The 57,671-nt window shown below is 44.8% G+C and carries 53 protein-coding genes and 1 pseudogene (1 of these 54 only partly in view); 30 read left to right on the top strand and 24 right to left on the bottom strand.

Annotation, left to right across the window (positions count from 1 at the left end; genetic code table 11):
* Positions 1–104: 104 nt before the first annotated feature.
* Complete coding sequence (locus AC0J2X_RS00770; RefSeq protein ID WP_061486424.1) at positions 105–746, bottom strand: glutathione S-transferase family protein; 642 nt, start codon at positions 744–746, stop codon at positions 105–107.
* A 419-nt stretch (positions 747–1,165) separates the two neighbouring features.
* Between AC0J2X_RS00770 and sodC the strand changes: the two genes are divergently transcribed.
* Positions 1,166–1,711 carry a superoxide dismutase family protein gene (gene sodC / locus AC0J2X_RS00765; protein WP_049586032.1) on the top strand — a complete coding sequence of 182 codons (546 nt, stop codon included), beginning with the start codon at positions 1,166–1,168 and terminating at the stop codon, positions 1,709–1,711.
* A gap of 172 nt (positions 1,712–1,883) precedes the next feature.
* Here the strand turns inward: sodC and AC0J2X_RS00760 are convergent, their stop codons facing one another.
* Positions 1,884–2,318, bottom strand: coding sequence for an OsmC family protein (locus tag AC0J2X_RS00760; protein WP_061486425.1), 435 nt, complete (start codon positions 2,316–2,318; stop codon positions 1,884–1,886).
* A 430-nt stretch (positions 2,319–2,748) separates the two neighbouring features.
* On the opposite strand from AC0J2X_RS00760, the gene msrA reads away from it, so the two are divergent.
* Positions 2,749–3,360 carry a peptide-methionine (S)-S-oxide reductase MsrA gene (msrA, locus tag AC0J2X_RS00755; RefSeq protein WP_156079135.1) on the top strand — a complete coding sequence of 204 codons (612 nt, stop codon included), beginning with the start codon at positions 2,749–2,751 and terminating at the stop codon, positions 3,358–3,360.
* Between the two features lie 28 nt (positions 3,361–3,388).
* Here the strand turns inward: msrA and AC0J2X_RS00750 are convergent, their stop codons facing one another.
* The 3 genes from AC0J2X_RS00750 to AC0J2X_RS00740 are packed head-to-tail and all read right to left on the bottom strand — an operon-like array spanning position 3,389 to position 4,930.
* Positions 3,389–3,730, bottom strand: a complete 342-nt coding sequence (locus tag AC0J2X_RS00750; protein ID WP_014950476.1) for an AzlD domain-containing protein — start codon at positions 3,728–3,730, stop codon at positions 3,389–3,391.
* Positions 3,720–4,442: an AzlC family ABC transporter permease gene (locus tag AC0J2X_RS00745; protein WP_239239572.1), complete on the bottom strand. Its 723-nt coding sequence runs from the start codon at positions 4,440–4,442 to the stop codon at positions 3,720–3,722. The genes AC0J2X_RS00750 and AC0J2X_RS00745 overlap by 11 nt, the downstream gene beginning before the upstream one ends.
* Positions 4,439–4,930 (bottom strand): helix-turn-helix domain-containing protein, encoded by a 492-nt coding sequence (locus AC0J2X_RS00740; protein ID WP_080589203.1) that lies wholly within the window; start codon positions 4,928–4,930, stop codon positions 4,439–4,441. The genes AC0J2X_RS00745 and AC0J2X_RS00740 overlap by 4 nt, the downstream gene beginning before the upstream one ends.
* A gap of 643 nt (positions 4,931–5,573) precedes the next feature.
* Between AC0J2X_RS00740 and AC0J2X_RS00735 the strand changes: the two genes are divergently transcribed.
* A complete protein-coding gene (locus tag AC0J2X_RS00735; protein ID WP_061095740.1) occupies positions 5,574–6,833 on the top strand; it encodes an MFS transporter in 1,260 nt (419 codons plus the stop codon).
* Between the two features lie 60 nt (positions 6,834–6,893).
* Here AC0J2X_RS00735 and AC0J2X_RS00730 read toward each other — a convergent pair whose 3' ends face one another.
* Positions 6,894–7,247: an RNA recognition motif domain-containing protein gene (locus AC0J2X_RS00730; protein ID WP_472995677.1), complete on the bottom strand. Its 354-nt coding sequence runs from the start codon at positions 7,245–7,247 to the stop codon at positions 6,894–6,896.
* Positions 7,248–7,364: 117 nt separating this feature from the next.
* Entirely contained in the window at positions 7,365–8,345 is a 981-nt protein-coding gene (locus AC0J2X_RS00725) for a GlxA family transcriptional regulator (protein ID WP_069944794.1), read from the bottom strand.
* Positions 8,346–8,484: 139 nt separating this feature from the next.
* Between AC0J2X_RS00725 and AC0J2X_RS00720 the strand changes: the two genes are divergently transcribed.
* The 8 genes from AC0J2X_RS00720 to AC0J2X_RS00685 are packed head-to-tail and all read left to right on the top strand — an operon-like array spanning position 8,485 to position 19,409.
* On the top strand, positions 8,485–9,639 hold the full coding sequence (locus tag AC0J2X_RS00720) for an acyl-CoA dehydrogenase family protein (protein ID WP_069944795.1): 1,155 nt from the start codon (positions 8,485–8,487) through the stop codon (positions 9,637–9,639).
* A gap of 12 nt (positions 9,640–9,651) precedes the next feature.
* Positions 9,652–10,644 carry an NAD(P)H-dependent flavin oxidoreductase gene (locus AC0J2X_RS00715; protein ID WP_069944796.1) on the top strand — a complete coding sequence of 331 codons (993 nt, stop codon included), beginning with the start codon at positions 9,652–9,654 and terminating at the stop codon, positions 10,642–10,644.
* Between the two features lie 3 nt (positions 10,645–10,647).
* Complete coding sequence (locus AC0J2X_RS00710; protein ID WP_069944797.1) at positions 10,648–12,261, top strand: acyl-CoA carboxylase subunit beta; 1,614 nt, start codon at positions 10,648–10,650, stop codon at positions 12,259–12,261.
* Between the two features lie 29 nt (positions 12,262–12,290).
* The gene (locus AC0J2X_RS00705) at positions 12,291–13,100 is read left to right on the top strand and encodes an enoyl-CoA hydratase/isomerase family protein (RefSeq protein WP_069944798.1); all 810 of its coding nucleotides are present in this window, start codon (positions 12,291–12,293) and stop codon (positions 13,098–13,100) included.
* A gap of 7 nt (positions 13,101–13,107) precedes the next feature.
* Positions 13,108–15,120, top strand: coding sequence for an acetyl/propionyl/methylcrotonyl-CoA carboxylase subunit alpha (locus AC0J2X_RS00700; protein WP_069944905.1), 2,013 nt, complete (start codon positions 13,108–13,110; stop codon positions 15,118–15,120).
* Positions 15,113–16,933 (top strand): acyclic terpene utilization AtuA family protein, encoded by a 1,821-nt coding sequence (locus AC0J2X_RS00695; RefSeq protein ID WP_156086830.1) that lies wholly within the window; start codon positions 15,113–15,115, stop codon positions 16,931–16,933. The genes AC0J2X_RS00700 and AC0J2X_RS00695 overlap by 8 nt, the downstream gene beginning before the upstream one ends.
* Positions 16,934–17,806, top strand: coding sequence for an SDR family oxidoreductase (locus AC0J2X_RS00690; protein ID WP_156086831.1), 873 nt, complete (start codon positions 16,934–16,936; stop codon positions 17,804–17,806). It abuts the gene before it with no gap.
* A gap of 16 nt (positions 17,807–17,822) precedes the next feature.
* Positions 17,823–19,409: a class I adenylate-forming enzyme family protein gene (locus tag AC0J2X_RS00685; RefSeq protein ID WP_156086832.1), complete on the top strand. Its 1,587-nt coding sequence runs from the start codon at positions 17,823–17,825 to the stop codon at positions 19,407–19,409.
* Between the two features lie 130 nt (positions 19,410–19,539).
* On the opposite strand, the gene yaaA is transcribed toward AC0J2X_RS00685, so the two are convergent.
* Complete coding sequence (gene yaaA / locus AC0J2X_RS00680; RefSeq protein ID WP_039218774.1) at positions 19,540–20,316, bottom strand: peroxide stress protein YaaA; 777 nt, start codon at positions 20,314–20,316, stop codon at positions 19,540–19,542.
* 376 nt (positions 20,317–20,692) lie between these two features.
* Between yaaA and tal the strand changes: the two genes are divergently transcribed.
* The 3 genes and pseudogenes from tal (at position 20,693) to AC0J2X_RS00665 (ending at position 23,839) form a co-directional block, all read left to right on the top strand.
* Positions 20,693–21,652, top strand: coding sequence for a transaldolase (gene tal, locus AC0J2X_RS00675; protein WP_472995676.1), 960 nt, complete (start codon positions 20,693–20,695; stop codon positions 21,650–21,652).
* Between the two features lie 14 nt (positions 21,653–21,666).
* A pseudogene (gene pgi, locus AC0J2X_RS00670) lies at positions 21,667–23,300 on the top strand (glucose-6-phosphate isomerase).
* A gap of 362 nt (positions 23,301–23,662) precedes the next feature.
* Positions 23,663–23,839, top strand: coding sequence for a DUF3545 family protein (locus AC0J2X_RS00665; protein ID WP_012519516.1), 177 nt, complete (start codon positions 23,663–23,665; stop codon positions 23,837–23,839).
* Between the two features lie 259 nt (positions 23,840–24,098).
* Here AC0J2X_RS00665 and ung read toward each other — a convergent pair whose 3' ends face one another.
* The 6 genes from ung to AC0J2X_RS00635 all read right to left on the bottom strand — a co-directional run bounded on the left by ung (position 24,099) and on the right by AC0J2X_RS00635 (position 33,629).
* Complete coding sequence (gene ung, locus AC0J2X_RS00660) at positions 24,099–24,770, bottom strand: uracil-DNA glycosylase (RefSeq protein ID WP_014950484.1); 672 nt, start codon at positions 24,768–24,770, stop codon at positions 24,099–24,101.
* Entirely contained in the window at positions 24,770–26,053 is a 1,284-nt protein-coding gene (gene thrC, locus AC0J2X_RS00655) for a threonine synthase (RefSeq protein ID WP_014950485.1), read from the bottom strand. The genes ung and thrC overlap by 1 nt, the downstream gene beginning before the upstream one ends.
* Before the next feature lie 118 nt (positions 26,054–26,171).
* On the bottom strand, positions 26,172–27,116 hold the full coding sequence (gene thrB, locus AC0J2X_RS00650; RefSeq protein ID WP_069944805.1) for a homoserine kinase: 945 nt from the start codon (positions 27,114–27,116) through the stop codon (positions 26,172–26,174).
* 170 nt (positions 27,117–27,286) lie between these two features.
* On the bottom strand, positions 27,287–29,752 hold the full coding sequence (gene thrA, locus AC0J2X_RS00645) for a bifunctional aspartate kinase/homoserine dehydrogenase I (protein ID WP_069944806.1): 2,466 nt from the start codon (positions 29,750–29,752) through the stop codon (positions 27,287–27,289).
* Between the two features lie 376 nt (positions 29,753–30,128).
* Positions 30,129–32,669, bottom strand: coding sequence for an excinuclease ABC subunit UvrA (locus tag AC0J2X_RS00640; RefSeq protein ID WP_069944807.1), 2,541 nt, complete (start codon positions 32,667–32,669; stop codon positions 30,129–30,131).
* An 81-nt stretch (positions 32,670–32,750) separates the two neighbouring features.
* On the bottom strand, positions 32,751–33,629 hold the full coding sequence (locus AC0J2X_RS00635) for a LysR substrate-binding domain-containing protein (RefSeq protein ID WP_014950489.1): 879 nt from the start codon (positions 33,627–33,629) through the stop codon (positions 32,751–32,753).
* A gap of 189 nt (positions 33,630–33,818) precedes the next feature.
* On the opposite strand from AC0J2X_RS00635, the gene AC0J2X_RS00630 reads away from it, so the two are divergent.
* Positions 33,819–34,976 carry an S-(hydroxymethyl)glutathione dehydrogenase/class III alcohol dehydrogenase gene (locus tag AC0J2X_RS00630; RefSeq protein ID WP_069944808.1) on the top strand — a complete coding sequence of 386 codons (1,158 nt, stop codon included), beginning with the start codon at positions 33,819–33,821 and terminating at the stop codon, positions 34,974–34,976.
* An 88-nt stretch (positions 34,977–35,064) separates the two neighbouring features.
* On the opposite strand, the gene AC0J2X_RS00625 is transcribed toward AC0J2X_RS00630, so the two are convergent.
* The 3 genes from AC0J2X_RS00625 to AC0J2X_RS00615 all read right to left on the bottom strand — a co-directional run bounded on the left by AC0J2X_RS00625 (position 35,065) and on the right by AC0J2X_RS00615 (position 37,733).
* Positions 35,065–35,697: a carbohydrate binding domain-containing protein gene (locus AC0J2X_RS00625; RefSeq protein ID WP_039226283.1), complete on the bottom strand. Its 633-nt coding sequence runs from the start codon at positions 35,695–35,697 to the stop codon at positions 35,065–35,067.
* A 96-nt stretch (positions 35,698–35,793) separates the two neighbouring features.
* The gene (locus tag AC0J2X_RS00620; protein ID WP_156078761.1) at positions 35,794–36,438 is read right to left on the bottom strand and encodes a response regulator; all 645 of its coding nucleotides are present in this window, start codon (positions 36,436–36,438) and stop codon (positions 35,794–35,796) included.
* Positions 36,435–37,733: a sensor histidine kinase gene (locus AC0J2X_RS00615; RefSeq protein ID WP_156078762.1), complete on the bottom strand. Its 1,299-nt coding sequence runs from the start codon at positions 37,731–37,733 to the stop codon at positions 36,435–36,437. The genes AC0J2X_RS00620 and AC0J2X_RS00615 overlap by 4 nt, the downstream gene beginning before the upstream one ends.
* A gap of 173 nt (positions 37,734–37,906) precedes the next feature.
* Here AC0J2X_RS00615 and AC0J2X_RS00610 point away from each other — a divergent pair, with 173 nt between their 5' ends.
* The 6 genes from AC0J2X_RS00610 to arsB all read left to right on the top strand — a co-directional run bounded on the left by AC0J2X_RS00610 (position 37,907) and on the right by arsB (position 42,479).
* Positions 37,907–38,674, top strand: a complete 768-nt coding sequence (locus AC0J2X_RS00610) for a hypothetical protein (protein WP_156078763.1) — start codon at positions 37,907–37,909, stop codon at positions 38,672–38,674.
* A gap of 170 nt (positions 38,675–38,844) precedes the next feature.
* A complete protein-coding gene (locus AC0J2X_RS00605) occupies positions 38,845–39,534 on the top strand; it encodes a protein-tyrosine phosphatase family protein (RefSeq protein ID WP_156078764.1) in 690 nt (229 codons plus the stop codon).
* 142 nt (positions 39,535–39,676) lie between these two features.
* Entirely contained in the window at positions 39,677–40,021 is a 345-nt protein-coding gene (locus tag AC0J2X_RS00600; protein WP_156078765.1) for a metalloregulator ArsR/SmtB family transcription factor, read from the top strand.
* Positions 40,022–40,193: 172 nt separating this feature from the next.
* Positions 40,194–40,661, top strand: coding sequence for an arsenate reductase ArsC (locus AC0J2X_RS00595; protein WP_014980113.1), 468 nt, complete (start codon positions 40,194–40,196; stop codon positions 40,659–40,661).
* The gene (gene arsH / locus AC0J2X_RS00590; RefSeq protein ID WP_039226266.1) at positions 40,661–41,428 is read left to right on the top strand and encodes an arsenical resistance protein ArsH; all 768 of its coding nucleotides are present in this window, start codon (positions 40,661–40,663) and stop codon (positions 41,426–41,428) included. Before AC0J2X_RS00595 ends, arsH begins: the two co-directional genes overlap by 1 nt.
* Positions 41,429–41,450: 22 nt before the next feature.
* The gene (arsB, locus tag AC0J2X_RS00585) at positions 41,451–42,479 is read left to right on the top strand and encodes an ACR3 family arsenite efflux transporter (RefSeq protein WP_014980115.1); all 1,029 of its coding nucleotides are present in this window, start codon (positions 41,451–41,453) and stop codon (positions 42,477–42,479) included.
* 105 nt (positions 42,480–42,584) lie between these two features.
* Here the strand turns inward: arsB and AC0J2X_RS00580 are convergent, their stop codons facing one another.
* The gene (locus AC0J2X_RS00580; RefSeq protein ID WP_014950500.1) at positions 42,585–42,983 is read right to left on the bottom strand and encodes a response regulator; all 399 of its coding nucleotides are present in this window, start codon (positions 42,981–42,983) and stop codon (positions 42,585–42,587) included.
* A gap of 179 nt (positions 42,984–43,162) precedes the next feature.
* Between AC0J2X_RS00580 and aceK the strand changes: the two genes are divergently transcribed.
* From aceK to AC0J2X_RS00565, 3 genes are all read left to right on the top strand, one after another.
* Positions 43,163–44,893, top strand: a complete 1,731-nt coding sequence (gene aceK / locus AC0J2X_RS00575; RefSeq protein ID WP_049586015.1) for a bifunctional isocitrate dehydrogenase kinase/phosphatase — start codon at positions 43,163–43,165, stop codon at positions 44,891–44,893.
* 299 nt (positions 44,894–45,192) lie between these two features.
* On the top strand, positions 45,193–45,873 hold the full coding sequence (locus AC0J2X_RS00570; RefSeq protein ID WP_014950502.1) for a response regulator transcription factor: 681 nt from the start codon (positions 45,193–45,195) through the stop codon (positions 45,871–45,873).
* Complete coding sequence (locus tag AC0J2X_RS00565) at positions 45,870–47,270, top strand: HAMP domain-containing sensor histidine kinase (protein WP_278344335.1); 1,401 nt, start codon at positions 45,870–45,872, stop codon at positions 47,268–47,270. Before AC0J2X_RS00570 ends, AC0J2X_RS00565 begins: the two co-directional genes overlap by 4 nt.
* A gap of 109 nt (positions 47,271–47,379) precedes the next feature.
* Here the strand turns inward: AC0J2X_RS00565 and AC0J2X_RS00560 are convergent, their stop codons facing one another.
* From AC0J2X_RS00560 to AC0J2X_RS00550, 3 genes are all read right to left on the bottom strand, one after another.
* Positions 47,380–48,018 (bottom strand): RpiB/LacA/LacB family sugar-phosphate isomerase, encoded by a 639-nt coding sequence (locus tag AC0J2X_RS00560; RefSeq protein WP_156078767.1) that lies wholly within the window; start codon positions 48,016–48,018, stop codon positions 47,380–47,382.
* Positions 48,019–48,231: 213 nt separating this feature from the next.
* Positions 48,232–48,792, bottom strand: coding sequence for a DUF3833 domain-containing protein (locus AC0J2X_RS00555; RefSeq protein ID WP_101565650.1), 561 nt, complete (start codon positions 48,790–48,792; stop codon positions 48,232–48,234).
* Positions 48,793–48,852: 60 nt separating this feature from the next.
* Positions 48,853–49,509 (bottom strand): chalcone isomerase family protein, encoded by a 657-nt coding sequence (locus AC0J2X_RS00550; protein WP_472995675.1) that lies wholly within the window; start codon positions 49,507–49,509, stop codon positions 48,853–48,855.
* A 107-nt stretch (positions 49,510–49,616) separates the two neighbouring features.
* Between AC0J2X_RS00550 and AC0J2X_RS00545 the strand changes: the two genes are divergently transcribed.
* A complete protein-coding gene (locus AC0J2X_RS00545) occupies positions 49,617–50,546 on the top strand; it encodes a 1-aminocyclopropane-1-carboxylate deaminase/D-cysteine desulfhydrase (RefSeq protein WP_278346566.1) in 930 nt (309 codons plus the stop codon).
* A gap of 172 nt (positions 50,547–50,718) precedes the next feature.
* The gene (locus tag AC0J2X_RS00540) at positions 50,719–50,964 is read left to right on the top strand and encodes a DUF4282 domain-containing protein (RefSeq protein WP_014950508.1); all 246 of its coding nucleotides are present in this window, start codon (positions 50,719–50,721) and stop codon (positions 50,962–50,964) included.
* Positions 50,965–51,032: 68 nt separating this feature from the next.
* Here AC0J2X_RS00540 and add read toward each other — a convergent pair whose 3' ends face one another.
* The 3 genes from add to AC0J2X_RS00525 form a co-directional block, all read right to left on the bottom strand.
* Positions 51,033–52,046 carry an adenosine deaminase gene (add, locus tag AC0J2X_RS00535; protein WP_278346567.1) on the bottom strand — a complete coding sequence of 338 codons (1,014 nt, stop codon included), beginning with the start codon at positions 52,044–52,046 and terminating at the stop codon, positions 51,033–51,035.
* A gap of 308 nt (positions 52,047–52,354) precedes the next feature.
* Complete coding sequence (locus AC0J2X_RS00530; RefSeq protein WP_282764916.1) at positions 52,355–53,167, bottom strand: sterol desaturase family protein; 813 nt, start codon at positions 53,165–53,167, stop codon at positions 52,355–52,357.
* The gene (locus AC0J2X_RS00525) at positions 53,154–53,582 is read right to left on the bottom strand and encodes an SRPBCC family protein (RefSeq protein WP_069944819.1); all 429 of its coding nucleotides are present in this window, start codon (positions 53,580–53,582) and stop codon (positions 53,154–53,156) included. The genes AC0J2X_RS00530 and AC0J2X_RS00525 overlap by 14 nt, the downstream gene beginning before the upstream one ends.
* A gap of 99 nt (positions 53,583–53,681) precedes the next feature.
* Between AC0J2X_RS00525 and AC0J2X_RS00520 the strand changes: the two genes are divergently transcribed.
* The 4 genes from AC0J2X_RS00520 to nspC form a co-directional block, all read left to right on the top strand.
* Positions 53,682–54,716, top strand: coding sequence for an AraC family transcriptional regulator (locus AC0J2X_RS00520; RefSeq protein WP_231513105.1), 1,035 nt, complete (start codon positions 53,682–53,684; stop codon positions 54,714–54,716).
* Positions 54,717–55,187: 471 nt separating this feature from the next.
* Positions 55,188–55,598, top strand: coding sequence for a hypothetical protein (locus AC0J2X_RS00515; RefSeq protein ID WP_039226244.1), 411 nt, complete (start codon positions 55,188–55,190; stop codon positions 55,596–55,598).
* Positions 55,599–55,898: 300 nt separating this feature from the next.
* Entirely contained in the window at positions 55,899–57,101 is a 1,203-nt protein-coding gene (locus tag AC0J2X_RS00510) for a saccharopine dehydrogenase family protein (RefSeq protein WP_014950514.1), read from the top strand.
* A 176-nt stretch (positions 57,102–57,277) separates the two neighbouring features.
* Positions 57,278–57,671 carry the beginning of a carboxynorspermidine decarboxylase gene (gene nspC, locus AC0J2X_RS00505; protein ID WP_156078772.1) on the top strand. Its footprint extends 737 nt past the window's final position, so only the first 394 of its 1,131 coding nucleotides appear in the window; the start codon lies at positions 57,278–57,280; its stop codon lies off the right edge, out of view.

The raw sequence follows: 57,671 nt of genomic DNA, 5'->3' as shown, positions 1-57,671 counted from the left end.
CCAGATATCAGGCATACCGGCTGTACAATGCAATTCAACGTTTACTTAATTAGCCACATCTTCACACGGTATCTATTCATTTAAGGTTTTTCAGGATGCACTGTTTATTCAGGCAAATGATCCATCTCTTTTCGCCACGCCCTTTCATACGCCTCACGGCCTAACACGCGTTGCGCGTACGCGGCTACATTGTCTGTTTTACCGTCTAGCGTGATATCTAGCTTGCTGCCTTTTGCCCACGCCAAAATATGACCTGCTATTATGTCAGCCATGGTAAACATGGTGCCGCATACAAATTCTTTATCGCCCAGCATAGAAGAAAATACAGGCAACACGCGCTTGAACTCCCACACCGCTACATCACGCATTTGTTCAAGTCTTTGCTCTTTGGGCAATGCAAAGGTGTGCTTTGCCAAATTCCAAATCGGTTGCTCTAACTCATTGGTAAGAAACAACATCATTTCTTCATATTTGGCTCGCTCGAAGCTACCAGGCTCAGGAATGAATTCATGCATGCCGTGACGTTCAGCTAAAAAAGTGACGATAGCCGCCGATTCCGTCAAGGTACCTTCCGGCGTCGAAAGCGCTGGGATTTTAGAGGCAGGACTGATGGCTTTATATTCTTCTGACAGGTGTTGCCCTTGTTTTAAGTCAACTAAGCTGTACTCAAAAGGTAAACCTAGCTCTTCCAGTGCCCATGCCACGCGAACCGAGCGAGTTTTCGGATATCCGTAAAGTGTATACATACCTATGCCCTTGCTTATGTAATGTGAGCTAACTGTAAGTCGAATAGGAAAAAAGTGCTACTGCCATATTGTTACTGAGTTTTAACACTGTAACTTCTGTATGACAGTACCGCCTACTTATGGAGAGGCTCCATATCCAAAGACTATATAAAGAGGCTACCTTCAAAAAGAGTGAAAATAATAAGGAAAAGCCAAAAAGATAAGGTAATGGTCGGTAACTTTTTCACGTAACCAATATAATGATTTCCGTAAATGCCAGTAGCTATGCGCTAACACACAACTCGGTTGTCGCTTCAACGCCCTAGTATTCCTAGTCTTGCGTAGTATCCCTGAGTTATGCGCCACAATGGTTCACTTTATGCTCATCTCACTTCAATGCTTTTAACAAATTCGTTAATAATTGAGTGAAGGAGAACACGATGAAGAAACGTTTACTATCTACCTTAGCAGGTTCACTGACATTAATGTTAAGTGCGAGCAGTTTCGCAGGTCATCATGATAGTGATGGAAAAGAAGTGATAATGAATAACCTGGAAACAGGGATGAGCATGGGCTCAGTAGTGGTGAGCAGTTATGATGATGACGGTGTAGTATTTACGCCAAACCTGTCAGGGTTAACCCCGGGCATTCATGGTTTTCATGTTCATCAAAATGGTGACTGTTCACCCTCAATGAAAGATGGGCAAAAAGTGTTAGGCGGCGCAGCGGGCGGCCATTTCGATCCAGAAGATACCGGTAAACACCGTGCTCCTTGGTCTGAAAAGGGTCACGAGGGCGATCTACCCGTGCTTTATGTTGATGAAAATGGAAACGCAACCCAGCCTATCTTTGCACCAGAGCTTGAGTTAGATGATATTGAAGGCCGCGCCTTAATGATTCACGCAGGTGGCGACAATTACTCTGATTCACCTAAAAAGTTAGGTGGCGGTGGTGACCGCGTAGCATGTGGCGTAATTGGGAAATAAACTAACGCCACCTCATGTTATGCAATCAACATTTTATACAAAAAAGCGGCTTCTAAAGCCGCTTTTTTATACTTCACTTGATAAAAACAACTTGCCTGGTCTTGTCTAACAAAGCGAGTGTCTAACAAAGCGAGTCCTATCTTTCGATAAGGGTAGTAATAGCCTTTATCTCTTATTCAATATTCAATCGATATTCCAATGTGATGTTGGCATTAAGAAGTTGAGATACAGGGCAATTTTCTTTTGCTTCCTGTGCAATTTTCTCAAACTCATCTTCGGTAATCCCTTCAACCTCAGCATCTAAGCTTAGTGCCGATTGAGTTATTTCAAAGCCGTCATCGTTTTTCTCTAAACTGATTTTTGCAGTGGTATTTAACTCGCCGTCATTGTATCCCGCATCTGAAAGCGCAAAAGAAAGTGCCATGGTGAAGCAACTCGCATGCGCCGCACCAATTAATTCCTCGGGGTTGGTTCCCTTTCCATCTTCAAACCGCGTGTTAAAACCATAAGGCTGGTTCGATAAAGCACCGGTTTGTGTAGAAATGCTCCCCTTTCCCTTTTTACCTAGCGGTTTGTAAACTGCACTACCTGATTTGACTATCGACATATCATCTTTCCTTTCATTTTAACTAAACTGATTTTCATGTAGTTGGATAAGATGCAAGTGCTCTGCCGATCATAAGAAATCGCTCTATCCCTTGTCATAGCGGCTTTACAGCCTCATCTTGTAAATGGTGGAATCAGAGACAGTTCCCTTTTTGAAAGAAGACTACAGAGTGAGATGAAAATTTTACTTACATCCTTTTAGTCTTTTTCAGTACCTATGCTTTCGCGCAAAGCCTCAAGCTTCGCAATGTGCGCTTAGAAAAAATGTACGCTTGTAAAACAAAAATGGAATTAACTCGCTGCACCGCGATGAAATTAATTTCAGCTTAAACCGTTCTTTATTTGTTAACCGTATATCTTCGCAAGCTGGGGGCTGACGAATTAAACGCGAAGGTCGCTACAACGTTAAACCAACACATAAAAGGTGAATGATGAAATTAACACTTTCTGCAGTTTTTATTAGCACAGCGTTGAGCGCTTCGGCTTTTACGCCATCAACAAGTGCCGACGAGGCCATTCTAGCTGGGGGCTGCTTTTGGTGCATGGAGTCTGATTTTGAAAAGCTAGACGGGGTTACTGATGTGGTGTCGGGGTTCACTGGCGGAAGCGCGCCAAATCCGACTTATAATGGCAATCACAAGGGACACTTTGAGGCGGTAAAGATCACCTACGACGGCGAAATGCTTTCTTATAATGATATTCTCGATCATTTTTGGGTGAACATTGACCCTTTCGATGACCGAGGTCAGTTTTGTGATAAGGGACCAAGTTACTTGAGCGCCATCTTTGTAGCAAACGATAAAGAACGTGCTATAGCAGAAAAAACAAAAGCTGACGTGGTAGCCCAATTTCCCAATAAAAAGGTGGTAACGCCCATACTCGATGCTTCTACCTTTTATCCGATAAAAGGCGACGAAATTGGCCATCAAGATTTTTATAAAAAAAGTCCCGTTCGCTATAAGTTCTACCGATGGAACTGTGGGCGTGACCAGCGCTTGGAAGAAATTTGGGGCGAGAAAGCCTTGGGTAAGAATAAGTCTTAGCCCAGCAACTTAACATCTACGCCCAACGCTAAACCAAAGCGATACCAAAAGCCACACCAAAAGAAAGCACGCCGCAAAACACTGGCAGCCCTAAGCTTTTGAATTTGCGCCAAACAAGCACAGTGACAACAGTGCCTATTGCGGTTGCAATCCAACTCGCCGCTGACGGTGCTTTTGGAATAAGTGACGCTCCTAGCATAGCGGCAATCATTAACGGCCCTAACACGCTTAGCCACGTAGGTAAACGCGCCTCAGTGTTATTGGCCTTGTGTTTATTAAAGTGACGCTGAGTCCACAGCAACGGTACTACGCGCAATGCATATGTTCCGATGGCCGCTACAACAATAGCTATCCAAATATCAACGTGCATGAGATTGCTTCCTTTCAACGTGCGAGGTGAGAAGATAAAAGGTTATCGCACCGCATAGTGCTGCCAGTGGAATTGCAGCGTTTTTAAAGGCGCTGAGAGCCAAGAAGAGAGCCGCCGTCATTGTAACGAACAAGGTAGCGCTCCATAATTTACTTGAGAATTTAGGCGCGAGTAGCACAAGGAAAAGTGCAGGTAAGGCAAAGGGCATCACGCTGTCTAATATTGGCCATTGTTGGGTAAGGGAGTCCCCTGCGATACCGCCAAGCGCTGTCCCTACGATCCAACTAAGCCACGCCACCATCGATACACCTTTAAACCAATCTACCTTTTTAGCATCGTCCATTAGCGGCAAGCGAGTATGGGCTAGCGCAAAAATCTGGTCAGTAAGGCCGTGCATTAAATAGGGCCAAGCTTTACTTTGCGGTAAATAAGGCACCAAGTTGGGCGCATAAACCACATGACGTACATTAACTAATAACGTCATACAAACCGCTAGCCAAAGTGGCGCACCTGATGCCACCATGGCTACCAAAAGAAACTGCGACGCGCCTGCGTAAATGAATATGGAAATTAGCGTGGCTTCCAGCGTAGAAAAACCGGCTTGAACTGCGATCACGCCAAATGAAATGGCTACCGGAATATAGCCACCTAACAAAGGTAACCCGTCAATAACCCCTTGCTTAAGTCCACTTTTTGATGAAAGTTGGCTCATTCCTTTGCCTCTTTGTGATAAACGATTGTGATAAGACATGTCGCCCACTCGTCTCCCGTTTTGTATACGTGGGGCAAATCAGCGTTAAATGCTAAACTTTGACCCGGATGCAGCCATTGAGTATTTCCACTATTCCCAGCTTCCAGAGAGCCGCTAACAACGGTAATCGTTTCTTCTGTTCCTGTGGCGTGAGCTTCTGCCTCTCGAAAAGTATTGGGTGCAACCGACATCCAATAAGCATCAACGTTCGGGATACCTTGTCCTTGCTCAATTAAACGAACTTCTACGCCCTTTTCTCCAACGCTTGCGCTAAGAGGCTGAACTAGCTGACCGAACGGAACGTCTAGTTGTTTAGCTAACCGCCAAATGGTGTCTAGCGTCGGGTTGCCGTTGCCCTGCTCCAATCTTGAAAGGTTAGATTTAGCGATACCTGCCCCTGCTGCCAATTGCGACAGCGAGACACCTTTGTCTTGCCTGAGTTTCTGCAAATGCCTTCCGAGGATGTTGAGCGTTGATTGATTCACACCTTACCAATTTAATGTTGTTCCATTTAAAGAACGTTCTATATATAGAACACCTCAAAGTCAAGAAGTTTGTTTTCAATGGAGGCATAGATACGGCGTTGTGCTCACGCCACGACTGGAATACGTGACAAATGTTAAAAGATGACAAAGTGATGAACTAAAAGGTAACCAATATTTGTGCACAGAAAACAGTCACCTTCGATTTTCTTAAACGCCCATTCGACTTTCTAACGCAAAAGGTCCGACGTGATTTATTAACAAAAGCACTACATTTAAATCGCTGAATTGATTAAGAAACCTTATCAGTTACCGTTACTTGCTATCTGAGCGATGCTACGATCTCTTGCATTAAACGAATACGAAAAGCACGAACCTGTGGGCTGTTGATCATTGCTAAATATTATCGATGATAAGGGCGACTATTCGAAGAGAACCGGCAAACACTCCGTTGAGCCGGTTTTTGCGTTTCATCAAAGCGCTAGTCTGCTGAGTGTCTTTTATCTTTGATGACACACAGACATTGTAAGAATGCACAGCAAAGCTCAACAGCCCCTCGCTAAAACAGCCACTAAGTACGTGATTGAACTCATTGAACAAAAGGACGTTTATGACGAATCAAACTGACAAGATTCTTTCTGACCAAGCCTCTTCAAAGCAGGCATCTTCAGAGCAGCCCTCAGCGTTGGGTGAATACTCACTGGCCACTATAACCTTTTGGCTGGCTTTCGGAACCTTTGTGATTGGTTGCAGTGAATTTGCGGCAATGGGTTTATTACCTTACTTTGCAGAAGATTTTGGCATTACTGAAAATGTCGCCGGTCACGCAATTAGTGCTTATGCCATTGGTGTTGTAGTGGGCGCGCCGCTTATCACTATCTTTTTTTCCAGGCTTGCAAGACGCACCATGCTTATTTCCATGATGGTATTTTATGCTGGCGGAAACTTACTAACAGCGCTAGCGTGGTCAGAATGGACAATGAACATAGCGCGCTTTATTGCTGGCCTACCTCATGGCGCTTACTTCGGCATTGCCATGCTCTTTGCTGCAGACATTGCCGGTAAGAATAAACGGGCGCAAGCAGTCAGTAACGTCATTTTAGGCTTGGCTATTGCCAATATTATTGGTGTGCCGTCAATTAGCGGTATTGGGCAAATGTTCGGATGGCGCACTGGCTTCTTTATTATTTCAGCCTTTGCGCTAGTTACTGCATTAATGGTTTGGAAAACCGCACCGTACCGCGGCCCTAATCCAGATGCCAAACCACTAACCGAGCTTAAAGCTCTGAAAAACAAAGATGTGCTACTGGTACTACTTATGGGCGCGATTGGCTTTGGTGGTATGTTCTCAGTTTATTCTTATTTCAGCGCCTCTTACCTCAATACAACCTCATCACCTGAGTGGGGAATCTCGGCCACATTGCTTATCTATGGCATAGGCGTAACCTTGGGCAATATTATTGCAGGCCGCTATTCTGAAGGCAGGCTACTGACGTCAGCGATTACGTTTCAGGTTTTACTAGGCCTATCAGCTGCAGCTTACGCTGCGTCGATGGGGAATCCATACTTAATGGCAGCATCACTGTTTTTCATTGGTATCGGTGGTGGCATGGTGGTGCCGCTGCAAACAAGGCTTATGGACGTCGCTGGCGAGGCTCAGACTTTAGCCGGCGCCATGAACCATGCGGCTTTTAACACCGCTAATGCGCTTGGCCCTTGGTTGGCAGGAATGACACTGTCAGCAGGTTATGGCTATACATCAACGGGTTGGGTAGGCCTAGCGCTTGCCGGTGGTGGTGTACTGGTGTGGCTGGCCATTGTTATGACTGCTCGCAATACTCAAGTACAAACAGCAACCGTATCTGGTTAAATGAAGGTTTAGCGCTGACAACCTTTGTTGTCAGCGCTTGTTAGTTGTATTCCCTCGGTATTACTCGGCGTCGTTTTCACGATCAGAGTTATTGCAAGAAGCACTTCCCCATACATCTTCGGGAATGTCTCTTTTGGGCGCTGGCGCACTAGCTATCGCTTCAGCCTGCTTCTTCTCTTGATTTGACCACTTAACACGAATTTTCTTACCGTCGATAACTTTGGCGTTAAGTTTTTCAATGGCTTTATCGGTTTCTTCTTGCGTGCTCATTTCTACGAAACCAAAGCCCTTAGATAAGCCAGAAGCCTCATCCATCACCAAGTCGCACGACGCTATGGTGCCAAACTCGAAAAACAAGTCTTCAAGATTTTCTTTTGTAAATGTCTTTGGTAAGTTTCGAACTAATATACTCAAGGTTTTGGCTCTGCTTTAAGGTGGTTTGTTCTGCACCTATTGTAGCACGCAGCAGCATGTTTAATAGGGGTATTAACGGCTCAACGCCAATTGTTGAACAAGCGCCCTAAAACTACGTTAACGCCTATTTGTTGTTTGCTGATAAGTATCTCGCCAGCATGAAACATTCATTCCAAAAGTTCGTTTAAAAAGTCGATTAAAATGCCCTGGGTCTTGATACCCCACTGCCCATGCAATTTCTTCTGCACTCTTATCGCTGTGTTTCAGAAACTCTTTCCCCTGTTCTATTCTAAGCTGTTGAATGTAACCAAGAGGAGTTTCCCCCGTAGCTTCTTTAAACCTGCGTTTAAAGGTGCGTTCAGTCATATTTATGCGCGCCGCCATTTCACCTATGGTCACTTTTTCTGCAAAGTGTATCTCTAACCACTGCTGAATATTTAAAATGTCGTCGTCTTGGTGATAGGTTTGGTGGTTGAGCGACGTTGCTTCCGACGTTACTCCACGGCGAAAGTCTACCAGAAACGCTTGCTCTATAGCCTCCCCCACCGCTTTGCACGACAAACGCGATATTAGAAAAACAATTATTTCTAGTGCAGCATTTAGCCCTGCAGAACAATACAGCTCGCCCGTGGCAGTAATGAATCTATCAGACCTAAGGTTTACTTTGGGAAAAGCTCGCGCAAAGTGTGATTGCTTATGCCAGTGAGTAGTGCCCATTCTCTCGTTGAGCAGCCCTGCCTGTGCGAGAAAAAAAGCGCCTGTGGCTGCCGCCATTATTGGAATACCTTTGCCATGCCACTGCCGTAGCTTTGGGTATAGAGCGGCTTGTTGTGCCAGTAATAGTTCCATGTCACCCCACACACTGTGCAGTATTACCAAATCAGTCTCCTCAATATCAGCCAGTGCACAGTCTGGAGTAATCGCTAGGCCACTAAACGTTGTCGTTGGATTACCGTCTATTGTCACTAACTTCACCGTTATTCCGTTTCCAAGCAGTTTGTGCTGAAGGTCTGAAGCAAATTTCAGCACGTCATGGGTTAAGCCCATGCTAAGCCCCATGGTGTTTTCGCTGGCATATAAGGTTACGTGTTCAAGCATGGTCTTTCCCTGTTCAAGCTCGCTATTTTGATCTCGCCACTTTGGCCCGATTGGCCAATCTATTGTCCCAACTCACACTGTTAACATTATTCTCACAAAATTACTATGAAGTCAGTCACAATTTCGTAGAGATAGAAAAATGCAATTTACTGAAGAGCACAATTCGCTTAGAAAAACCGTTCACGATTTTGTAAATCAAGAGATGGATCCTTTCATTGACGAATGGGAGCACGAAGGCATTGCTCCCCTTCACAGCTTGTTTAAAAAGATGGGGAATTTGGGCCTTTTAGGTATTCAAAAGCCTGAGGCTTACGGCGGCGCTGGCTTAGATTACAGTTACAACCTGGTATTTGCTGAAGAAATAGGCCGAGCGTATGGCGGTTCTATTCCTATGGCTATCGGCGTTCAAACCGATATGGCCACCCCAGCCCTGGCGCGATTTGGCAGTGATGAACTAAAACGTGAATTTTTAGCGCCCGCTATTGCCGGCGACATGGTGGCATGTATTGGAGTGAGTGAACCAGGGGCGGGATCAGATGTTGCAGGGTTGAAAACCTCAGCCCGTACAGATGGTGACGACTTCATTATTAACGGCACAAAAATGTGGATCACGAATGCCACCCAAGCAGACTGGGTTTGCCTGCTAGCAAACACAAGCGACGGGCAAGTGCATGCTAATAAATCATTAATTGTTGTACCCCTTAACACCCCAGGCATAACTATTTCGAAGCCGTTAAACAAACTGGGGATGCGCGCCAGCGACACTGGCCAAATTTTCTTCGATGATGTGCGCGTTCCAAAGCGCTTTTTAATTGGAGATGAAAACAAAGGCTTCACTATGCAAATGATGCAATTTCAAGAAGAACGCATGTATGCAGCAGCTAGTGCGCTGAAAGGAATGGAACGCATTATAAGCGACACCATCGAGTGGGCAAAAGACCGGCACACATTTGGTCAGCCTGTTATCAACAACCAAACCGTCCATTTCAAATTAGCTGAACTGCAAAGTGAAATTGAGGCTCTGCGCGCTCTAACGTGGCAGGCGTGTCAGGACCATATTGAAGGAAAAGATGCCACTTACTTGGCGTCAATAGCAAAACTAAAAAGCGGCCGACTGTGGCGACAGGTTACCGATGGCTGCCTTCAGTATTGGGGCGGTATGGGTTTTATGTGGGACAACCCTGTTGCGCGTGCATATCGCGATACCCGAATATTATCCATCGCTGGCGGTAGCGACGAAATGATGCTCGGCATTATTGCAAAGTACATGGACATTTTCCCTAAACGTAGATAGCGACGTATTTTTATGAAGAACATCGTTCAAGAAATGCTGAATAAGAATATGCGGTTACCCGTAATTTGCGCCCCCATGTTTTTAGTTTCTAGCCCAAATTTAGTGATTAACACGTGTAAAAATGGCGTGGTAGGTAGTTTTCCCGCTTTTAATACTCGCACTCAAACAGCGTTAGATGAATGGTTGACCACCATCACCGCAGCCTTAGATGAAGAAAAACAGGCTAACCCAGCAGCTAAAGTGGCGCCGTACGCTGTGAATCTGGTGGTGCACGCCTCGAACAAGCGCCTTCATGCCGACTTCGAGATAGTCAAAAAGCATAAAGTTCCGTTTGTTATCACCAGCCAAGGTAATCCTAAACCTGTTATTGATGCAGTCCATCAGTGGGGGGGCATTGTTTTTCACGACGTAATAACTGTGGCCCACGCGAGAAAAGCCATTGAAGCAGGCGCAGACGGCCTAATCTTAGTTGCCGCTGGTGCTGGCGGTCACGCAGGAGAGGTAAGCCCTTTCGCGCTTCTGCGTGAAGTGAGAGAGTTTTGGCAAGGCCCACTGGTACTTGCTGGCGCTATTAATGATGGTTACGGAATTAGAGCCGCAGAGATTTTAGGCGCTAATTACAGCTATATGGGCACACGCTTTATAGCAACGAACGAAGCCGAAGTAGACCCTGATTACAAAACCATGTTGGTTAACGCCAACGTAGACGATCTTGTGTTTACTGACACCTTCACTGGCGTCAAGTGTCACTTCTTAAAGCCCTCTATAACTCGAGCTGGCGTAGACTTGGCGTCGATTGAGGGTAAAGAAAATGTCGACTTAGACTTAGGCGGCAGTAACGCTTGGAAAGACATGTGGAGCGCAGGGCATGGCGTAAGTGGAATTCGCTCAGTGATTCCAGTACATAGCCTGATTGAACAACTTGAAGGGGAATACAATAAAGCGGCCACAACGCCATTTTTCAATCACACTGCGGAACATCAGACCGCGCACGCAGGAAGCTAAGTCATGGCCATTCTTCAGTCTAATATTGACGTTAAAAGTACATCTTATAGTAACAATTACGCCGCTATGGAAGACGCCGTTGCCGAATTTCGCACTATCGAGCAAAACGTCATTCAAAACGCGCAAGAAAAAGCACCGCGTTACGAAGAAAAAGGGCTGCTGTCACCACGCAATCGACTCGCCTTATTGCTTGACCCCAACATGCCGTTTCTTCCCCTTTCAACATTATGTGGGTATCTGCAAGAAGGCGACAAAGACGGCAGTGCCGCTGGTGGCGGAGTAATAGCCGGCATTGGTTATGTCGCTAACACTCGCAGTATTGTTATGGTTGATGACTACCTCACTAAAGGTGGCAGCATAACCGAACTTGGTAGCAAAAAGCGGCTGCGCTTGTATCACATTGCACTTCAGCAAAAATTACCGGTAATAGCGTTATCGCAAAGTGGTGGCGGCGACCTTACTTCGCTAGGTGATTGGTTTGGGTTTTCTGCAGCGGGGTTCGCTATGCAGGCTCGCTTGTCGGCCGCAGGTATTCCGCAAATAACGGTTGTGCATGGCAGTGCCACAGCAGGCGGTGCGTATCAGCCTGGACTGTCAGACTATGTAATTATGATACGCAATCAATCTACGGTGTACCTTGCAGGTCCGCCTTTATTAAAAGCCGCAACAGGAGAAATAGCCACTGACGAAGAAATAGGTGGCGCAGAGATGCACAGTGAGGTTTCTGGCGTAGCAGATTTCATTGCTCAGAGCGATGCCGATGGTATTCGCATTGCCCGTGAAGTCACGCAAATGCTGAGCTGGAATAGAGATTTTTCCGAAGCTACTACACCTAGCGATGTTGCTCCTGTTTATACTTCAGATGAGTTACTTGGCATCGTTCCTAAAGACGCCAAGACTCCATTTGATGTGCGTGAAGTCATTGCCCGTATCGCTGATAAATCGGATTTTGTTGACGTTAAACCCGAGTTTGATATGGGCACCGTGTGCGGATACATCACCATTGAAGGGCAACCGTGTGGCGTTATTGGCAACAATGCGCCTATTACTGCGAAAGGCGCAGCTAAAGCAGCACAATTTATCCAGTTGTGTGAACAAGCTGGCACTCCTTTGTTGTTTCTACACAACACCACCGGCTTCTTGGTGGGCACAGAGTCTGAACGCGCAGGCATCATAAAGCACGGCGCAAAACTCATTCAAGCAGTTACCAATGCTACTGTTCCCAAGATTAGCATCGTACTGGCAGGTTCATTCGGCGCAGGAAACTACGCCATGGCTGGACGAGGCATTGAGCCTGACTTTATGTTTTCATGGCCCCGCTCAGTCGTCGCCGTGATGGGCCCCGCCCAAGCTGGTAGTGTGCTGCGTACCGTTGCTCACGCCAAAATGATGCGAAGTGGCAGCGTAGATGAGGAAAAGCTAACCGCACTAGAACAACATACCGTCTCTGTAATGGAAGCTAAATCACGTGCCCTCGCTAATTCTGCTCGCTTGTGGGATGACGGCATTATAGATCCAAGAGATACCCGCTCGATTGTTGCTTTTGTTCTTTCTATTTGCCAGCACGCTAAAACGAAGCAACTTCACCCTACAAGCTTTGGCGTAGGCAGGCTATAGGCCTCAATTTGACTAAAGAGGACAACTGGATGCCCCACTTAGAATCAATGGTATTCAAAGAAATTACCGCACGGCTTACTGACAACGTATTGCACATTCAATTTAACCGCCCGCATAAGAAAAATGCCATGAATTTAACATTGGTTGAAGAGGTTATGCAGTGTTTTGAACGCGTTGAAGATATGAATAATTTACGGGTCGTCGTAATACAGGGAAGCCATGGCAACTTTTGCGCTGGCGGCGATATTTCTGACATGCATTTATCGTCGTTAAGTGAATCTGAACGAGAAGACACTATTTGGCACTTCAATCGTAGTTTTGGTCGCATGATTACTCAAGTAAAACACTCTGCCAAGCCAGTCATTGCTGTGGTTGAAGGCGCGGTACTTGGCGGCGGTTTTGGCTTAGCTTGTGTAGCAGATATAACCATTGCCTGTGACAGCGCCTTTTTCGCACTTCCTGAAACAGGGTTAGGTGTTATTCCCGCGCAAATAGCGCCATTTGTGGCTAGCCGCATTGGGATCGATCAAACAAAAAGATTGGCACTTACTGGTGAAAAGCTAAACGCCGAACAGGCATTGCGCTTGGGTTTAGTGCATGGCGTTTGTCAAACAAACGCCATTTCCGAACAGGTAAACAAAGAGATTGCCCGAATAAAACAATGCGCACCGCAAGCAAACTCAAATACTAAACGTTTGTTATTAGCATTAAATAACACGCCACTTGAACAGATCCTTGACGGCGCTGCTACGGCATTTGTTAAGTCGCTGACGTCTGAAGAAGGGGTGGAAGGAACCCAAGCCTTCATTCAAAAACGCAAACCTTCTTGGTGTGAGTGAACACATTATGACGCGAAATATTCAAAAAATACTCATTGCTAATCGCGGCGAAATTGCCTGTCGTATTATTCGAACCGCACATAAGCTGGGCTTTTTTACCGTTGCTATTTATAGCGAGGCTGACCGCAACGCGCTGCACGTACTGCAAGCTGATGAAGCTGTTTTCGTTGGTCCTGCCGATCCTACATCGTCGTATCTTCACAGTGAAAAAGTGATAAACGCTGCAATTGAAACACAGGCAGACGCTATTCACCCTGGGTATGGCTTTTTATCAGAAAACGCTGACTTCGCACGTGCATGTGAAGACGCTGGCTTAACCTTTATTGGCCCAAACGCAGACGCCATAGCCTTGATGGGTAGCAAGCGCTTATCAAAAATAGCCATGCTGCAGGCTAATGTTCCCTGTATTCAAGGCTATGAAGGCGGCGACCAAAGTGAGGCGGCACTCATAGAAAATGCCAAAAACATTGGCTTTCCTTTAATGGTGAAAGCCAGCGCTGGTGGTGGCGGCAAGGGTATGCGTTTAGTGCATGAAGCCAGTGATTTGGCAGCTCATATTTCTACGGCTCGATCTGAGGCCTTAAACGCATTTGGAAATGACGAACTTATTTTAGAGCGTGCGTTAATTGCGCCTCGACATATAGAAATTCAAATTTTTGCAGACGGCTGCGGCAACACGCTTTATTTAGGTGAAAGAGATTGCTCAATTCAACGCCGGCACCAAAAAGTGATTGAAGAAGCCCCGTCGCCGTTTGTGGATGAGCAATTACGCAAACGCATGGGAGAGGCCGCTGTGGCTGCTGCAAAGGCTTGTAACTACTGTGGTGCAGGCACGGTAGAATTTCTAGTTGATAGCGACAAGCAATTTTACTTTTTAGAAATGAACACGCGCTTGCAGGTAGAACACCCGGTTACAGAGTTAGTAACGGGACTAGATTTAGTTGAATGGCAACTGCGAGTAGCCTGTAAAGAATCGCTTCCCTTCACACAAGAAGACATTCAAATAAGCGGTCACGCCATAGAAGTACGCCTGTACGCTGAAGAGCCGCGCAAAAATTTCATGCCACAAACTGGGAAGGTAAAAGTATGGAAACCTGCCACGAACGCTAGAACCGACCACGGCGTTTATCAGAACATGGAAGTAAGCAGTCATTACGATCCAATGCTTGCCAAGATAATTGTTAAAGCTGAAAGCAGAGCGAGCGCGGTTAGAAAAATGGCGAGAGCGCTTCGCGAAACACAGATAATTGGAATAAATACCAATAAACACTTTTTACAAAATCTTGTGCAAAGCTCAGCGTTCTTGGGAAGCGATGTAACAACGGCATTTATTGAGCAACACGCACAACACGACGACATGAAAGGAAGCCTTTCGCCATCGTTTTCGATATTAGCGAAAGCTGCACTGCTGTTTGCGTTAACACAAAACAAACATGCCAGTGCATTGGTTTATGATAATGCATTAAATAAGCTCACACCCACTTGGCAACACACCATGGGCTTTGCTTACCCCATCATTATTACATGCAACGATGTCACCGCATCAATGACTGTTACGCCTTTCACTAATCACTATCGAATCTGCGACACAGGTACTAAAACAGAAGTAACGCTAACATTATTAGACTTAACGCCACAAAGCCTGGTAGTAGAAGCAGATAAGTTGCGAAGCACGGCCTCATACGCTGCGAACGGTAACACGCTATTTATTGACGATGGCACAGGTCACTTCATGTTTAGCTGCGTAACGCACAGCAAAGTAGATAGCCAAAAAACACAGGGCACAGCGCAAGTGAATGCAGTGATGGACGGTGTCATCGTTGCTCTTCTTGTAGAGCAAGGTGGTACCGTAAATGCGGGCGATACGGTGGCCATTATGGAAGCGATGAAAATGGAACACCCCCTTAAAGCAGCCATAAAAGGTACGGTTCACCTCTCTCCAATTACAGCTGGCGATCAGGTTAAATCTAAACAAACCATAGCCACCATACTTCAAGCCGATGAGGTCATCCATGAATAAAAATAAGGTTCGTATAGGCGGTGCTTCTGCGTTTTATGGTGACAGCCAGCTTTCTGCAAGGCAGCTAGTTGAAAAAGGTGAGATAGATTACCTTGTTTTTGATTACCTAGCCGAAGTAACAATGGCCATTTTATCGCAAGCCAAAGCAAAGAATGAAAAGCTAGGCTATGCCGTCGACTTTATCACCGTGGCCATGAGAGACGTACTGCAAGACTGTGCACAAAAAGGCATAAAAGTGATTGCAAATGCGGGGGGAGTAAACGTGCCGGCCTGTATAGAATCACTTAATGCGCTGTGTGCACAGCTCAACCTAAATTTGAATATTGTAGGCGTGTACGGTGATAACTTGCTTAACGATATGCGCAATGAAACCTTGGCTGAAACTAACACCCATGACCTTGATAATGGCAATGAATTACCCAATGCACTTGCATCGATGAATGCGTATTTAGGTGCACAGCCAATTGCCGATGCGTTAGCCACCGGTGCCGATATTGTGATTACAGGTAGAGTGGTAGACAGCGCGCTCGTGCTTGGGCCCTTAATGCATGAGTTTTCATGGAGCTATGACGATTACAACGCGCTCGCGCAAGGTTCGCTTGCAGGACATTTGCTCGAATGCGGTGCTCAGTGCACCGGGGGAAATTTTACCGATTGGGAGCAAGTGCCCGACTTTTCAGACATGAGCTACCCCATTGCCGAGGTTGAACCAAGCGGCGAGTTTACTATTGTGATCCCGCCAAACACAGGTGGGCTGGTAACAACCTTCACAGTGGCCGAGCAACTGCTGTACGAAATTGGCGACCCTGCGAATTATCTTCTACCCGATGTTTGTTGCGACTTTACCCTGGTATCTTTAGAGCAAATGCATAGCAACGCCGTGCGCGTGCATGGTGCAAAAGGCAAAGCGCCTGGTAACGACTATAAGGTATGTGCAACCTACATAGACGGCTATAAACTTACCGGCGCTTTTTTTATTGCTGGCTTTAACGCAAAACAAAAAGCACTTACCAATATTCATGCGCTAGTAGCTAGAACCGAACGCGCGCTCGAAGAAAAAGGTATGCCGCCTTTTAAAGACACCTGTATTGAAATATTAGGCAGCGAAGCAACCTTTGGCCCCCATGCTAATGCAGAACATACACGAGAGGTAATAGCCAAATTCACACTTCATCACAGTGATAGTAAAGCCCTTTATTTTTGTGCCAGTGAAATGGCGTATTTGGCTACATCGGCTGCGCCTGGTATGGCGGGATTTGGCGCCGGTCGCCCAAAGCCACAACCTCTTATTCGGGTGCACTCGTTTTTAATCAACAAAAATAAGGTTTCGGTTAGTATTCAAAAAAATGACGTCATTGTGGCGCACACTACTTACCAAACTGACGCTACTCCCATTCAATCCCAGAAAGAAGCATGTCGTCCTGAACCGACTCAAGAAGTACAGCTTGAAAATGAGCACTCAGTCTCTCTTCCATTAGTTGAGTTGGTGTGTGCCCGAAGCGGCGACAAAGGTAACAACTTAAACATTGGGGTGATCGCGCGACATCCAAAGCTCTTTCCCTTTTTAAATCGGGCTCTAACTGCTGATATGGTGAAGCAATTTTTTGCTTATTCAGTAAAAGGAAGTGTTTCTCGGTATGCCCTACCTGGCATTAACAGCTTCAATTTTTTACTCACTGATGCATTAGGAGGCGGCGGCACCGCATCTCTTCGCACTGATAGCCAGGGCAAATCAGCAGCGCAAACGTTATTAACCATGCCTATTAACGTGCCAGTGTCGTTGATCCCTTTTACCAAACACAAAGGTGAGTGAATGCCATATCAATCAACGTTAGCAGCAGGAAGTTTTTTAAAGCAAACGATTGTTATAACTGGAGGAGGCAGTGGTATAGGACGGTGTACTGCCCATGAACTTGCCTCATTAGGTGCAACCGTTATTTTGATTGGCCGAAGTGAAGATAAGCTTGTGAACACCACTGCAGAAATCAAAAGCGATGGAGGCACAGCCTGTTATTACACGCTTGATATACGTAGTGAAGATGACGTATCACACACCGTAAACGAATTGCTTGAAAAGCATAAACGCGTGCACGGGTTGGTAAACATGGCGGGCGGTCAGTTTCGCGCCCCACTCTCGCACATATCCCAAAACGGTTTTGAACGCGTTATTCAAACTAATTTAATTGGAGGCTTTCTAATGGCTAAAGCCCTATTCAGTAAGCACTTTAAAAATCATGGCGGCAATATTGTCAACATTACCGCTGACAACAAAAATGGTATGCCGGGTATGGGACATTCTGGTGCCGCCCGAGCAGGCGTTGAAAACCTCACTAAAACCGCGGCGTGGGAATGGGGGTCATTTGGCGTCAGGGTCAATGCTATTGCGCCTGGGTGGGTAGCATCGTCAGGGCTAGACACCTACCCCGAAGATATGAAACACGCTATTCAAAACCTAAAGCACGCGGTTCCGCTAGGACGAATTGCCAGCGAAGCTGAAATCGCTTCTACGGTGTGCTTTCTACTAAGCAAGGGTGCGAACTTCATCACTGGGCAAACACTATTTGTAGACGGTGGTGCCAGCATGGGGTCGGTTCCAGCACTTTTCCCTTTGCAGAACCTTCACCAGCCTGCCAGCGAAACGTGGGATGGCTTCCACAGAAGCATTACACCTAAGGTTTTGCGTTAACGACAAGGACACAAGCATGAGAACACAACAGTTAGAAAGAAACTTGGTAGAACGCGTAGCCATGGGAGATTTAATGCGCAGGCGCGCACGAGATAGCGGCAGTTTGCCTGCACTAGTCGACTTTTATCACAATGAACGCCGTACCGTAACCTATAGCGAGCTCAACAAAAAAGTTAATAAATTAGCCAATGCGCTGATGCGTGAAGGCATTAAACAAGGCGATAAGCTGGCGATGTTAGCGGTAAACCAGATAGATGTTGTTGTTACTTACTTCGCCTGCTACAAACTGGGCGTTATTGCAGTGCCTATTAACTTTATGCAAAGCGTTGCCGACGTGACCTTTAATATTGAACACAGCGGTTCCAAAGTAGTCGTTTTCGACCCTCTACTCTCAGATCTTGTGTTTGCAAGCACTAATAATAATGACGACATACATTTCACCATTCAGTTAGGCCAAGATAAGGGCAAGGCAACGTTCGCATTTGAGCCCTTTATCAAAGAGCATAGCGACACAGAAATTGAAGACAGGATAATAAACGACAGAGACACAGCCCACATGATTTACACGTCTGGGACCACCTCAAAACCCAAAGCGGTTGAAACATCTCACCTTTCACTAACCATTGCAGCACTTACTGCGGCAATAGAACTAGAACTAAGCGCACAGTGCAAAATGTTACTCGTTCTTCCGCTATTTCACTGTACCGCCCTTTCAATACTCTACCCTACGTTTTTAAGAAGTGGATGCTGTACGCTTCACGCTACATTCGATCCCATCCAAATAGCGAACAGCTTAGAAAGTGAGAAAATAGAAACGTCTGTGCTTTTACCTATGATGTGGAATGCATTAATGGCAACAGATAACTTTCACGAACGAAATCTTAGCGACTTTAAATTAGCCATTTACGGTATGGCGCCAATGAGTGAGCAGAATCGTCAGCAAATTCGCGATGCTTTTGGCTGCAAAGTCCACTTAGGCAGTGGGCAAACAGAATTTAGCCCTGTTTCTAGTTTGTTCAAAGACGGATGTGAAACTGAATTTGCAGAGGGTAACTACTGGGGTGTTCCCCTGTGTTTTAACGAGCAAGCCGTAATAAATGAGGAAGGTGTAGAAGTGGAACAGGGCGAAACAGGTGAAATAGTGTGGCGAGGCCCGCAAGTTATGAATGGATATTATAAAAATAAAGACGCCAGCAAAGCCGCATATAAATTTGGTTGGCACCACACGGGTGACTTAGGATTTATCGATAGTAAAGGCCAACTAATGTTTATCGATAGGGTAAAAGATACCATTAAGTCTGGAGGAGAAAATGTGTCATCTCAAAAAGTAGAGCAAACGCTTTGCTTAATGAAAGAAATAGAAGCTGCAGCTGCTATAGGAGTGCCTCATCCTCACTGGGGTGAAGCGGTTTGCGCATGCATAGTGGGTAATGACTTAACACAAGAGATGTTGCCAGCCATCAATGCATTTTGTAAGGAGAAGCTTGGCAAGTTTGAAGTACCCAAACATATATTTATTTGCGACGCACTACCTATGACAAGTACAGGGAAAATTCGCAAAGTAGAGCTAAGAGAACAATACAAGAACTTTTTTATGCAGTGAGTAAACTAAAAGTGGGTATTCCATAATGATGGTTTACCCACTTCAGCACGCTCACAAGAAAAAAAGAGAGGCCATTGCTTTAAGAGACAATAGGCAAGCTTGCTTACACCCCCTATTTCTGGGTTTTCTCTTAACTTTCTTGGTTACGCAGAAACACAAGTTCCGTTGATGAGCTTTGTTCTTCGCTAAACACATAGCCATCTACGTCGAAGTTTTTCAGACCTTCTACGTCTTCTACACGGTTTTCAATAATATAACGCGCCATTAAACCACGGGCTTTCTTCGCAAAGAAACTGATAATTTTATACTGACCATTCTTGCAGTCTTTAAACGTTGGCGTAATGATCATGCCGTCTAACGACTTCTTCTTCACCGCTTTAAAGTACTCATTCGAAGCAAGGTTAATCAACACGTTATCACCCTGCGCTTCTAATGCCTTATTAAGCATATAGGTAATGCGATCGTCCCAAAACGCATACAGGTCTTTGCCTTCTGGGTTTGCTAATTTTGTGCCCATTTCTAAACGATAGGCCTGCATTAAGTCTAGTGGACGAAGTAGTCCATATAGGCCAGACAAAATACGAAGGTGTTGTTGCGCATATTCGACCGTTTCGCTATCAAGCGAGTAGGCATCTAACCCTGTGTACACGTCGCCATTGAACGCATACATTGCTTGGCGTGCATTATCGGGAGTAAACGGTGTAGAGAACTCAGCAAAACGGTTGGCGTTCAACGTTGCTAACTTGTCGCTTATTTTCATCAGCGATGATAGGTCAGCCGGAGATAAAGTGCGGCAAACTTCCATCAAACGTTCAGTGTCTTCAAGCATGGCAGGCTGAGTGAACTGGCTCACAGGAATTTCGCTTTCAAAATCTAAATTTTTTGCTGGGGATACTACAACTAACATTTCGACTCCTTAATTTTTACGCCCTTATTGTACCACCTGATACGCTTCAAAAAGCAAAATGGCATAAGAAAGACGTAAATTGGCTTAACAGAGAAATCCGATTAGCCATTTTGTCGCTATTCAATGTATGAATTGTCACACGGGTTTGATATAAATAGCGTTACAAATAATTATTCAAACAATAATTGAGATACACCCTCCGTGAACGTACCTCAATTACCAAAGCGCTGCATGTACCAGTACTTGTTAAAGAACTAAGAACTGGTAAAAAAGAACGCAAGCGCGAAGCCCTACACACGCGCAAGCGAACCGTTTTATTCAACTGGCTTTTCCAGCGAGTTGTCCAAATTTATTTTGATAAAGAACAGAGAGAATTATGAGCAATCAGTTAGCTTCATTACGTGATATCACTACCGTTGTTGCCGACACGGGCGACATCGATGCCATTAAAAAGTATCAACCAGTCGATGCCACAACTAACCCGTCGCTACTTTTAAAAGCGGCTGGTCTTCCTCAATATGCAAGCCTAATTGATGATGCTGTAGCATGGGCAAAACTTCAGTCAAACGACGCTGACCAGCAGCTTACCGATGCAGCAGACAAACTAGCGGTAGCCATTGGTAAAGAAATCTCTGCAACTATTCCAGGCCGAATCTCAACTGAAGTAGACGCACGCCTTTCGTTCGACGCTGCCGCCACTATCGAAAAAGCGGAACGTTTGGTTCAGCTATATGAAGACGCGGGTATCGATAAGTCACGCATTCTTATTAAAATTGCCTCTACTTGGGAAGGTATTCAGGCAGCAGAAGAGCTAGAGAAGAAAGGCATTCAGTGTAACTTAACGCTTCTATTTAGCTTCGCCCAAGCACAAGCTTGTGCAGAGGCCGGTGTTTATCTTATCTCTCCATTCGTAGGGCGCATTTTAGACTGGTACAAAAAAGCGACCGGTACTGAGTCTTACGCACCAGATGAAGATCCAGGCGTAGTATCTGTAACTAAAATTTATAACTACTACAAAGACTACGGCTACAATACCGTAGTGATGGGCGCAAGCTTCCGTAACATTGGTGAAATTCAAGCGTTGGCAGGTTGTGATCGTCTAACCATTAGCCCAGCACTGCTAGAAGAACTGGCAAACGAGCCTGGCGATCTAGAGGTTAAACTTAAAGACAATGGCGCTACAAAAACACCAGGTGACCGCTTAACAGAAAGCGAATTCCGCTGGGCAATGAACGAAGATGCAATGGCAACCGAAAAGCTGTCTGAAGGCATCCGCAACTTCGCCGCAGATCAGGAAAAACTTGAAACCATGCTTCGCGAAAAACTAAGCGCGTAAGGGCTATTGAAACAATGAGTGTTTTAACTTCTCTTCCTGAATGGAAAAAACTGTCTGAACTTGCTGCAACGGTAAAAGATGCGCACATGCGCGACTGGTTTGCACAAGATGCAAATCGCGCGAACAAGATGCAGCTTGAAGCCTGCGGTATTTTTCTTGATTACTCGAAAAACCGTGTAAATGATGACGCGCTTAAAGGACTTTTCGACCTTGCCCGAGCCTGCAAACTGGAAACCCTTCGCAACGCGATGTTTTCTGGTGAGCAGATTAACTCAACAGAAGGTCGCGCTGTGCTTCACACCGCACTTCGTAATTTCTCAGACCGTAAAGTACTGGTAGATGGCGAAGACGTAATGCCTGAAGTGCATGCTACGCTTGCAAAAATTGAAGCGTTTACCGCATCGGTTCACAGCGGTGAACACAAAGGTTATACCGGCAAGCCTATCAAGCACATTGTGGCAATTGGTATTGGTGGTTCGTTCCTTGGTCCTAAGATTATGACCGAGGCACTTAAGCCGCATACCGTTGATGCAGTGAAAGTTCACTTTGTTGCCACATTCACGATGTGCTATCTAGCGTAGATTTTGAAGAAACTTTGGTGGTCATGTCATCAAAGTCGTTCTCTACCCAAGAGACGCTTCAAAATACACTTACGGCTAAAGACTGGTTCTTAAAGTCTGGCGGTACACAAGAAGATATTGCTAAACACTTTGTAGCCGTGTCTTCAAACGTTAAAGCAGCCACCGAGTTTGGTATTAGCGCCGACAATATTTTCCCTATGTGGGATTGGGTAGGCGGTCGTTACTCACTGTGGTCTGCTATTGGCCTGCCTATCTCGCTAGCCCTTGGGTTTGAAAACTTCAAAGGCTTACTTGAAGGTGCGTTTGACATGGACACCCATTTCACAACCGCACCGCTAGAAGAAAACATGCCTGTTCTACTTGCACTGTTAGGTGTGTGGTACAGAAACTTCTTCGACGCGCAATCACACGTTTTATTACCTTACTATCACTATCTTCGCGGCTTACCAGCTTACGTACAGCAGTTAGATATGGAAAGTAATGGTAAAGAAGTGACGCAAGAAGGTGAGCACGTAGATTACCCTACTGGCCCAATTATTTGGGGCAGTGAAGGTACAAACGGCCAGCATAGCTTCCATCAGCTTATTCACCAAGGTTCTGGCGTTATCCCAGCAGACTTCATGTTGCCACTTAACGTTCCTAACCAGGACGACACGCATCACGCTATGCTTGCGTCTAACTGTTTTGGTCAAACCCAGGCACTAATGCAGGGTAAAACCTTTGAAGAGTGTTATGCAGACCTTGACGGTAAAGGCCTAAACGACGCTGAACGCAAACGCTTGGCCGCTCATAAAACCATGCCTGGCAACAAGCCTAGCAATACTTTCTTGTTTGATAGCCTTACGCCTAAAACACTTGGCGCGCTGGTTGCAATGTATGAACATAAGGTATTCGTTCAGGGTGTTATCTGGAACCTTAACTCATTCGACCAATGGGGCGTAGAGTTAGGTAAAGTACTAGGAAACCAAGTACTTGCAGGCATTCAAGGCGAGGCAGACAAAGATAATTTCGACGCTTCAACACAACAATTGATTGCCAAATTTAGAGCAGCGAATGCACCAAAATAAGGAATGCGAGGTGATTTAAAATCACCCAATTGGTGCAAATAACAAACTGAACGGCTAGCTTTTTCGGAAGCTAGCCGTTTTTTGTTGCGGTTTTCATCGACAATACGACAGACATTTTTGATGTCCGTAACACTGTGCAATTGATTACTAACAAAACAAATAGGATCAATTACATACAGTTATTGTTCACGCTTTAAACACACTGGACATTTCCTTACCGTTGTCATCATATCGTCACAATTTGTTAATAAAAGGTAAATTAAACTATTTTATTTTAGTGGCGGCTGTGATACAAAATTGTACAGAGGGAATTAAAAACAAAAACTCTGTATTAGTTGTAGTGGTATAAAAAGGAGATCCCAGTGGATAAATCAGATCTATTTGCCATGTTAGACATCGAAGCAAGCCCAGCAAAAACCAAAAGCAAAAAACGTAAGTGGAGAGAAATCGAAGCGCTACAAGATCGCTACAAATTAGAAAAAGAACTGGCCGAACTCGACTGTGGTTTCGAGTACGAGCTAGAGACACTGGAAAGGTAAAACGAAGGCCGCCTGTTACACAGGCGGCCTTTTTACTTTCTAGCGTGCTGTAAATGCTTCACTTGCAAGCATGGTGTCTCTTCGCTGGCTCTATGTAATAGCGTAATCGCTAAGGAATATGCTCTGTGCCTAATTGCGGCCAGACCGCATAACATGGTCTCATAGCTATTTAGGCATTTATCTAGTGAGCTAGCTATTGATAGGGCGCTGAATGGGGCAACCACACTTGCTGTGTGGCTAGCTGCTATTTGTGCCAGTACTATACCTGCCAATTAATGGGTTCTTTGCCCTTAGCAATAAGGTATTCGTTTGTTTGGCTGAAGTGTTTGCAACCTAAAAAGCCTCTGTGTGCTGAGAGTGGCGACGGATGAGGCGCATGTAAAACGTGGTGTTTTTCACGGTTAATATGCTTACCTTTCTTTTGCGCATGGCTTCCCCACAGAAGAAACACAACGTTTTGGCAGTGCTCATTGACCACATCGATAACCTTATCGGTGAAGGTTTCCCATCCCCATTTCGCGTGGCTATGTGCTTTGCCCTGCTCAACGGTCAATACAGTATTAAGTAGCAATACCCCTTGCTCCGCCCACGACGTCAGCGTGCCGTGATTAGGCTCGGTGAAACCCTCAATATCAGACAACAGCTCTTTGTACATATTTTTAAGCGATGGCGGTGTTTTAACGCCAGCTTTTACTGAAAAACAAAGTCCATGGGCTTGATTAGGACCGTGGTACGGATCTTGACCTAAGATCACGACTTTTACTTCGTCTAGCGGCGTGTATTTAAGCGCATTGAATACGTCAGACTGAGGCGGGTAGATAACGCTTCCCGCTTCACGAGCGTGCTTCACGCGCTCAAGCAACGTAACAAAATAGTCTTTTTGCTTTTCATCACCAAGCGCGCTTTGCCATGTTGTAGCCGAGGGTGTCATTACTTAAGCAAATCCATCATATGCTGCTTAAGTGCATCATAAGACGCTGGCAAGTCTACCGCTAAGCTGTCTTCGCCTGCTACATCGGCCAACGCTTTCGGTAAGCTGATTGGATTACCTAGCACGTTTTCAACGGTTTCTCTGAACTTAGCCGGGTGCGCTGTTCCTAAGAACAAACCAATTTCGCCGTCTTCTAAGTCATGACTTACTGCGCGATAGGCAATCGCGGCATGTGGCTCGCTGGTATAGCCTTGTTGCGCTAATTGACGCATAGCAAGCTGCGTATATTCTTCGTCAACCATCTCACCTTTAAGACACGCTTTGTCGATATAGCCACGCTCAATAAGCGCCTCTATTCGCGGCCAGTTATTAGGCTGACTCACATCCATTGCGTTAGACATGGTCGCAACCGTCGCCTTAGGTTCCCACTCGCCGGTTTTAAGGTAGCGAGGTACCGTGTCGTTTAAGTTAGTTGCTGCGATAAAACGCTTTATAGGTAAACCTAACGATTTAGCAATCATGCCAGCCGTGAGGTTACCAAAGTTACCGCTAGGTACTGAAATAACGAGTTGGTCTCGTTTCTCTTTTGGCAACTGACTTACTGCTTCAAAGTAATAGCAAACCTGCGCTAGTAAACGGCTGATGTTGATTGAGTTTGCTGAGTTCAGGTGAAGGCCTTCACGTACGTCAGGGTCGTCAAACGCGGTTTTTACTAGTGATTGGCATGCGTCAAAGTCTGACTCAACAGCAACGGTATGAATATTACCGCCTAGCGTAGTGAATAGCTTTTCCTGCAGCGAGCTAATCTTGCCCTTTGGAAACAAAATAACCACGTTGATATTGTCGATGCCGTGAAATGCATGTGCAACCGCTGCGCCGGTATCACCTGAAGTCGCTGTTAGAATGGTAACTGGCTTCCCTTCACTAATACGCGATAGGGTTTGCGCCATAAAGCGGCCGCCAAAATCTTTAAACGCTAGTGTTGGGCCATGGAAAAGCTCTAAGCAGTATACGTTATCGTTGACCTGCTCAACTGGTGCACCAAAAGCAAATGCGGTCTGAACAATTTCTTCTAGCTCGCCATTATTCAGCTCATCGCCGATAAGGGCGCGAAGTACTTCAATACTGCGCTCTACAAATGGCTTTTCCAACAATTCGTCAATATTGTCTAGGGTAGGAATATGCTCTGGAAAATAAAGCCCTTGGTTTTTACCTAAGCCCCGCTTAACGGCTTCAGCAAAATTTGCTGTGTCCGATGAATCTTTTAAATTTACCAATTCCACTTGCTGTTACCTTTTTATGTGGGCAAGTACTCTGCCCTTTTAATCTTTTAAAAAATTATTGTGCTTTTAGGAAATCATTTGCCTTTAAGAAACCATATACCTTAAAAAGCTATGTACCTTAAGAAACAATGGTGCCTTGGCTTGGTATTTGGCACACATGGCTAAAGCCATCTTCATTTTGAATGTAGTTCTCTGTTAAATAGGCGGCGACTTTTTCCGCCTGCGCTTTACTTGGACACACGGCAAAAACCGTAGGTCCCGAGCCAGAAATACCAAAAGCGAGCGCACCCGCTTGCTCACTAAACGCACGAGCGTCATCAAAGCCAGGCAGTAGCGATTTTCTGTAAGGTTCGGCTATGACATCGTTCATTACCGATGCTGCCAAATCAAAGTTACCTACATGTAAGGCGTGTACAAACACACCTAGCTGTCGACCAAAGGTTAGTGCCTTCGCCATTTCCACCTGTTTAGGCAAAATATCGCGAGCAGCCGCCGTTGATACGCTAATGCCTGAATAACAGACGGCATAGTACCATTCGTCGTTTAACGGCAACGACAGTGTGACCGGCGCATCGCTACCTGTCATTAACGTCATACCACCTAAGTAACAGGGAGCAACATTATCATAGTGAATACTACCGCTTATTTGGCCTTCTAATTCGCCCATCATTATAAGCAGAGTATCTTCATCGAACGGAGTGTCGAAGTAAGCATTTAACGCTGCAAACGCTGCCACAATAGAGCTTGCGCTTGAACCCAACCCGCTGCCTATTGGAAGGTTTTTATGAAGCGTAAGCGCAACAGGAGAGGTTGTTTTTCCAGCCTTTTCCATTTGCTCACAGAAATAGTGATAGCACTTGGTTACAATATTACTGTCTGCATCGCCCGGGAGTTTGTGAGCAAAGCGCCCCACCGTTTCTAGTGAAAATGACTCAGCCGCCTTTATTTCAACTTCATCACCTAGCTTAGTGCCATCAACGGGCGCAAGCGCTGCGCCCAGTACGTCAAAGCCTAAGCTCACATTTCCAATTGATGCCGGCGCGAAGGCCGTGAATGCTTTCATATTATTACTCTTACTTCGCTTGTGGCGTGCTCTTTATATTAGCGCTTCAAATTAGCTCAATAAATTAGCGCTTTAAATCGATGCCACAACATTACTGGCCTAAGTCACACCTTCGAGTATCTTACTTTAGCCGCCTATCTACGCTAAGCAAGCTAAGCGTTATTTAGCCCTTAGTGCGCCATTTGCTTCCACGGCATAGTACGCAGAATGTCAGCAAACACCCCTGCTGCTGTTACCGTACCACCTGCTCCATATCCTCTAATTACATAAGGGATTGGGCTATAGTAGTCACTGTTAATCGCCAGCGCGTTTTCACCGTCTTTTACCTGCGAAAGAGGGTTACTTGCCGGTACAGCCTGAATGCTTACTTTGCATTTTCCGTCTTCAATGCTGCCGATATAACGAAGTACTTTACCTTCTGCTTTAGCCGCTTCAACCTTTTCACCAAACGACGCATCTAACTCTGGCAGCTGCTGCATAAACTCGTCAATTGAACAATCTTCGGCAAAACTTTTTGGCAGTACAGACTCAATTTCAATGTCAGATAGTTCTAACGCTAAATCAGCTTCACGAGCCATGATAAGCAGCTTGCGCGCTACGTCCATGCCGCTTAAGTCATCGCGCGGATCAGGCTCTGTGAAGCCGTTGTCTTTGGCTGTTTGTGTCGCTTGCGACAGGCTCATGCCTTCTTCAAGTTTGCCAAACACATAAGATAGGCTACCTGATAGAATTCCTTCAAAGCGGTGTAAGGTGTCGCCGGCGCTGAATAGCTTTTGCAAGTTATCAATAACCGGTAGCCCTGCGCCGACAGTGGTTTCGTAAAGGTACTGACGATTTGTCGATTGCGCGGTCTTGCGAAGCTTGCGGTAGTAAGACATAGCGCTCGTATTCGCCTTTTTATTTGGCGTTACTACGTGAAAACCGCTTTCCATCATATCTACATATTGCTCTGCAATTGCTTCGTGACTAGTACAGTCAACAATCACCGGGTTTACCAGACTATTGTCATTAGCGAACTGATGCAGGCGTTCTACGCTTAATCCTTCGCTTGCCGATTCAAGTGCCGCTTTCCAGTCACCGCTTAAATCAATCCCTTGACTGTTTAACAGCAGTTTCCGGCTATTTGCAATGCCATAAACTCTCAGCTGAACATTGCGTTTTAACAATGCAGGCTGTTGTTTTTCAATTTGACCTAGCAGTTCGGTTCCCACATTGCCACACCCTACTAGGAATACGTCAATGGTATGGCGGTCAGAGAAAAAATTCTGGTGAATGACTTTTACCGCTTTCTTAGCACGCTTACTTTCAATTACCGTTGAAATAGAGCGCTCTGAAGAGCCTTGAGCAATAGCTACGTTGTTTACCCGCGCTTGGGCAAGCGAGTTAAAGAAACGCGCTGCCAAGCCTTTGGTTTGACGCATACCGTCACCAACCAAAGTAACAATGGCTAGGTCATGACGCACTTCAATGGGGTCTAGCAATTGATTTTGAAGCTCTAGCGCGAATGCATCTTCAAGAAGCGTTAACGCTCGACTGGCGTCTTTGCTTTGGATACAGAAACTGATTGAGTATTCTGAAGAAGACTGGGTAATAAGGCTTATTGAAATATTGGCGTTCGACATCACCTCAAACACACGACTTGCCATACCAACCATGCCTTTAAGGCCAGGGCCTGCAACGTTAAACATGGTGACGTTATCAAGCTGTGAAATACCTTTAACTGACGTCCACACCTCGCTTTTTTCATTGCTGATTAGCGTACCTGGCGCAGCTGGGTTTAGTGTGTTTCTGATCAAACAAGGGATGTGGTGTTGGGCAATAGGACCGATAGTTTTCGGATGAAGTACCTTGGCACCGAAATAAGACAGCTCCATCGCTTCTTGATAGGTAAGCTTGTCTAACAGCACTGCCCCTTCAACTTGGTTCGGGTCAGCGTTATAAACACCATCTACGTCTGTCCAAATTTCACAGCAATTTGCGTCTATACACGCCGCTAAAATGGCCGCTGAATAGTCTGAGCCGTTACGCCCAAGCGTGACTTTGTCGCCCGCTTCGTTAGCAGCAACAAACCCCGGCATGACCAGAAATTCACTGCCGTCAGTAGGCACATCTGAAAAGCGCGCTTTACTAAGCGACACATCGGCAATGCTGTCTAGGTAATCGCCTTCGGCCAGCACATACTTAACCGGGTCAATAACGCGATTAGCGATACCTTTAGCAGATAGCATAGCGCTAAAAAGCGTCACCGAGATGTACTCACCAATACTTAGAATACCGGCAGCAACATTATCAGGTGCAACACCAAGCAGCTTTATACCTTCAAGGTGCTGTTTTAATACTGAAAGGTGACTATTAATGAATTCTACCACGCTTGCATGTGCAAACCCGTCGAGTTCTTCGTTTAGGTTGTTGGCGATGCCGGTAACCGTGTCGTTCAACTTATTGAATAACGGCTGGAAATCTTCACCCGCGGCTGCTTGTTCACATAGTAGTGAAAGCGCGTTCGTTACCCCCTTTGGGGCAGAGAGTACAACCGCAGCACCGTCGGTTTGGTGGGTCGCCGTGCTAATCTCCATAACGCGCATGTATCGCGGTGCATCGGCTAGAGAAGAACCCCCAAACTTTAAGACTTTCATATGCTGCTCCTTAAGGTTACGCATGCTAAAACGTGTGTAAAAAAAAGCCCGCTCTGTGTTAGGCGGGCTTTCGTTGTCTTTTGCTTACTTGCACTAGTCAGCGACCGCCCTTTTTAAGGTGGTAATTAACATAATGGTGGTGCGAGTAAGTAGAATCTTTTTCATACAAGCAATTTGCCGTATAGACGTCTATATGTCAACCGCAGTTTTCACTACACTGTGTTGCAAAAAGTGCAACACTCTTTAACTAATATTTCTTTTTAAGGTACAAATACGAGTTCAAGCCGTTTCTTTGCTGGCTTACTAGTATTCAAGTAGCTTTAAACAACGACTTATTTCTAAGATCATTCAAACCTAACTCAATCAAAACCTTTCTTTAAGCCAAACTCGCCTTTAAAAATGGGGCTGTTGCACTTTGCTGAACTTTAGCAACCTCCTCTGGTCTGCCTTCAGCAACTATTTCTCCTCCCTCATCACCAGCGCCTGGCCCCATATCAATAATGTGGTCGCAAGCCCCAGCCACCTGCATATTGTGCTCAACCATCACCACAGTATTCCCCGCTTCAACTAAGGTGCTTAAATGCTGCATAAGCAATGCAGTGTCTGAAAGATGTAAACCTGTTGTAGGTTCATCAAGCACGTATAGGGTATTAGCATTTTGGGCACGTTTAAGTTCTGACGCTAATTTAATGCGCTGCGCCTCGCCGCCTGATAATTCAGTGGCACTTTGCCCAAGGGTTAGATAGCCAAGCCCTACGTTCATTAGCGTTTTAAGTCCCCGCGTAATAACTTGATTATCACTAAATACAGATAGTGCTTCTTCAACCGTAAGCGATAATACATCAGCGATAGAATGCTCATTGTAACCAACTTCCAGTACGTTATCGTTAAAACGCTGACCGTTACAAACAGTACAGGGGGAATAAACACTCGGCATAAATAGTAATTCTACCGATACCACACCCAAGCCTTCACAATGTGGGCACCGCCCTTTTGCAACGTTAAACGAGAAATGACCCGCATCGTAACCACGGGATTTTGCTTCTTCGGTTGAAGCAAATAAACTTCTGATTTGGTCAAATATGCCGGTATAGGTTGCCAAAGTTGAACGGGGAGTCCTGCCGATGGGAGACTGATCTACCACAACTATACGGCTTAACGCTTCAAGTCCGCTTTCAATACAGCCTTGTCGCGGTTCACTTTTAAGTGAAAAAGTGTCGTTAGTAAGAAGCGAATTGGCGTCAGTAAGCAGTTCTTTCGTTTCTCTTGTTTCTTGCGCTCGCTTCCCTTCTTTCTCGGCTGTATTTAAACCACCTTTGACTAACTCAACTAATGCTTGGCTAATTAAACTCGACTTTCCAGAGCCGGAAACGCCAGTGACACAGGTCATCACACCTAGTGGAATATCAATATCAACATGGCTGACATTATTTCTGGACACGTCTTTTAAACGCAATCCCCCTGATGATTTACGTTTTATACGCTGGCTTAGTGCTTTATTGTTAAAAACATAGTCTGCCGTTAAAGAGTTTTTTGTGCTTGCCAGTTCTTTAACCGGCCCACTATAGACAAGCTCACCTCCGTTCACTCCCGCTTTCGGCCCTACATCTACGACCCAGTTAGCCCCTTTGATGACGTAAGGATTGTGCTCGACAACGAGCAGTGAATTGCCCGTATCGGTAATATTGTGAAGCGCGTGAATAAGCCCTTCTACATCGCGAGGGTGAAGACCTGATGAGGGTTCATCCATAACAAAGACAACGCCAAATAAATTCGATTTAAGCTGGGTCGTCAGACGCAATCGCTGTAGTTCGCCTACTGAGATACTTGTTGTACTTCTATCTAACGAAAGGTAATGAAGCCCAAGCGCTACTATGGGCTTCACTCTTTCAATAATGTCGCCCGTAATAGTACGTATCACCTGACCACGCTCTGAAGTATCACCTTTGACTGACTTTCTTAATGCCTGAAGCTTTTCGTGAACTTGCTGTAGTGGCAGCCTTGAAAACTCAATAATATCTAAGCCATCAACTTTCACTGCCAGCGCATTTTGCTTAAGCTTTTTTCCACGGCAAACCGGACATGCTTCAACAGATATAAAGGGAGCAATTCGCTGCTTCATTTTCTCTTTTTGAGAGGTTTTAAACGTATCGAGCACATGACGTCGCGCGCTGATAAACTTGCCATTGTAGCTGGCAGGCTCGCCCTCTTGTTGTGCTTTACGGGTTTGCGCTAGGTTATAGTTTCGGTATACAGGTAACTGAGGCATTTCGTCGGTAAATAAGATCCAGTCACGGGTTTTTTGAGGCAGTTCACGCCATGGAATATCAACATCGATATCTAGCGACAACAATACCCTTACTAGGTTTTTGCCCTGCCATGCACCAGGCCAAGCTGCCACAGCGCCCTCACGTATGGTGAGGCTGTCGTCGGGTACAAGGCGATGAGCTTGTGTGTCAAAAACTTTTCCAATACCGTCACAATGTTCACATGCACCTTCGGGCGTATTAGGAGAAAACCCGTCTGCGTAGACAATGCTCTGCCCTTTGGGATAATCCCCGGCCCGGGAATAAAGCATTCGCAGACTATTAGAAAGCGTGGTGATACTACCAACGGAAGAACGAACTGAAGGTGCGCCCCGGCGCTGGTGCAGGCCCACAGCAGGCGGTAAGCCGTCAATCACGTCTACGTCAGGTTTCTCCACCTGCTCAATTAGTCGTCTGGCATAAGGTGATATTGAATCTAAATAGCGGTGCTGAGCTTCTGCGTAAAGCGTACCGAAAGCCAAAGAAGATTTTCCTGAGCCAGATACACCGGTAAACACCACCACTTCATTTCGCGGTATATCAATACTGATATTTTTTAAGTTGTGTACACGAGCGCCGCGTACGTTAATTTTTCCCTCATCATTGTGCACTTCATCACCTGCATGTCACCTTTATTAAAGAATATTTAGATACAGGCGCTGTATTTCGATCACTATTTTTAAACAAACACATCAGCTGTCTGAGATGAGATGTTGAGCTAAAAAATCCACCAGCAATCTAATTTTAGGTGCAACATTTCGGTTTGAAGGAAATACGGCCCAAATAGCCTCTTGCTTGTCTTTGTACTCGGGAAACAGCTCTATTAGCTGACCAGAGGCTAGCGCTTTACGCACGTAAAAACCGGGTAGCTGTGCAATACCCAAACCAGCAACCGCGGCGCTGCATAGGGCATTCCCGCTGTTATACCGTACTCTTCCCTGTACAGGAATTGATTGAATTTTATTATCGATAAGTAAACGCCAATAGGGTTGTGACCCCACCAGCAACGAGTGCTCTTTTAACTCTTCAATACTTTTGGGTTGACCTTGCTCTTTAAAATAATCCCTACTTCCGCATACAAACAAATGACGTGTAGCCAGCTTTTTTGCAACCAGCGTCGAGTCTTCTAGTTTGCCAATACGAATAGCGAGATCGAGACCAAGCTCCACAATATCGAGTTTTTCATTGGAGAACGTACACTGCACACTAATGCCAGCGTACTTTTGCATAAAGGTATTGAGCAATGGCGCTATGAATGCTTCGCCAAACGCTACGGGAGCGGTAAGTTTAATTAGCCCTTGCGGCGATGCTTGCAGTGCGCTCACCGCTAGCTGGGCATCTTCGAGCGCCTTTAACGCGGGCATTGCCTGCTGAAAATACTGCGTACCCGCTTCAGTAAGCGATACGCTGCGCGTTGTACGCTGTAATAATTTTACGCCCAGCTGCTTTTCAAGTGATGCGACTTTACGGCTTATCTGCGCCACTGACGTATCGAGCTTATTTGCAGCCCCGGTAAAATTGCCAACGTCAGCTACGGCACAAAACTCAGCTATGCCTTCTAGATATTTCATTATCGCCACTCGTTAGTTTAGCGTTGTTCAACAAAGCGCTGGTTTATTTAAGTACATTCTATTTGGCTAAATCAATTATTACAATTATGAAAAAGTGATTTACTAAAACTGTATTTATCAATAGTAATCCGTCTCCTATACTTTGGCCTATAAAACATCATCATTTATTTATGATTAAGGAGTCATTACATGGCGTCATTCAAAGATTCATTGCAGGAAGGACAAACCCACATTAAGTCAAAAGCTGCGGTGGCTTGGGGCCCAGGTGAGCCGTTAAAGATGGAAGAAGTTGATGTAGAGCTTCCTAAAAAGGGCGAAGTGCTTGTACGCATTGTTGCAACTGGTGTGTGCCACACTGACGCATTTACATTATCAGGTGAAGATCCAGAAGGCGTATTCCCTTCAATTTTAGGTCACGAAGGTGGCGGTATTGTTGAAATGGTGGGTGAAGGCGTGACCAGTGTAGAAGTTGGCGATCACGTTATTCCACTTTACACCGCAGAATGTGGCGAGTGTAAGTTTTGTACATCGGGCAAAACCAACCTTTGCCAAGCGGTGCGTGCAACCCAAGGTAAAGGCCTAATGCCAGACGGCACAAGCCGCTTCTCAAAAGATGGTGAGCCAATTTATCATTACATGGGCTGCTCAACATTTTCTGAGTACACAGTTTTGCCCGAAATCTCGCTAGCGAAAGTTAACAAAACCGCCCCATTAGAAGAAGTATGCTTGCTTGGCTGTGGCGTAACCACCGGTATGGGCGCTGTACTTAAAACCGCGAAAGTACAAGAGGGCGATACGGTTGCTATCTTTGGCTTAGGCGGTATTGGTTTATCCGCTATTATCGGTGCACGCATGGCTGGCGCCGGTCGCATTATTGGTATTGATATCAACGAAAGTAAGTTTGACCTAGCAAAACAGCTTGGTGCAACTGACGTGGTAAACCCTCAGAATTTCGATAAGCCTATTCAGGAAGTGATTGTTGAAATGACTGACGGCGGTGTTGACTACTCGTTTGAATGTATCGGCAACGTCAACGTGATGCGTTCTGCACTTGAGTGCTGTCACAAGGGTTGGGGCGAATCTGTGATCATTGGTGTAGCTGGTGCAGGACAAGAAATTTCAACGCGCCCATTCCAGTTAGTGACAGGTCGTGTATGGCGCGGCTCTGCATTTGGCGGTGTTAAAGGTCGTTCAGAGCTGCCAGGTATTGTAGAGCAATACTTAAATGGTGACTTTGGTCTTCAAGAGTTTATCACTCACACCATGGGTCTTGGTGACATTAACAATGCCTTTGATTTAATGCATAAAGGTGAAAGTATCCGCTCTGTTGTGCATATGGATAAATAAGCATTAGAACCAAAGCGCAGATATTTTAGAATAAAAAACAAAGGCCCGCATAAATGCGGGCCTTTTTGTAGTTACCATATGTGTAAATCTATTTGGCTCTCTTGCGTCTTATAAACGCAAAAGCTGAAAGAGGTAGCAAAATAGCCAAGCTCGCTGGCTCACTAACTGAAACACTGGATACACTCGCTAATCTAGGCGCTTCAGTTACCACGATATCATCAACAAAATTGCCATAGGTTCCTGTATTGATGGTAGAAAAACGGATGGTTGTCAGCGCAGTTTGCGCAACAAAATCACCGTAGAATTCAGACCAAGTTTTAATGGCGTGATCGTCAAACACTTGACTGAACAAAATGTTGTCCGTATCGCTGAATATGTCTAGCTGAAAACTTTCACCTTTACCTCGTGCTGCATAAGCAAATGACACATCATAGGTAGCATCTGCTTCAGTAGAGAAGCTTTGAAAAATAAAGTATCGGCCATTATTGCCATTGGCATTAAGCTCAGCATATTGGCTACCATCAAATGCATTTAACCCTTGGAAGTTATCCCATAGCTCCATATTTGTGCCGCTCCACCCATCAACTGTTCCAGCAGTGAAGGCTTTCCAGCTATTACTCTTAATATCGTTGTTCTCAAAGCTACCGTTTAAAATCAAATTGGCGTGAGCTGTCGTGCTCACACCGAAAACTAAAGATAAAACTACTAACCACTTGCTCATGTACTTCTCCGAAATCACACGTGATCCTATGATTGTATTTTACCAAGTGGTCCAACCTGTGTATCTTATTCTTTAGCATGTTGTATAAAAGTATAACTAAATAACCCCCTGCTCTAACGCCTTGAGCACTGCCCTCGTTCTATCTCGTACACCAAGCTTAGCCATGACTGAAGAAACTTGGTTCTTAATGGTGCCTGTTGATTTGAACATCGCATCTGCAATTTCTTTATTACTGTAACCCGCAGCGATCAAACGGAGAATTTCGACTTCTTTCTCAGTAAGTGGCTCTGGATTTTCAAACGACTCAAATTCTACGTTCAGTCCTTTCAAGCCTTGCAACACTTTTTCGGTTACCGCGGGCTGAATCAGCGTTTTACCATTTTTTATTTGTGTAATAGTGTCAACCAGGGTTTCTAGCGATACATCTTTAAGCAGGTACCCTTTTGCACCAGCGCGCATAGCGCCGTTTACCAGCTCGTGATCGTCAAACGTAGTAAGCATTAGCACTGGCGTACTGATCCCTTTATCACTCAGTGCAAGCAAAGTATCGATACCCGATAATTTGGGCATGCGAATATCCATTAATATCACATCACAGTTTAAAGCGTTTTCACTATCAATGAGCTGCTGACCATTTTCGTATTCGCCAACAACTTCAACGCTATCATCAAGCCCTAAAAGTGATTTGATGCCTTCCCTTACCAGCATTTGATCTTCAACTAATATAAGGCGTGTTTTCATTCGCCCTCCGGTATGTGAATTGCGATGCGAAAACCCTGCTCGGTTCGCTGCCAGCTGATAGTTCCATTTAGCTCATGAACCCGTTCCTGCATTCCTTTTAGACCATTGCCAGCCACCACATGACTTGAAGTGTCAGATTCGCTTGATCGCTCTTCCTTTCGAACCCCTTCTGCAAAAGCGCCTTCTGAATGGCTACATGGTGCTTTGTCGAAGAACTGTATGCTACTTGGCTGCTCATCACTGAGTTTCTCATCTGCAGCATGCGGCACCATACTGTCGTGCATTAGTAGGTTGTAAGCGCCGTTGTGTTGCGTCAGTGATAGGGAAAAATAATGCGCCTGTGTATGGCGTATCACGTTAGTTAGCGCCTCCTGCATACTTCGCAAAAGGCAATCGGCAATTCGCACGTTGGTTAACATTAAATTGTCGTCAATGTGCAGATTTACCATCGGCCTAGGCAAATCGTTAATTAGTGCGTTTACCGCTAATGAAAAATCAATAGCCGCATTTTCCCGAATGTCAGAAATCGCTTCTCTAACATCAGAGAGCAAAAGCTTAGCGATACTGTGGGACTGCTCAACGTGTTGCTTTATGGCTTGCGATTCAGTGCTCTCTAATAAATCCGCCTTTCTAGACGCGACTTGAAGGTTGATAGTAAGCGCCGTCAAATGATGCCCTAAAACATCATGAATGTTTCGCGCTATACGCAGGCGTTCATCTTGAGTAAGCGCCTGCTTCATTAGTTGCTGAGTACTTAATAATTGTCTATTGAGCGCGTCAGCTTCTTCACGTGCTTTCGATTCTTTAATGGCCGTGTTTGACATGATCATGGCAAATAAATTGAATGTCCAAAACAGCGCGCCAGTTAAGACAGCTTGCTGCTCTTGCCACACCCACCCTTGGATGAGGATGGTGGGCAAAGCCAATGGTATTGAAAGTACGACGCACTTTTTCCAATTAACATAGTAAGGAAGAATGGCGGACCAAATAACAATGAAGATGGCAAGGTAGGCATAGGGAAGCAAAAACTGGCAAAGTACCGCTAATAGAAACATCGCCCATAACGTTGGCAGCCTTAACGAAGGCATACTGTGGTCATGCCTACTGACAATCACAAAAGTCGCAGCTAGCATACAAAAAATAGCAATGGCGGAGAGGGATCGCCAATGCATGAACGAGTATTGATGATACAAGAAGTAAAGTGCAGAGCCGCTTACAAACATCCACGTAATACATGCAGATGCGCGCTCGATATCGATGCTCACCCGCCAATGAGCAGGGATTGAGATTTTCATTCGTTTCTGACTACCTATATCTTTTCGTTCTTATAGCGTTACTTTGACAAAAAATATAGTTCAATGCATAGGCCAGAAGTCACTTTTTATTTCATGACTTCTGGCACTGTTGTCAATCTCGTGAAGTTATCACTATAAGCCTACAATTTTGTTCATTGCCAAAGGAAAGCAAGATGCAAACAATTCATGGCTTTATAGTAACGCTTCATATTTTAACGGGTGCTCTGTCACTTTTACTGTTTTGGGTGCCTAGTCTTACGAAAAAGGGCGGAAAAGCCCACAAGCAATTTGGTGGTTACTATATAAAAGCAATGCTATTTACGTCTATTAGTGGCGTTGTCAGCTCTACTATGGTGTTGTTTATTCCGCTAGTCATCTACCCAACAATGCCCGAGCACTTTGAGTCTGTTGCTTATTTCACTGCCTACCTTAGAGGCCAATATCTCTTTTTGCTGATGTTGAGCCTATTGGTGTGGAACAACGTAAGGCATTCTGTAGCGGTGCTTAAAGCGAAGCAAAATCTTGAGAAACTGCGTACTATCGAGTATCTGTGGCTACCCGCTTTGCTTACTGTTGTAGCTTCTATTGCATTGTATCAGGGTATTACGTACGGCATCACGCTAACTTGTATCTTTGCCCCTATTGCACTGTTAAATGCCATTGGTATTGCGCGCTATGTTTATCAAAAAGACATCGTTGCAGGTTCGTGGGTAACTGAGCACATTGGGCATATCATTGGCTCTGGCATTGGTGCATATACCGCATTTTTTGCCTTTGGAGGACGCGCATTATTCGAAGGCTCGCCGTCACTACAACTTGTCAGTTGGGTTCTACCTGCCCTTATAGGCGTTCCTTTTTCAATCTGGCTTAGCTGTAAATACAAACCAAAATCATCTGGTCGTAATACGCCTTCTTTAAAACCTAAGGTAGTGAAAAGTTAAACTTAAAAGTGATATATAAACATTCAATTCAGCAGTTGTTATCAATGCCACGGTTAGGGCCTGTTTACATAACGGAGGCATTGCCACTTGGACAACAAGCCATCAAATGTGTAACGTAAGAAATGGCAATAACGCCACCACTAACCAGTGTGAACATCGAGCGCTAAATTATGAAAAAGCACCAATCAGCAGCACTTAAAATATTGAAAGATACACTGTCATTTCAAACGTATAAGCGTAGTCTCGCTGTCAGTGCGGCCTGTATTGGTTTAGGGCTAGGTTTAAGTGCACATGCGAACGCATATCATGAAGACAATTCAACACCGCAAACCAGTGACCAAACGCAAATGAATACCAAACCGACACTTACAACGCTCACCAACTACCAAGAAAACGCGCCATATATGTTCTCTTCGGGCTTACCCGATGCCTCTCACCTTTCTTTACTGAAAGAAAAAGGGGTGACGCACGTTGTAGATTTGATCCCAGGGGATAGAACCAGTGAAATCTTAACTACCTCAGAATTAGGACTCAATTACTTTAATGTGCCCGTGGATTGGGAAGGCCCCACATTAGCCAACTTTTTAAATTACGCAGCGTTTATGCAAACCGTCGATATCAAAGAAGACAAGGTACTCACGCACTGCAAACTGAATTGGCGAGGCGCTGCTTTTACGTATCTATACAGAATTAACGTACTTGGTGAAAATGAACAAGCCGCCCAAAAAGACCTTATGGCTATTTGGCATCCGAATCCAACATGGTTCGCCTTCATGAACGAGGTAATTGCCCACTACAATGAGGTAAACGGTAAAGAAGTAGCGATGTCGTTTGAGGCTGCCGATCCTGAAAACCACTAAATTTCTGGCTTACCGAGAATAATGGCGGTCTAAGACCCTCTCGTCCCTACCAAACACATATGAAATTTCAGATTTATTATTGACACATACGGAATTTCATATACGATACATCGCATACGAAATTTCATATGTGATGTGATTTATGTCGACTTGTTCTGATTCTGCGCAGCTACAGCCTTTAACATTTTTCAAATGCTTGTCGGAAGACACCCGCTTAAAGACGCTGCTTATGCTCTGTGTAAAAGGTGAGCTATGCGTGTGCGACCTTACTGATGCGCTTCAATTAAGCCAGCCCAAAATTTCACGCCATCTCGCTGACTTACGAAAGTGCGGTTTAGTTCTCGATACTCGTAAGGGCAAATGGGTGTATTACCAGCTCCATCCTGACCTACCCACTTGGGCGCTGGAGGTCATTAAGAACACCGCTATTCACAACAATGAATATATTAGCGAGGCGTTAGCGAATTTGTCCTGCGAGAATTGCTAGATTCCAAACTTTCTGAATGGCACAGAGACCGCTGCAAAAATGCACAGCAAAGGTCAAAAGGCCCTGGTGTTAATTGCAGCTTAATACTTCGCCAAGTATCTGTTTTTTTCGAAGTCTTATTCTATTTATTACAGCTACCCACAGTAGCCTCGACCATTAAACAAGGTTTTATATGAAGATTTTATATATTTGTACGCACAACCGTTGCCGCAGCATTCTTTGCGAGGCCATCACTAACGCCTCGAACGGCAATGTAGAAGCGCGCAGCGCGGGCAGCCAGCCTGTCGGTGAAGTACACCCTCTTTCTCTTAAGTACCTTGCAGAGCGCGGGTTCAGTACAGACGGCCTTCAAAGCCAGTCGTGGGATGAATTTGAAGATTACGATGCTGATCTTGTTGTCACGGTTTGTGATTCAGCGGCGGGCGAGTCATGCCCTGTTTATTTCGGTAAATCTCTTAAGGTGCACTGGGGCTTAGAAGACCCGTCTAAGTTAGAAGGTAGCGAACAAGAGAAAGCAGAGGCCTTCAACAACACCATCGATATTATTGAAAAGCGTGTAGCGGCATTAGCAGAACTTGCTGAGAAAAACTTAGATAAAGCAGCGCTTAAAGAGGCACTATCAAAATTAGGAGCCCAGTAATGGGTAACAGTAAATCAATGAGCCAAGATATATCAAGCAACCAAGAAAGCTCAAAGGCACAAAGCCCATCTGATAACGCGGTAATGGCGCAAATGCACAAGCCAATTATGGCTAACTTTGCATCAAGGTTCTCAGACCACAAGCCGCGTATATTGCTACTTTACGGCTCGCTCAGAGAACGCTCGTACAGCCGCCTAGTAATTGAAGAGTCGGCGCGGTTGCTCGAATACTTTGGCGCTGAAGCCAAAATCTTTGACCCTCGTGGATTGCCGCAGCCAGATACTGAAGATGACTCACATCCAAAAGTGAAAGAACTGCGTGAGCTTATGATGTGGTCTGAAGGGCAAATTTGGTGTTCACCAGAGCGCCACGGCAGCATGACTGGCATTATGAAAAGCATGATTGACTGGGTACCGCTTAGCCTTGGCGGCGTGCGACCGACCCAAGGTAAAACGTTGGCGATTATGCAGGTTTCCGGCGGTTCACAATCGTTCAATGCGGTAAACCAAATGCGCATTTTAGGTCGCTGGATGCGCATGCTAACCATCCCTAATCAGTCTTCTGTGGCAAAAGCCTTTCTAGAATTTGAAGACGATGGTCGCATGAAGCCGTCACCTTACTACAACCGCATTGTGGACGTAGTTGAAGAGTTGGTGAAATTTACTTTGCTCACCCGCGACAACAAAGACTTTTTAGTTGACCGCTATTCTGAGCGCGTTGAAAGCGCAGAAGAAGTGAGTAAGCGTGTTAATCAAAAATCGTTGTAAAGTAAGACAAAGGTGAATCAGAATGGGTTTCTTTGAACGTTATTTATCAGTGTGGGTTGGCCTTTGCATTGTTGCAGGGGTGGGCCTAGGCTATGCCATGCCGGGTGTCTTTGCGTCTATTGCGGCGCTTGAATATGCGCACGTAAACCTGATAGTGGCAGTACTTATTTGGCTAATGATTTACCCAATGATGGTACAAATAGACTTTGGCTCAATTAAAGACGTGGGTAAAAAGCCGAAAGGCCTTGTACTGACCTTGGTGATTAACTGGCTGATAAAGCCCTTCACTATGGCACTATTGGGTTGGCTATTTTTTAAGGGCATTTTTGCCGACTGGGTAGATCCGCAAACTGCCACTGAGTACATTGCAGGCATGATCCTACTGGGCGTCGCTCCATGTACAGCGATGGTATTTGTGTGGAGTCACCTTACCAAAGGGGATGCTAACTACACGTTAGTCCAGGTATCAATTAATGACTTGATTATGGTCGTTGCCTTTGCACCGCTTACCGCCATGCTGCTGGGCGTAACAGATATAACCGTACCATGGGATACCCTGCTGCTTTCTGTTGCACTGTATGTTGTATTGCCATTGGTCGCGGGTTATATCACGCGCCGTCACTTGGAAAATAAAGGCAATAACGCACAAGGAAATGGCGCTGTTGACGCATTGGTTAGCAAGTTCAAACCCTTTTCAGTTATCGGCCTGCTACTCACTATTGTTATTTTGTTTGGTCTTCAGGCCGAAACTATTTTATCGCAGCCGCAAGACATCGTGCTTATCGCGATACCGCTACTAATACAAACTTACGGTATTTTTGCCATTGCTTACTTTGCGGCAAAACGTATGAAACTGCCGCATAATGTTGCAGCGCCGGCATGTATGATTGGTACGTCAAACTTTTTTGAATTGGCGGTCGCCGTAGCCATTTCACTATTTGGCTTACACAGCGGCGCGGCACTTGCCACAGTGGTGGGCGTACTGGTTGAGGTACCAGTTATGCTTTCGCTAGTGTGGTTTGCAAACAAAACGCGCCACTGGTTTGACTAAGCGCATATGAAAAAGGGCGAACCACAGTTCGCCCCTTTTTCATCAATTTTTCTCATCAACCTTTATCAACGCTTTTCACAACGCTCTTTATAAGTCGTTAAAATCTTAAACCGCAATCGCTGGTTTGTAAGTATCGGGAAGAATAAAACCGAAGCGCTGCAAAACTGACGTTAGCACGTCCCGCTTTATCGGCTTTTCTATAAAGCCCAGTGCACCTAAAGACATTACTTTTTCTTGCATCATTGGCTGAATATCACCAGACACTACGATAACAAACGTTTCTAGCTGACGGCGTTTTATTTCACTCAACACACTGATGCCACCAAGAACAGGCATGGTCAGGTCCAGTAAAACCAAGTCTATTGTGTGATGAGCCAATACTTCCAACGCGTCCATACCATTTGACACTTCGTAAATAGTTTCAGCAAAGCCATCTGGCAAATTGCTTCTCGCCATTTTTCGCGCCAGCGCCGAGTCATCACAAATAAGAATATTAAAACCCATCAAATACAAACTTATAATTGGTTATTAATCCGCCAACAGAATACATTAAACGAAAGTATAATAAAACAAAAAAGTGTCTGATAATTGGTAACTTAATCGCCATCTGCGCCAAACTTCACTCTTCAAGCTATCTATTTTGTGGTAGATATAGCGAGTAACAAAATAAGGAACACACGACCATGCAAGAGTTAGCTACTAGCCAAGATAAGAGTTTGGTAAGAAAAGTTGCCTATCAAATTTTGTCTCATTTCGATAAGAGTTATCGATGGTTCACCCGCATCACTCGTGGCGCTCAAGAAAGGTTCGAAAAGGGAAATTGGAAAGAAACTCAGCTTGCCTCTAAAGAGCGAATAACCATTTACGAGCAAAGCCTGTCAGACGCTGTCGCCGAAATTTATCAGCTAACTCAAGTACATCAAAAAGACGACGCTTTCTGGCAAGAGCTTAAGAAAGTATTTGCATTACAGCTAGAAGGCCACCCGCAATTTGAGCTAGCCGAAACCTTTTACAACTCTGTAATTGGCCGCTTGTTTAAACATAGAAAAATCGATAACGATATGATGTTTGTCTTGCCCAGCCGCTGTTTCTTACCCGGGCAAGACAGAGACAAAGTGATTAACAGCTTCGACACCACCACCACGGTGCGTGAAATGTACGAGTCAATTTTTAAGATATATCGATACAACATTCCGTTTGAAAACTTCGAGCGAGACCTACAGAACCTTGAAAGCGCGCTTCGCGCTCGGTTGAATAAGGAGCAGCTAGCCAGCGTTCAAGCTGTGGAAATCCTTAAGCCTACGTTTTTTAGAGGAAAAGCCGCTTACCTGATTGGGCGAATTTGCATGCCCGACGAAACGCTGCCGTTTGTTATCGCCATGCGACGCTATAACGAACCCCATATGTTTGTGGATGCGCTGCTAACAGATCGCAAAGACTTAAGCGTTATTTTCGGTTTTGCTCGCAGCTACTTTATGGCTGACACTCAAAATCCTGCGGAAGTTGCCGCCTTTCTTCAAGAGCTTCTCCCCAATAAAAAGCACTTTGAGCTGTATATGGCAATGGGACACTACAAGCACGGTAAAACAGTGTTTTATCGCAACTTCTTGCAGCACATGGACGAGTCAGACGACAAATTTGAGGCGGCCCCTGGCATTCGAGGCCTGGTCATGATGGTTTTTCATCTGCCCTCTTATGGCGTGGTGTTTAAAATTATTAAAGACGAGTTTGCAGAGAGTAAAAAAATCACGCGTGAGCACGTTAAAGAATGCTACAAACTCGTAAAAATGTCAGACCGTGTGGGCCGAATGGCCGACACTCATGAATATGTGAATTTTAGGTTTCCGCTAGACAGAATTGAGCCTGAACTTATTGAAGAATTGAAAGAAACGTGTGCATCGAGCCTAGAATTCACTGAATCTGAACTCATCATTAAACACATGTACATTGAACGGAAAATGACGCCGCTTAATCTGTATCTACAAGAAGAAACAGATGAAGAGAAAATTACCCGTGCATTAGATGAGCTTGGACTGTGCATTAAGCAAATTGCTATGGCCAACATATTTCCTGGCGACATGCTACATAAAAACTTCGGTATTACCCGTCATGGCCGCGTTATTTTCTACGACTATGATGAAATTTGTTTAATGAATGAGCGCAATTTTAGATCCCTGCCGAAATCTGACGATCCTTATGCTATTGATACGCTCTCGGTAGCGCCTAACGACGTATTCCCCGAGCAGTTTGAGCACTTCATTGTAGGTAAACGCAAGTTCAAAGATATACTCAAATCGTTGCACGGTGATTTGATGACCCCTGAATATTGGCACGAAGTTCAGGAAAAATGTGCACGAGGCGATGTTCAACACTTCACGCCTTACAACGCCAGCATGCGTTTTGACAGAGGCTAACTAAGTTAAGTGTTTGATCAAGATGCACGTTGACCGGGGCCCCAGTGTAGTTCAATAGTGTAGAGCAAGCCAAAGCACTGTGCATGCGCCCTCTAGGGCACTAGACACCTGAACAAATTGTCGCTACATGCGAAAAAGCTTAAAAGTGATCGTTTCGTTACTTAACACTCGTAAAAGCATGTGAAAGCGATACTGCTTTGCGACTGCTTGATTTTGCTTGCTGACGATTAATCGCCACATAATGGCGACAGCAACGCCAAACAAGTGTGTGAATGTTGATAAACAAAAGAAGCGTAATAATGAAAGTGCTACTTGTAGAAGATGATCCAAAGGTTGCCTCGCACATTGCAAATGGACTATTGGGTGAAGGGCATGAATGTATTACTGTAGGTGATGGAACATCAGGCTACCAACAGGCGTCAAGTAACGAATTAGACGCCGTAATTCTGGATGTGATGCTGCCCGAACTCGACGGTTTTTCTGTTTTAGAAAAACTTCGCGAAGAAGGCAACACAACGCCCGTTTTATTACTGAGTGCAAAAAGTCAGGTTGAAGACAAGGTCAAAGGCCTTCGCACAGGCGCTAATGATTATTTAACTAAGCCTTTTGCCTTTGAAGAGTTACTTGCTCGCGTTGAAGGCCTTGCAGGTCGTAACAAAGAAGGTGAAGACAAGACGCTGATAAAAGTAGGCGACCTCACTCTAGACTTGGTTAACCGCAAAGTATTGCGTGGCGATCAAGAGATTGACCTGCAGTCTAAAGAATTTCAATTGCTTGAATGCCTGCTCCGTCACAAGGGTAAAGTCGTGACGCGAAGCATGCTGCTTGAGCAGGTTTGGAACTATCATTTCGACCCGCAAACGAATGTGATAGATGTTCACATTAGCCGATTGCGTCAAAAAGTGGATAAGGCGTTTAATGTCCCGCTTATAGAGACTGTGCGAGGCACAGGATATCGAATAGCGGATGGGCTTGCATGATAGCAATACGCGACTTTACGCGTAGTTCAAGTTTTCGCGTAGGCGTATTGCTCACTACTCTAGCTTGTATTGCCATTGTTTTAATTGTTTATTTTTGGCGATTAACGAGCAGCGACTTGTTTATTTCGGAATCGAATGCTGCCGTTAATGCCAAAACAAACGCGCTTATTACTCTCTATGAAAACCTCGGTATTGAGGCGGTTAAGTTAGCGATAGCCAAAGACAATGGCCAACATTCGCCAAATGGCTCAACAATCACCTCAGCGTCCGACCACCTACGTTCATTTGTTGCACTGAGTAAAGATGAACAAGTAGTGGCTGGCAATTTGTCGTCAATTCCCCTTGTTCTTGAGCGCCACAAAAGCGCCAGTTTTGCTACCGCAGAAATAGTTATCACCCGCCCCAATAGCACAACGAGAAAAACGCTGCGCCAAGCACTTATGAGAGAAGTAACCCTTGGCGATCACGTGCTTTACGTTGGTCGTGGCATTGACGATTTATACAGCGCACAGTGGTTTGGTAAAACGTTCAGCTGGATCATTGTGGTGTTGCTTTGTACCTTGAGTGTGCTGAGCTTCGCTATTGCTGTTTACGTGGTTAATCGAATTAACCGCATGTCGCAAACGGCGGATAAAATTATCAAAACGGGAAACTTGCAAGAGCGTTTAGAAATTGACAGTAATTGGGACGACCTGAGCAGTTTGTCATTTGTGTTTAATCAGATGCTCGATACTATCGAGAGTTCAGTCAACAATATAAAGTCAGTGACCGATAGCATCGCCCATGACCTTCGCACTCCGTTATCTCGACTTCGCAACACGCTAGAAAAAATCGAAGACACTCAACTAAGGGAAGATACAACCCAAGAAGCCGACAACCTGTTAAACATGTTTAACAGCTTGTTACGCATAAGTGGGCTTGAAACCACCAATAAGAAAGAAGGCTTTTGTTCCACTGACGTACGCGCCATCGTAGAGGACGTGGTTGACCTTTATCACCCCCTTGCAGAAGAGCGCGACATTACCCTTTCGAGCGAGCTCGTTGCAGTTACAATGCTTGCCGATCCTAACCTGCTATTTCAAGCTGTAGCTAACGTGTTAGACAACGCCATAAAGTACTCTAATGAAAAAAGTGTGGTCACCGTACAGCTCTCTACCACAGCAAGTCATATCGTGATTGCCGTGAACGATGCGGGAATTGGCGTGGGTGAACATGAAATTGTGAATCTGGAGCGCCGATTTTATCGGGCAGACGGCAGTAGAACCAGTAAGGGAAATGGGTTGGGCTTATCGCTCGTGTCTGCCATTGTGAAGTTACACGACGGCCACATTTGGTTTATTCACGACCCGCTAGTTAAAGGGCACGGGTTAGGTGTGGTATTTACGTTTAAGCGTTAAGCTTTGGACTATTGTTTTTGTCGACAAAAAATAAAAAAACGCTGACGCTTTTTTCTTAGCATCAGCGCTTTTATCCTACATTTTCAACGTTGTGATTTGTGCCAGTCGCTTACGCTAACAGCGACTTCACATACGCTTTAATCTCATCATCTTGACCGTGGTCAAATAGACACTGCTGGAAACGCTCGCCAGACACAGCTGTTTTAACCAGCTCAACGTCCATTTTCTTTAGTGAATCAACATAGCTCTCAGGCGCCAACGCACGCTTCAAATCTGCAAGAATACCTGCGTTTCTTACTTGAGGTTCTTTACGTTCAACGGGATAGCCCGCGCCACGCTCGCCTGTTAACGCTTTCTCAAAGATATAACGCGCATTAAGTTCAGCGCCCCATCCAAAGCCTTTTGCAAAAGGTAACGCTAACGCATTTCCATTGTTAACTTGGTTAAACAAAAATGCATCTGAAGGGTCGATACAATAACCGCAAAATACGCCTGGATGAGCATTCAATGACATCATAGCCCCTTGACCCGTACCACAGCCTGAAATCACAAAATCGACAGCTTTCGAGTTGAGTAGAATAGCTCCCATTATGCCTAAGTGCACATAGGTAAGATGGTGATCAGTTTCGCTGTTCATACCCACATTGAATACAGCGTGTCCCAGTGAGTCCGCCACGCTTGTGAGCTCATTTAATATTACCGGATTCTTAGCCGCCTGACTGTTTTCCATCATCAATGCAACTTTCATGAACGCTCCTAAGCAAAGAAAAATAAAGAATTAAACGCTTACATTAGCATGGAACGAAATGCCACCTCACGGGTAATGCCAAAGTAAATGTCGATTAGTTTCAAATGTGAAACGAAAACGGAAATATATAAAGATGGAGGGCCGACGAGTAACAAGTCACTGACCAGTAAATCTACTGGCCAGCATTTTTCAAAAAACGAGGTTAATGGCGTATTAGTCTGTTTGTTTTTGCATAAATATGGTGACTTCTGCCATCACAATACCAAACTTACGAATATACGAACGGTTCATCATAGTACTGTCGTCAAATGCCCAAAACCAATCGTCAAACGTCACTGAATAGCTAGTGTCATCCACCGGCAAATCCATCTCGTAATGAAAGTTAAATGCGTTGCCAAAGCTTGTGCCTTTGGCTGGACCATCAATGTCACTCGCGCGACCCACATAGCTATTATCACTCTGCTTTACGATGGTCCAAGTACGGGACGTTGGACCGTCGCCCACACCGTAATTAAAGGATTCATCAAGGGTTAACGTATCGCCGTCTACTGAACCATCGATGTCTACTACGAACCTTTGCACCACCTCGCCCGAGCGGTTCTGAACAATGCCCCAAGCTTTAACGTTCCCATCAAAAAATTGCTCAATATCGAAAACAGGCGATACAGACCTGTAGTCTTCACCATCGACTGAAACAGAGCATCCGGATAGCCCTGCCACCGTTAAAGCGGCAATTCCGATTCCTAAAACAAACTTCACCGTATTCTTTATCACTTTCGTAACCTTAATCAATTGACGAGATAGACATGGCGTAGTGCTAATAAAGCGTTGCCCTTATCCGTTTCCCAATAACTTCTTTCTAAATTTTGGCTCAGACGTTTTATCGCTTAGCCAGATATCAAAAAAACGCTGTGTAAATGCTTTGTCTTCAATTTCATCAGCCTTTTCACCGTTCACGTAAAACACACTCGTGCCATCTTTCGTAGCAATACCGGTAATGACGTCGCCCTCGCTGACGTCAGGAAAGATACTATTCATTAGGGAAAGCCACTTGTCTGAGTCGTCAGCCGATAGGTCTCCTTGCTTTTTCATTTCATCGATAGAACGCTGGGCAATTTTCTTGCCTTCCAAGTCTCGCTGGTACGTTAACTTTAGTGCAAAGGGGGGCTGGTTTTGGTAAGCGCCATCAGGCGCATAAAGCTCACCGGTATACACATCCCAGAAGTAGTAAGAGAACATTCCTTTTCCAACGAGCTTTGCATTGGGAACATAATTACTGATGTGCTTAACATCTGGCTCTCGCGCAACCGCATTCTTTGACATGATTAGCCCGCTTGTTGATATCGAAACAAAAAGCATGATGGAAAACATCTTCGCAGCCATGCTAGCGCTATACATCGAATATCCCCACACACCACTGGCACTTTCTGGGCGCATTGGTAAGGATTTAGCTCTCAACTGGCGAAATAGGCCATACATTTTGATAACCATAACTATGCTCTTATTAGCGTAATAAACATTACAGGTCTTTTATTGAATTTCTATCTGGTTATACTCTTGCCTTCACACATTTGATCAACTGACACTAGGCTCTCGTTGTGCTTCCCCTTGATGCATTTAAATCGTCATTAACCCTGCCATCACCGCTAATCCCATTTAAGCCAAATTGGGAAGGTGCCAGCAAGGTATCGCTATTTGTTAAGCGTGATGATGCTATTCACCCTGTAATGTCAGGTAATAAATGGCGAAAGCTAAGTCATGCGCTCACCAGCCCGTTGCCAAAAACGATAGTGAGTTTCGGCGGCGGTTTTTCTAACCACCTGCATGCACTAGGCTTTGTTTGTTATAAATTGGGCATTCCTTTTAACGCCGTTATTCGCGGTGACTACAGCGCTGCACCTACACCCATGATTGAGGATTTGAAAAGTTGGGGCACCCGTATCGACTATGTAGACCGAGTCACTTACAAAAAGCGAAACGATAGCGCATATCTACTTCATCTTAAGCAGCAGCAACCTGACGCGATGATCATTCCTGAGGGCGGAAGCCAAGCACAAGCGCTTCAAGGGATAAAGGACATGGTTGATGAAATCGACACAGACTTTGATTTTATTGTCGCTCCTGTCGCTAGTGGAGCCACTTTGGCGGGAATAGTCAGTGCATTAAAAAAACGTAATGAAAATAATGCGAAAGACACTCTCCATCACACTGGTTGCAACGCTGTCGGTGTTGGCGTGCTGAAGGGTGAAGACTACTTAGAAGGATTAGTCGAACAATTTCTTCCAGCCTCGCTTGGGCGATCAAATTGGCATATTGAACACAACTACCACTTCGGTGGTTACGCCAAAGCGCCAAATGAGCTTCAAACCTTCTGCAACGATTTTAATAATACTTTCGATTTTGATATCGAGCCTGTTTATTCCGGCAAAGCCTTTTGGGCAGTTAAAGATATGCTGGCCAAAGGTATGTTTGAAGACGGGTCACGCATTGTTGTACTGCACACAGGCGGCTTGCAAGGCGCAAGATAAAACCCTTTTATAACAGAGTGTTGCGCCCACTACCTTTCGGTGTTACAACTATCCCTGTGAGCTTGCTCACAATTCTTTTAAACACTAAACAACGATAACAACAAGAAGTTTGTCGCAGGATGCGGCATAAACATTAGCGCTTGCTACCTGCAAACTTCATCAAGGAATGATTATGAAAGATATTTTCTTCTTCGACTCAATGTTAACCCCTAAGATTATCACTTTCGTGTACTGGCTATTGCTTTTAGGATCTGTGGTAAGTGGCGTAACAACGATGTTTGTAGGGTACGACGCGAGTTTTGTATACGGCCTATTTATTATCGTGTCTGGCTGTATTGGCGCAAGAATCTGGTGCGAACTGCTTATCGTACTTTTCAAAATTCACAGCAACCTTCAGAAAATTGCTAGTAAAGAATAACGTTACTCCTTGTTAAAGGTGCCGCTCTGCGCAGCACCTTTAATTAAAACGAAATAGTTAAAGCAAAATTACGCTACTGCAACAGTGTCCGTGTAACGTTTCAACGTATCTAAATAATCCATTTTACGCTTTTCAGAAAGCCAACTGGTTTTAAAGCTATTTTCAACAAGCGTGATTAAATCCTCTTTGCTGAATTGCCCTTCTTCTTGTAGGGCAATTAAATTCTCATTCAAGTAGGCTCTGAAATAAGACGGATCGTCTGAATTGATACTCGGCAGCAACCCTTTTTCCAACATTTTTTTCAATTCACAAGAAGTGAGTGATTGAACAACAAATTTGTTTGAAACAGGACAGACCGTTAATCCCAAATTTTTTGATTTTGCAAGCTCGCATAAAGCATCAGATTCGAGAATATTTACACCATGATCAATCCTGTCGACCTTAATATCCTCAATTACTTGACGTATGTGCTCTTGCGTATTGTCTTGGTTAACATCACAGTGCATTGTAAGTTTAAGTCCCCATGAACGCGCTTTTGAGAATACTTCTGCAAACTTTGATGGCGGGTTATTTTTCTCGTCGGAATCGAGCCCGACGCCGACTAACTTGTTGAGGTGGGGCTTAGCTAGCTTCAGATGTTCCATTGCTGATTCAGCCGACATATCTCGCAAGAAGCACAGGATAAGCTGACTTTCTACACCCAATTCAGTGCGCGCATCTTTTTGCGCTGCATGTATTCCGTTAATAACGCTATCGAAACTCACACCTCGAATTGTATGAGCTTGGGGGTCAAAGAAAAGCTCAACATAAACGATGTTCTGTGCTGCGGCTCTCTTAAGGTATGCCATGGTAAGCTGGTAGAAGTCATCCTCTTCTATGAGCACGCTCATACCCGCGTAGTAAATATCGAGGAAAGAAGGTAAATCATAAAAATCATACGCCTTTATCATTTCTTCAGGTGTTTTGGCTTTCAGTGAAACGTTATTTTTCTGCGCTAAGGCAAAACTTAGCTCAGGCTCTAATGTGCCTTCAATATGAACGTGAAGTTCGGCTTTTGGCATATTTTCAATAAACTCTTTCATTTAACTTCCCTATTTCCTTGGCGCTTTTAGCTACTGTAAAAGCTTGGCTAGTATGTTGTTACCAACTGATAAGGTGTTAATCTGCAAAAAGTGCGCCTAAGGAAAGCGAATTCAGTCAGACGCTGTTGGTTGTAATGCAACTCTAGAGGTTGCGGATCCTTGAGTGTGGAAAGTCTATTTAAATGGCATTCCCACTTTGCTTCATCTCGGTCAACAATATGCTTTACTTTGGTGCGTTTCTGCCAATGAATGTGTGCAAATTGAATGAGTTGTAAAAACATAGTTCAGGCGCGCGAGCACCATTACTATCAATCTGCGACAGGATAGCCAAACAACCTCTTTAACTTTGCTTTTATCCCTTTTGCGTGCTGAAGCTGTTCACGAAGCACACCTATTTGACTGAAGTTAGCGCTAAGAGGATTGTCCTCAGGCATTTTTCCTACAATGCCGTACTTTATCGTTATCGTTTTGTCTTCTTTAGCGAAAGTGCCGAATAATTTATCCCATATAATAAGTACGCCACCGTAATTCTTATCAATGTATGGTTTATTCGTTGCGTGATGAATACGGTGATGCGTAGGCGTGTTGAAGATACGCTCTACCCAGCCTAGGTTTCCAATTGTCTGAGTGTGTACGAAAAACTGATAAGCCAGATTGATAGCGACAATTGCAAAAACCAGACTTGGTGAAAAACCAATAAGAATCATTGGTACCCAGAACAGCCACATGCCAACAAAAGGGTACAAAACGCTTTGCCTGAAAGCCGTTGTGAAATTCATTTTTGTCGAGCTGTGATGTACCACATGCGCTAGCCAAAACCAGTGTATGTTGTGTGAAGCACGATGAAACCAGTAGTACAAAAAGTCTTGAAGAATAAAACCTGCAAAAAGTGACAGTGCACTAAGCTCTACTTTAAATAGTGAAAACTGGTGCAACCAAATAAAAAAAGGCATTAGTAGAAGCAATACCAAGGCATCAGAGCCCTGATGAAGTAGTGCAAGTAAGGCATTATTCACACTGTCTTTTACATTGTAAAACTGTCGCGCTCTTTTAAATTCAATAAAGACACAAAGTAGAAATACGGGGCTTAACCCTAGCAAAATAAGTTCAACGGGGATCAAAGCGTGCTCCTAACTTATCTAGACATTGCTCAATATCGTTTTGCAACAGGCGCGTCAGTAACCAGTTTGGTATATACCAGGGCGCCCGACAGGTAATGCGATAAGAAACGTTTGTTGAATTTTCCTGCTGCGTGAACGCAATAACGCCCCTGTGAGCTTTGACTGGAAAGTCATCAACCACTCTATACTCAATGCCGTTGGTATCTGCACGAACAATTTCTTCTTTAAAGCGTACTCCCAGAATAGTGACTTCTCTTACGCAGCCCTTTCCGCCGCTAATCTCATTATCATTTTCTGCTTTCAATACCTTAAACGACGCGTTGAAAAAATCGCTTAAATTCTGGTGATCAAGCAGCGTATCGCGCAGTTCTTTGGGCGTTGCAGCAATATTTTTTTGGTAGTAAACGTTAACCATCTAGGTTATTTCCTTTTTTGACGGCTCCTAGCATAAATTGACATTTTTATTTTATCTTGCGTTAATGCGACAGTGTTTTTGTTATTTTGCGACAAGCATATGCCATCAGTTTCCTCAGCCTATATCCAAAGTACGGTGAGCTATTTAGTTAGCTTAGGCGTTAATGCCGACAATGTTTCGTTAACTACCCAAAAGCATGACTCACTGTCTGGCTCTTCACGTGTTGATATGGATGTATACGTTGAGCTGTTAAACCAAGGGGTCGCATTAACCAACAATTCGTTATTTGGTTTTGAATTAGGTAAACATATTCAGGCGAAAGATTACGGGGTGCTGGGTTACCTTGTTGAAAGCTGCGAAAACTTGGCTCAAGCCATAAATGCGCTTACCCGCTTTGACGCTTTAGTCGCTGACATCGGCACCACTAGCGTGTTTTTCGAACCTGACAATACCCGCGTTGAGTGGGTACCCAAAAGCGCCGATTGCAAGCAGATGGTATTGCGCAACACCACAGCCTGGGTAGCAACCGTCTACAAGATATTAGGTTCTGCCTGTAAACTGAATGCCGTCACCTTTACGTTTCCTTTGAGCGATTCGGAAAAAGCCATGCTAGCGATGTGGTTCAATTGTGAGGTGGTTGATAACGCCAACACCAACGCCATTATTTTTCCTCAGCACCTTTTACATATTTCATTTACCAGCGAGAACAAAGCGATGTTTAGTGCGCTTGTAAAAGTATCCGAAGAAGAACTAATGGCGAGCAAAGGCGGCGACCGTGTTCAATGTGCCAATAGCCAGTTCTACGCCAATCAGCATGAAGACATAAGTCATAGAGTCGTTGCGCTTTTAAAAGCCAATCCAACCTTAAAAGGCTGCGATCAGCAACGCGTAGCCAATGCACTTTTTATCAGTCCGCGCACCTTACAGCGAAAATTGAAGCAAAGTGGCACTAGTTTTCAACAAATTCTCAATAGCGAACGCAAAGCCCGCTTAGATGATTTGCTGAAACATCACTCTATCGCTGATACCGCAGATTTATTGGGGTTTCAGGAACAATCATCATTTACCCACGCCTTTAAAAAGTGGTACTCAACAACACCACTGAAATACCAAAAACAACTTTTAGCGCCTTAAAGCTAATGTCCACTTCCTCATCGCCGAACTATTAAGTCGCGTTGAAGAACAACCGATAAAAAGCAATCGCCCTAGGGGCTGTTGACCTTTGGTGTACGAATTTTGGTCTAAATGGAAGCCTTTTAATCGCGAAACAGTCCTGCAAGCCTAGCGGGCTAAGTTAAAGGACTGTGACAAAGAGTAAAAGGCTTCCATAACGACCCCTTCGGGCAGCGCCTTTGTGCCATCTATACTGCGTTGAACGTTCTCGATTTAGAACCACTAAACCGTCAAACATTCGCCTTGTCTAGATGGCACACAGACCGCTGCCAAATGTACAACAAAGGTCAACAGGCCCTAGGTTAGTCTCTTAATCTTTTAGTATGAAATGGTAATGTTTAGCTATCGCAATGGTGAATATTAAACTAATGTGACGTAGTAAGCGTAGGTATTAGCAAGTGTCCAGCAACGCTAACTCACAGGAGATGCGCTATGATCGACCGTCCAGTTACATTGCCAACGCCATTAAACGTACTCGTGTCGAAGTCACTAAGCTTATGTGAGCTTATGTTACCCGTATGCGATGTGTTTTACCCCTTTGCTGCCATCTATGAAAACGGCCGAGTAGGTTGTATTTTCAACGACGAAACACAAGGTCAAAAGCGAGAGTCACAGCTTATCGAGCAGCTTCAGTGGCGAATTATCGATACCACCACCGACACAAACAGCTACAGCGTATTGGTTTATGCTGCGGCGGTTAATACCCAAGACAGTAAAACCCTCGACGCCATTGCCATAGCCACTGCTACACCAAATCATGAAGAGCGTTTGATTCTTTACCCTTATTACAAAGTTGATGATAAGGTAGTCATATCGCCACCAATTGATACGGTTACCCGCTGAAATTCGAGCGACTTTATATTTTAAACCGAGCAGAATTGCAGACACGTTAGTAATTTTAAAAACGTGTCTGCTTTCGTATCAGCTCAAACTTCTATTGAACGACGTATCTCGGCGTAGACCATAAACGGTCAATAATGAGGCCTTTGAAAGGTAGGCCGCTAGTAGGTGTGCAATACCTTTTACATTCGTTGTTACGATTAAAATTTTTTGTACTGTCATGGGCTGTCTTTGCTTGCCAAATCCCATTGGTCTGCTAGCATTCAGCCCAAAATTCATTAGCAAAATTAGGGATTAGTTATTATGTCTCGCGTTTTAATTATTGGTGCTGGCGGTGTTGCGTCGGTAACTGTGAAAAAATGTGCACGTTTACCGCAACATTTCGACGAAATTTACTTAGCAAGCCGCACGGTATCTAAGTGTGAAGCGCTACAGCAAGAAGTAGGTGCAGATCGCGTTAAGGGTGTTTTCGCTGTTGATGCTGACAACGCAAAAGAAGTGGAAGCACTTATCAACGAAGTAAAGCCAGACCTAGTAATCAACCTTGCGTTGCCATATCAAGACCTTCCAATCATGGATGCATGTCTTGCAACTAATACTGATTACCTAGACACCGCCAATTACGAGCCTAAAGACGAAGCGAAGTTTGAATACTCGTGGCAGTGGGCTTACCAAGACAAGTTTAAAGACGCGGGCATTATGGCCCTTCTTGGCAGTGGCTTTGATCCAGGTGTAACTAACGTTTACACAGCATATGCAGCTAAGCATTACTTCGACGAAATCCACTATCTTGATATCGTAGACTGTAATGGCGGCGATCACGGCCAGGCTTTCGCGACTAACTTCAACCCTGAAATCAACATTCGTGAGATTACCCAACGCGGTCGCTATTGGGAAAACGGCGAGTGGAAAGAAACCGATCCGTTAAGCGTACGTGAAGATCTGGACTATCAAAACATTGGTGTTCGCGCATCTTACCTGATGTTCCACGAAGAGCTAGAGTCTATTGTTAAGCACTTCCCTACCCTTAAGCGTGCACGCTTCTGGATGACCTTTGGCGATGCTTACCTTAACCACCTGCGTGTACTTGAAGGTATTGGTATGACTAGCATTGAGCCAGTTGAATTCCAAGGCCAGAAGATTGTACCACTAGAGTTCTTGAAAGCAGTACTTCCTAACCCAGGCTCACTTGCTGAAGGTTATAGCGGTATGACGTGCATTGGCACTTACATCACAGGTATTAAAGATGGCAAAGAAAAAACTATCTTTATCTATAACAACTGTGACCACGCGAAATGTAACGAAGAGGTAGGCGCGCAAGCAGTATCTTACACCACAGGTGTTCCTGCGATGATTGGCGCAGCGCTTATGCTTAACGGCACATGGAAAGAAGCAGGTGTATGGAACATGGAACAATTCGATCCAGACCCATTCATGGATATGCTTAACGAGCATGGTCTGCCATGGCACGTACTCGAATGTGAAGGTAGCCCTTTCACTAAATAATTGAAACATCAGGGCGCTTAATTCAAGCGCCCTTTTTTATTAACGCCACTATTTAAATCTAGATCAGATTACTGGAATGTAGGATACAGAGTAGTTTTGAGCTACGACCTGTAATGTAATACATTAGGCGTTTGATAAATGTTGAAAGCCGTTTTATTTTTTGGAGCTTTATCCCATTGACCGATTTAACTCAACGTACTGATATTCCCTCTCCTTGCTACGTGCTGGAAGAAGCAAAATTAATTAAAAACCTTGAGCTGATGAAACGGGTTCAAGACGAATCTGGCGCGCGTATTATCTTGGCGCTTAAAGGCTTTTCTATGTGGTCTTGCTTCGACATCATCAAACAGTACTTACACGGAGCAACGGCCAGTTCGGTTTGGGAAGCGAAACTTGCTGCAGAGATGGGTAAAGAAGTTCACGCATATTCTCCTGCGTACAAGGTTAATGACGCAAAGGAATTGGCGAGTCTTGTTAATCACCTGTCTTTTAATAGTTTGACCCAGTGGAACGCGCATAAAGACGTGCTAGCAGGCGTGTCGTTAGGCCTTCGTATAAACCCTGAGCATC

This window comes from Alteromonas sp. R7 (genome assembly GCF_055755235.1).
Note: the sequence above shows the minus strand (reverse complement) of the source record. Positions and strands in the feature narration are given on the sequence as shown.

Coding starts and splice junctions, on each gene's coding strand:
- AC0J2X_RS00770 (WP_061486424.1), bottom strand. CDS start 746: ATGTATACACTTTACGGATATCCGAAAACTCGCTCGGTTCGCGTGGCA.
- sodC (WP_049586032.1), top strand. CDS start 1,166: ATGAAGAAACGTTTACTATCTACCTTAGCAGGTTCACTGACATTAATG.
- AC0J2X_RS00760 (WP_061486425.1), bottom strand. CDS start 2,318: ATGTCGATAGTCAAATCAGGTAGTGCAGTTTACAAACCGCTAGGTAAA.
- msrA (WP_156079135.1), top strand. CDS start 2,749: ATGAAATTAACACTTTCTGCAGTTTTTATTAGCACAGCGTTGAGCGCT.
- AC0J2X_RS00750 (WP_014950476.1), bottom strand. CDS start 3,730: ATGCACGTTGATATTTGGATAGCTATTGTTGTAGCGGCCATCGGAACA.
- AC0J2X_RS00745 (WP_239239572.1), bottom strand. CDS start 4,442: ATGAGCCAACTTTCATCAAAAAGTGGACTTAAGCAAGGGGTTATTGAC.
- AC0J2X_RS00735 (WP_061095740.1), top strand. CDS start 5,574: ATGACGAATCAAACTGACAAGATTCTTTCTGACCAAGCCTCTTCAAAG.
- AC0J2X_RS00725 (WP_069944794.1), bottom strand. CDS start 8,345: ATGCTTGAACACGTAACCTTATATGCCAGCGAAAACACCATGGGGCTT.
- AC0J2X_RS00720 (WP_069944795.1), top strand. CDS start 8,485: ATGCAATTTACTGAAGAGCACAATTCGCTTAGAAAAACCGTTCACGAT.
- AC0J2X_RS00715 (WP_069944796.1), top strand. CDS start 9,652: ATGAAGAACATCGTTCAAGAAATGCTGAATAAGAATATGCGGTTACCC.
- AC0J2X_RS00710 (WP_069944797.1), top strand. CDS start 10,648: ATGGCCATTCTTCAGTCTAATATTGACGTTAAAAGTACATCTTATAGT.
- AC0J2X_RS00705 (WP_069944798.1), top strand. CDS start 12,291: ATGCCCCACTTAGAATCAATGGTATTCAAAGAAATTACCGCACGGCTT.
- AC0J2X_RS00700 (WP_069944905.1), top strand. CDS start 13,108: ATGACGCGAAATATTCAAAAAATACTCATTGCTAATCGCGGCGAAATT.
- AC0J2X_RS00695 (WP_156086830.1), top strand. CDS start 15,113: ATGAATAAAAATAAGGTTCGTATAGGCGGTGCTTCTGCGTTTTATGGT.
- AC0J2X_RS00690 (WP_156086831.1), top strand. CDS start 16,934: ATGCCATATCAATCAACGTTAGCAGCAGGAAGTTTTTTAAAGCAAACG.
- AC0J2X_RS00685 (WP_156086832.1), top strand. CDS start 17,823: ATGAGAACACAACAGTTAGAAAGAAACTTGGTAGAACGCGTAGCCATG.
- yaaA (WP_039218774.1), bottom strand. CDS start 20,316: ATGTTAGTTGTAGTATCCCCAGCAAAAAATTTAGATTTTGAAAGCGAA.
- tal (WP_472995676.1), top strand. CDS start 20,693: ATGAGCAATCAGTTAGCTTCATTACGTGATATCACTACCGTTGTTGCC.
- ung (WP_014950484.1), bottom strand. CDS start 24,770: ATGACACCCTCGGCTACAACATGGCAAAGCGCGCTTGGTGATGAAAAG.
- thrB (WP_069944805.1), bottom strand. CDS start 27,116: ATGAAAGCATTCACGGCCTTCGCGCCGGCATCAATTGGAAATGTGAGC.
- thrA (WP_069944806.1), bottom strand. CDS start 29,752: ATGAAAGTCTTAAAGTTTGGGGGTTCTTCTCTAGCCGATGCACCGCGA.
- AC0J2X_RS00635 (WP_014950489.1), bottom strand. CDS start 33,629: ATGAAATATCTAGAAGGCATAGCTGAGTTTTGTGCCGTAGCTGACGTT.
- AC0J2X_RS00630 (WP_069944808.1), top strand. CDS start 33,819: ATGGCGTCATTCAAAGATTCATTGCAGGAAGGACAAACCCACATTAAG.
- AC0J2X_RS00625 (WP_039226283.1), bottom strand. CDS start 35,697: ATGAGCAAGTGGTTAGTAGTTTTATCTTTAGTTTTCGGTGTGAGCACG.
- AC0J2X_RS00620 (WP_156078761.1), bottom strand. CDS start 36,438: ATGAAAACACGCCTTATATTAGTTGAAGATCAAATGCTGGTAAGGGAA.
- AC0J2X_RS00615 (WP_156078762.1), bottom strand. CDS start 37,733: ATGAAAATCTCAATCCCTGCTCATTGGCGGGTGAGCATCGATATCGAG.
- AC0J2X_RS00610 (WP_156078763.1), top strand. CDS start 37,907: ATGCAAACAATTCATGGCTTTATAGTAACGCTTCATATTTTAACGGGT.
- AC0J2X_RS00605 (WP_156078764.1), top strand. CDS start 38,845: ATGAAAAAGCACCAATCAGCAGCACTTAAAATATTGAAAGATACACTG.
- AC0J2X_RS00600 (WP_156078765.1), top strand. CDS start 39,677: ATGTCGACTTGTTCTGATTCTGCGCAGCTACAGCCTTTAACATTTTTC.
- AC0J2X_RS00595 (WP_014980113.1), top strand. CDS start 40,194: ATGAAGATTTTATATATTTGTACGCACAACCGTTGCCGCAGCATTCTT.
- arsH (WP_039226266.1), top strand. CDS start 40,661: ATGGGTAACAGTAAATCAATGAGCCAAGATATATCAAGCAACCAAGAA.
- arsB (WP_014980115.1), top strand. CDS start 41,451: ATGGGTTTCTTTGAACGTTATTTATCAGTGTGGGTTGGCCTTTGCATT.
- AC0J2X_RS00580 (WP_014950500.1), bottom strand. CDS start 42,983: ATGGGTTTTAATATTCTTATTTGTGATGACTCGGCGCTGGCGCGAAAA.
- aceK (WP_049586015.1), top strand. CDS start 43,163: ATGCAAGAGTTAGCTACTAGCCAAGATAAGAGTTTGGTAAGAAAAGTT.
- AC0J2X_RS00570 (WP_014950502.1), top strand. CDS start 45,193: ATGAAAGTGCTACTTGTAGAAGATGATCCAAAGGTTGCCTCGCACATT.
- AC0J2X_RS00565 (WP_278344335.1), top strand. CDS start 45,870: ATGATAGCAATACGCGACTTTACGCGTAGTTCAAGTTTTCGCGTAGGC.
- AC0J2X_RS00560 (WP_156078767.1), bottom strand. CDS start 48,018: ATGAAAGTTGCATTGATGATGGAAAACAGTCAGGCGGCTAAGAATCCG.
- AC0J2X_RS00550 (WP_472995675.1), bottom strand. CDS start 49,509: ATGGTTATCAAAATGTATGGCCTATTTCGCCAGTTGAGAGCTAAATCC.
- AC0J2X_RS00540 (WP_014950508.1), top strand. CDS start 50,719: ATGAAAGATATTTTCTTCTTCGACTCAATGTTAACCCCTAAGATTATC.
- add (WP_278346567.1), bottom strand. CDS start 52,046: ATGAAAGAGTTTATTGAAAATATGCCAAAAGCCGAACTTCACGTTCAT.
- AC0J2X_RS00525 (WP_069944819.1), bottom strand. CDS start 53,582: ATGGTTAACGTTTACTACCAAAAAAATATTGCTGCAACGCCCAAAGAA.
- AC0J2X_RS00520 (WP_231513105.1), top strand. CDS start 53,682: ATGCCATCAGTTTCCTCAGCCTATATCCAAAGTACGGTGAGCTATTTA.
- AC0J2X_RS00515 (WP_039226244.1), top strand. CDS start 55,188: ATGATCGACCGTCCAGTTACATTGCCAACGCCATTAAACGTACTCGTG.
- AC0J2X_RS00510 (WP_014950514.1), top strand. CDS start 55,899: ATGTCTCGCGTTTTAATTATTGGTGCTGGCGGTGTTGCGTCGGTAACT.